Below are 57,671 nucleotides of genomic sequence, written 5' to 3'. Positions count from 1 at the left end.
CTGGGCGTGATATGAGCAAACTGATCAAAACTTGTACTTAGTTTGTCTTTTTGCGCCACCATCGCTGCCACATCTATTTTTTTGCCTTCATCCCAATTTATAAGCCACTCATCTCTATGGGTCAAATAACGATTAAATACCCGAGCCAAATCACCTGCCAACTGCCATAACCGCTGATCAATCTGATTATAAATATCCTGTTGAGATGCCGTTGATGCAGAAGAAGGCAAAGCAGCAAGGGATAACAATGATCCTAATAATCCTTGTAGCAAAGGCTGTAGCACCTCATCATCATTTTTAACTTGAGATAGCTGCTGTTGAGCAACAAAATAAGATGGTGCATTTGCAAAGGCAGACTTTGCTGTGGTTAATAAGGAATCAGTCGCTTGGGTCAAATAGCCAAATAATCGCCACTGCATCACTGTGGGAGATAACACCGCAACCTCTGGCACTTGCAATGCTGCCTCATTCGAGCCACTGCTCTGTATCCACTGATTGTATTGCGCCAAAATATCCTGCATCAATTGCCATTGATACTTACCCCAAAAGGTGGTGGTAATCAGTGTACTAATACCTGCCTCTTCTGCCACCCGCTTTTGTAGCCAATCTCCTAATACCATTGAAGGCACAATCACAATAAACTGCTCAAATACTGATTGATTAGGTGCTTGATAGGCACGTAAAATAAAATCAACCAACCGTTCAGTACGGTGAGACTGAATAATCGTTAACATAATGGCTCAATAATAAGACGAAAAGAAAATCAGATGTGTGTTCATTTAACAAAAATTACCCAATATGAATCACACAATCATCATCAATCATAATAATAAAGGTATTTTTTTAGGACTGACGTATTTTTAAAGATTATTGGTGACTGCTAATCATTGTCTTTAATACTCTGGACTGGCTGTATATAGTTTTAGAGGCTTAATATAAGTTTCAATCGCTTTATAAGGCAAATATCGTACTTTTGTGTAAGTCCTATTTTTATTAGCTACAGTGAAATAGAACATGTTAATATCTAAGATAGTGTTAAACTCTGTCGTAAAAGCAGTATAGCAAAATTTTTTTTATTTAAAACATCATAGCCTGCAAAAATCAATAATATACGACAATGGATGTCGTAATGCTGCATCAGATGACATTTGTATGATATTTATAACCACTCGCTATCTAATAATGAGATTATGCTGTATATTATTAAATTATATTTAATAATATAATGAAATCATAAGCTTTCGTAGGTGATTTAATATGTTTACTCGACCTGTCACAGCCATATTTGTCCATCCTCAAGAGCGTTGCTACGTTGTTTATTGCAATGGGGAAAGACATAAACTTAGCCGTATGAAGCTAGATAAAGCTACATGGAAACGCAAACAGCCCTATACAGGTAGCGATAATGATATATTTTTATTAAAAAGGCAGCAGATCACAGATGATGAGCTCGCTCAGTTTCTCATTACTTATGATTGGCCCGAATGTCTCAAAGGACGTACCCTAGCCTTTTTCTTAAGCTGGTGGGATAATCGAGCTTATGATTGGCTGCTCAACAATCAACCCATCAATAAAAATTTGGCGCATACTGCAACCGATAATAATACAACAACACAAATTACAGATAGAAGTAGTAAAATAGCCCATCAAATACATCAGCAATTGATGTCTGAGCAGGAACAAGTAAAACAAACCAATACTCAGCATCAACAATCGGCCTTAGCAGCCACCAGTTTACAACCTACCAATAACGAAGCAAATATCGCAGACGACTTACAACACCCCACAGAAAGCAAACCTGTGAGTAAAGTTATGGATACCTCTACTGATGATGATGCGGACAATTTATTTGATGATATGCTAAATGAGTTAAGCAAGGAGCTATAAATTAAGAAGCCATCAATCAATGAGTTATAACTCAGAACCTGTATTCACAACCCATAATGGTGGCTTTTTGCCTAAAATAGACGTACTACGGCGTTAAATTTTGGGTTAAAACTCCCCTGATTTTGGATTATGAATACAGGTTCTAAATTACGAGTGACTAAATTGTAACGACAAAAATAATGGCAGTCATGTTTAGATAGTGGCTATGTGATGACGATGCGGTGTTATTGGTGATGTTATTGGCTCTATTGGACTTTTATCATACTCCAAGGATCATTCTCTACTCATGTCAGTTGTATGCCAAGCCAAACATGCTTACGTTATCTTAGAAAAGCATCTGTCAGTTAAGCGTGTTGTCATTTTTATTTTGTTACTAATTTCTATACTATTTTGTGCCTTATATACGTTACTTTGGCACTATAACCATTCAATCAGCGCACCCTTGCCAATTGAGAGTACGCTCAATACGCAAACCATGACCAAGACGTTTGATAATAACAATAATCAATCCATTTTACATATCTTGGCAGCCCAATCACTACAATCTGCACTCATCCCTATTGTCGAACGCTTTGATCGACATCATCCTGAGATTCAAGTTCATGTGCACTATATTGATCCAATAGATTTAAACGCAACCAAAACAACCACTACCCATCCAATAGACATATTACTCATTCCTCAAGAGATGCCTGCGGATGAAAAACTGCATTTTACCGCTGCAGCGCACCCCATCGCCACACCATCCATACAAACAGTGGATGAGTTCGTAGATACAAAACAACAAGAGAAAAGTGTCGATAGCATCAATTCTCAGTCTACTTATCAGCCCAGTCAAACAAATATCCATTCACAACCTTCTGCCACAGCACACTATTGGCAACAGTTTAATTTTGCCCTACAAGGACAAACCTTATATCAAAGTCGCTTGCTCACCGACCAAGAAGCAAGCATCTTATTTAGCCGATTTTTATTGACCAGCAACAGTCAAGATGACTTTATTCATGCAGGTCTGCAAAGCATTGACTTTTATCATAACCAAGTAGATGATCAGCTCAGCTTTAGAGCAATATTACCTACTGAAATATCAACACATATCAGCGCATATCATTGACCTCCTCCCCTCCCTAAAGTGAGGGTATTCCCTCACTTTTCATAGCAACATCGCTATCGGATGGCGATTTCTCCAGCGAGACGGCAAAGCCCTGCCGCAAGAATGTTCTTAGCGGCATTAATATCTCTATCATGCCATGTGCCACACTTTGCACAAGTCCATTCTCTTATTCCAAGACCTGCTGTCTTTTGAGTTCAAACCAACCTGCATCGTATGTCGATTTAACCAGTTTAGTTTTCTTACTTGTGAATGAGCGTGATTTCACATCACCGACCACGATTAGAGCATTGTCTTTGACTAATTGGGGGGTGAATTTGTGAATTAAGTCTTGCCTTGTGTTTTTGATTTTGGCGTGTATGACTCTCACACGCTGTTTGTTTTTAGCTCGTTGGGAAACTGCCAGCTTTTTTGCCCATTTTTGCGTTTGTTTGGTGGTGAGTTTGTCACCGTTTGAGGTGGTGGCAGATTCTTTTAGTCCTAAATCAATGCCAACGCTACCAGTACTACAGGTTTATTTTAGATGGTTTTAGATGGTTTTTGACGGTGATACAGGCATACCATCTACCTCTTGCATCTTGTACGACCTCAAGGGTATTTAGGTCATACAATGCTAGATTGTAGCTGTCCCATACTTCGATGATGAGTTTTTTGCCTTTGGCTAGGCTAAGCTGTAGGGTTAATTTGAGTGATTTCTTGCCGCTTTGCATTGGTGCGAGCAGTTTGATGGCTGATTTTTTAAAGGGTATCCAGCCTAGGCTTTTGCGTTTGGCATCAGGTCGGTTAGTTCGCCAGTTGAGTTTAGCTTTTTTGAATTGCTTGCGGGCTTTGGTGTGGGTCTCATTGATAGCTTGTAGAGTTTGTGAGTGTAAGCCTAGTAGTTCACCGCTGCCTTTGGTGTAGGTATTTAACTCATACGCTGAAAAGAATTTGCCTGTTCGCCTTAGGTGTTTATAGCCAAGTTCGTTGACATAGTTCCACACATAGTTAACACTGCCAGCTAGTTTGTTTAGCTGGTTTGTGTGTTTGTCTTTGATGCGTAGCTTGAGGGTTTTCATTGAATGAGTTTGACAAATCCATTGTTTATTTGCAAGTGCTATGAGATGTTATGCCACACCAAATGCCGCCTGATATCCCTGCCCTAAACGGCAGGGTTTTACGGCGACGGGTGATAAAAAAGCCGTTCTAGTACAGCATCGACTTGCTGTTAGTCAAAATACTGGCAATATCTTTTGCCAATAGGGTGCAATCCTCAAGGGTTAAGTTACTAATACTGATACGAATGGCAGGCTTTTTGTCTAATGAGAAGGCACTGCCTTGCTGTACTGCCCAGCCTTTAGCCGCCAAGGCTTGTATGGCATAGTTTTCATTTGCCACAGGCAGCCAAACATGTAGCCCCTCCCCTGACTGCCAGATATCAAAACCAAATTTGACCAACTCGTTAATAAGCTTCTCTCGCCGCTGTGCATAGCTATCAATTGCTTTATTTAATAGTCCTGTTTCTAGCATATCTTGCCACGCATTCACTGCCAAAAATTGTAACAGCCCACTGACCCAACGCGGCCCTAAACTAAACCGATTTTTCATCGCTTTGATGGTTGCGCCATTGCCCACGGCCATGGCAATCCGAAAATCAGGACCTAAAAACTTACTTAAAGACGTGCTATAAATCCATTCATTTTTTATCAGTTTAAGATTGGGAGCTGGTTGCCGACTCAGCTCACCCCAATAATCATCAATCAATAACAATATGTCTTTATCTGCAATACGCTCTGCCAGTGTTTGCCACCGTTGTTGTGAATAATTAACCCCTGTTGGGTTATGTGCTCGGGGGGTAACAATCATCGCAGAAGCAGATGCCAGCACCTCATCATCAGGGATAACAGCCCCTTGTTCATCGATTGGCATGGCGATGATGTCTAGGCGCATACTCACTGCCAATGCTTTTATTGGTGACCAACAGGGGTCCTCCACCAAAATTTTAGCACCCGCCACACACCACTGTGATAATGCCCGCTCCATGATATCCAAAGTGCTAGAAAACAATACTGGCTCTGCATTGATATCACAGTGTTTATTCATCTGCTTTTTGGCAAGCTGTTTTAATTGCTCATTATCGCCCAACTCTTCATAGCCAGAATATAGGTTGTAATTTAGCAACCAATCAGGGTTTAGTTTGGGTAATAGGCGACCATCAACATTCCCCGATGCCAAATCTATCAAGCCTTTTGGTACTGCCATTTCAGTATGCTGAATGTCCACTTCTTCAGTAACAAACGTACCTTGTCTACCTTTGGTCACAATCACGCCCGCATCTCTTAGCTGTTTATAAGCAGTAGAAACAGTACTTGGGTTCACATTTAGCTCGTCAGATAACGAGCGGACAGTTGGTAGCTTATGCCCTGCCTGCCAATGACCCAACCGAATCAATCGCTCAATGGAACTGACTATCTTGACAACGCTATCACCTTTAGGTTTTAATGTATCCATACAAAATCCTATTTGTATTAGTACAAACATAATAAATCAATTTATAAAAAAGTAAAATGATTAACTTTCGTTTGTACGTCATTGTTAATCTTGGTTAATAAAGAACAAGGTTAAAAATGCTTTTAATAAGCAGTTATTTGTAACCAACCATTTTAACCCATACCCAGCATCGTCTGTTGAAGGAAAACACAGTGATACACAAACCACAATATTCAAAGGCTGAAAGCCTCACGCAACTGTCAGCAAACTTTCATCATATACAGCAACGTATTGAGCAAGCCTGTCAGCGCTCAGGACGAGATGCCAGTACGGTTCGTTTATTGCCTGTCAGTAAAACAGTCGATGAAGCTAGGATTCGTATGGCTTATCAACTTGGGTTTCATAATTTTGGTGAAAATAAGGTACAAGAAGCCCTCGATAAGTCAGAAAGTCTATCTGATTTAGAAATTCAGTGGTCAGTTATTGGTCACCTGCAAACCAACAAGATTAAATATGTTGCCCGTTTTGCCTCAGAGTTTCAGGCATTAGATAGCCTAAAAGTTGCCAAAAAACTGCATCAACGTTTAGAGCTTGAAAACCGTGATTTAGAGGTATTGGTTCAAGTCAACACTTCTAATGAAGCAAGCAAATATGGACTACAGCCAAGTGAAGTTGCTCAGTTTCTTCATGACATACAGCCATTTTATCGGTTAAAGGTAAAGGGGTTAATGACGTTAGCATTGCTATCTAATAATAATGCTAAGGTGAGAGAGTGTTTTGTATTACTACGAAACTTACGTGACCAGTTGCGTGATGATTTGCGTCTTAACCAATCTACTGATATGTGTATGGATGAGTTATCTATGGGTATGTCAGGGGATTTTGAGATAGCAATAGAAGAAGGGGCGACCATTGTGCGGATTGGTCAGGCGTTATTTGGTGCAAGAGCGTTACCCGATAGTTATTACTGGCCTGAGCAATAGTCTATTTAACATATTTATTTATGTTATGCACTTTATTAGGTTATTAGGAATTACACACTTTATTAGGATAAGTTATGAAAACGGTCTTAGTCATTCGCCATATTCACTTTGAAGACCTTGGTATTTTAGAAAAAGTATTCAAGGCATTGCACTTTAATATTACCTATGTTGAAGCACCGACGGTTGATTTTGCCACATTAGATCCCTTAGCAGATGATCTGCTGGTAGTGCTTGGTGCACCCATTGGGGCATTTGATGACGCATTGTATCCATTTTTACAACAAGAATTGGATTTTATTGCCAAACGACTAACAGCAAACAAACCCATGTTAGGTATTTGTTTGGGGGCACAGTTATTTGCTCGACTATTAGGAGCCAGCGTTTATCCCATGTCTGGTAAAGAAATAGGCTTTGGGACATTGCAGCTTGCAACTAACATTCATAATCCACTGCAACCTTTACAAGATGTGCCTGTCTTGCATTGGCATGGTGACCAATTTGATATACCTGAAGGCTGTGTTTGTCTTGCCGCAACTCAGTTATGCCCAAATCAGGCATTTATGTATAACCATCATGTATTGGCATTGCAATTTCACCTTGAAGCAGATCCAACAAAGATTGAGCACTGGTTGGTCGGACACGCTTGTGAGCTAAATACTGCCAATGTGGATATTCAAAAAATTCGTCATGATGCGCAAAAATATGGCAATGGCTTGGTCATAGCGGGCAAAAAAGTGGTTAGCAATTGGCTAAATTCTATTGGGCTGTGTTAGATGCTTTATCTACACGCTTTATTTACATAATTTACAAACGCATCGCCAGCATAATCAAAGGAGAATCACCATGTTTGCTATTTCTGCTGAAACCGTTACTAGTTTAGGCATGTATGTTTTACTGCCCATATTTATTGGCTTTTTATTTTTTATTATGTGGGACATTGCCAAAAAGTCTGAGGCAGGAAAGGCGGGCACATTTTGGATTTTTGTGGCACTCGGTGCAGGCTTTGTGGGCTTTTTGCTTAAAGTGGTACTGGAAGTGGTATTTGAAAAGTGGGTACTGTGATTAAAAATCAGGATTAAAAGTCAGGATTAAAAGTCAGGATTAAAAGTTGTCATAAAAGAGAGTGAGCCATATTAAGCCTAAGCTAAACTTAATATGGCTCACTATGACCCTAATCTTTTTGCGCAAACCTTGACGCTTTGGCACGATTGCCACATTCCTTCATCGAGCACCAGTTCCTTTTTGAACCATTTGACCTATCTAAAAATACAATACCGCAACGCTCATGCGCACACTCTTTAATTTTTTCGCATAAATTAGAGCTAAATAACTGCATACAATCTTCAGCAATCAAGCCCAAAACACTTTCTAACTCAAGATTATGCTTTGTCACCAATACACCATCTTCTATCGACAATTGCCAATACGGTTTTAACTGTGCCATCTGATTGAGCGTATGGATATCTTCTGGCACAAAATCTTTAGCCAACAATCTTTCTATGATCGAGCGTAGCTGTATTGCCTGTGTTTGCAGATCTTTTGATACCACAGCATTGCGAGCATTTGGGTGTAGTGGTGGCAAAAGTTCTGCCCACCCAGATCTATGCTGTGCTTTGAGTAGCCATTTTTTTAAACCATCTTGCTGAAGCAACAAATCTTCAGTGACATGCTGTGGGTCTTTGCGTCGTCTTAAGGTATTAAATAAATCCAAACTTGGACAACCACCATAAAACACAAAATCAAGTTTAGGGGTGTTTATTTGAGGTGTACTTATTTTAGAGCTGTTCATTGAGCTGTTCATTGAAGAGTTACCTTTATAAAATCCTGACACTGAGCCTTTTTCAACCATAACAGTATATCGCAACTGAATGATTAGTGAGGCAATAACTCTTTTATCAAAATCATAGCAAACTCAAAATCAACTTGAACAAAACATAACGACACCACCTTATATAAATTAGCCAGTTGACAATAACCCCCTAAGGGGGTTAGAGTGTATTTTAATCTTTTTAGGATTTAAAAGCGACACAGTAAAACAAAAGCAATCCTAAAAAGTCCGATGGCTGCAAAGTTTTATTTTTGTAGCCAGCCACTCAAACTTAGAAGCTATATTCTTTAAGGAGATCACATGAAACGCATGAAACGCATTGAAGCTGGTGGACTACACATAGACCCCATTCTTTATCAGTTTATTTCTGAAACCTTGTTGCCTAGTATTGGTAAAACCTCAAAACAGCAGCAACAACAGTTCTGGCAAGGCTTTGGTAACATTGTTGAAAAATTTACCCCACGTAATCGCAAGCTACTTGCCAAACGTGACGATTTACAAGCCCAGATAGATGATTGGCATCAACAGCATCAAAGTCCACAAACGTCAGAGGAATACGCCAAAGCGTATGAAAACTTTTTGCGTCATATTGGCTATCTGGTAGAAACGCCAGAAGCATTTGAAATATCAACAAACAATATAGATCAAGAAATTGCACAAAAGGCTGGTCCACAGCTGGTTATTACTGCTTTAAATGCCCGTTTTGCATTAAATGCATTAAATGCTCGTTGGGGTTCTTTGTATGATGCCCTATATGGCACTAATGCCATTGAGCAACAAGACTCACAAAATCAGATGACAGGTTATGATGAAAAGCGGGGTCAAAAGGTGATTGAATGGGGACGAGAGTTTTTGGATAGGGTTATTCCATTGGCTACTGGCTCACACAAAGATGTCACCAAGTATTCTATTGAGTCTGGAGAGCTCACAGCACAGATTGATGGTCAATCGGTTCAATTACGATCACCTAAGGTATATGCAGGTTTTAGAGGAGATAAAAGCCAACCTGATGCCATTTTAATCATAAACAATGGACTTTATTTTGAAATCCAAATTGATCCCAACTCACAAATTGGTAAGCAAGATAAAGCAGGGGTTAAAGACATTGTTATGGAGTCAGCCCTAACTACGATTATTGATTTTGAAGACTCAACGGCTGCGGTAGATGCTGAAGATAAGACTTTAGGATATTCAAATTGGCTTGGGTTAAATACAGGAGAACTGGAAGTTGATATTTCTAAAAATGGTAAAACTTTTACTCGACAGCCCAATGAGGATCGCTACTATACCGATGTAAAAGGTAATGAGCTTAGATTACATGGGCGTTCTTTAATGTTTGTACGTAATGTCGGCCCTTTGATGCAAAATCCAGCTATCTTAGATCAAAATGGCGACGAAATCTTTGAGGGAATAATGGATGGCGTTATTACTGCTGCCGCTGCTATTCCTGGATTAGACTTAAAAAATCCACTGCGTAATTCCCGTACTGGCTCAATATACATTGTAAAACCTAAATTACATGGACCTGATGAAGTACAGTTTACTTGTGATTTGTTCAGTGCTATTGAAAATCTATTAGGCTTACCACAGCTTACGTTAAAAATCGGCTGTATGGACGAGGAACGCCGTACCTCATTAAATCTTGATGCCTGTATTGCTACTGGTAGCAATAGAATTGCGTTTATCAATACTGGATTTTTGGATCGCACTGGCGATGAAATTCATACCTCAATGTATGCAGGTCCAATGTTACGCAAAGCAGAACTGCAAACAGCACCGTGGAAGCTTGCTTATGAAAATAATAATGTAGATGCTGGACTGGTGCATGGATTCCAAGGCAAAGCACAAATTGGTAAAGGAATGTGGACCAAAACTGAACAAATGGCACAGATGCTAGATAAAAAAATAGACCAGCTCAAAGAAGGTGCTTCGACAGCTTGGGTTCCTTCACCTACTGCTGCTACCTTGCACGCTACCCACTATCATGAAGTCAATATATTTGAGGTACAAAATAGGCTTCTTGCAAATGGTCGGCGTAATACTTTTAAAGACTTAATGACCATTCCACTGGCTAATTTATCAGCAGATCAAACGAGTGCTACAGATGAGGGTTTGTGGCGTAATGATGAAATTCAACAAGAGCTTGATGATAATTGCCAGTCTATTTTAGGTTATGTGGTTCGCTGGGTAGAGCAAGGAATAGGCTGTTCTAAAGTGCCTGATATTCACGACATTGACCTAATGGAGGATAGAGCGACTCTGCGTATTTCCTCACAACTACTAGCAAATTGGTTACAGCATGAGGTTATAAGCGAGCAACAAGTTGTGGACGCTCTCCAACGTATGGCATTAAAAGTGGATAAGCAAAATGCTGGAGATAGTGCTTATCGCAATATGGCACCAAACTTTGATGATTCTGTGGCATTTCAATGTGCTAAAGAGCTTATCTTAAAAGGTGGCGAGCAACCTTCAGGCTATACCGAGCCACTTTTACATGCTTATCGACGGGAGTTTAAAAGGAAGAATATTTAGGGGTAAATGTAGCTTTAAAACACCCATACAGTAAAATGTAGGGTACGTTCTACGCACCTTTTATATTATATTGGATTTTTAATGGGTACATAAAATGTGCCCTACAGTTAGTTCGCTAATTTTTTAGTAATAGGACTTATGCAAAAGTATGATATTCGTCTTATAAAGTAGCTAGCTCAATAAGGAAAATAGGGAGGTGTGTATTCCTCATTTTAACAAATCAGATAAATGTTTATCCACTTCAATGTCATAAATACATGGTACAAATCTGTACCATCATTGGATACACCTACGAACAAATGGCTGAAATTTGCAATAGATGTTATTATAATAACATCTATTGCAATACAAAAATAATGGGGCTTATGGTCTACCTACTATAAATCCGCCACAGTGTTAACCTCGCTTGATATACAACACGTATTACCTCTACTTGGTTATCTTGTGGTGACATTATATTAGATTGGCTATAGCAGCCTCATTTTTGTTAGAGCCTGTATTCATAATCCAAAAAATCACAGTAAATCAGCAATCATCATTAATATTAATATTTGCTGATACTTTTAGAGCAAGTTTATGGCATTTGTACATCTTGGCATTCATAGTGAATATTCAATCACCGACTCTATTGTTCGCATCAAGCCATTGGTAAAGGCAGCTGCCGCAGATGGACAAAAAGCGTTGGCTTTAACCGATTTATCCAACCTTTATGCCACCGTGAAGTTTTATCGAGCTTGCTTAGCTGAAAACATCAAACCGATTATTGGCAGTGAAATATTACTAGGTGATGAAAATACTCGTCTTACCCTACTGGCAATGAATCATGCTGGCTATCAAAGCATTACTCGTGTGGTATCTTTAGGCTTTACCGAAGGTAAGATGAATCCTGACAATAAAGGCATGCCTATTGTCACCCGTGAGCAGCTATTTAGTCATAGCGATGGGGTGATCGTTTTATTTACTGAAGCATCTGATGTGGGTCAGGCATTAACTGGCTCAACGCCAGAGCGTGGTGATGAACTGCTAAAAGCGTATCAGCAGCACTTTGGCAATCGTCTTTATTTTGCGATAAAACGTACCCAGCGTGCCGGTGAAGATGCCTTTATTGAGCAAGCCATCTTAGCAGGTAGTCGCCATCACATCCCGATAGTGGCTCATAACGACGTTCGCTTTTTGCAAGCAGATGATTTTGATGCGCATGAAGCTCGGGTCTGTATCGCTACCTCCTATGTGCTTGCTGATCCCAACCGTCCTCGAAACTACTCAAATCAGCAATACCTAAAAACTCAAGCTGAAATGCAGCAGCTATTTGTGGACTTGCCACAAGTGCTCAGCAATACACTGGCATTGGCAAAACGCTGTAATGTCATTCTTAAACTTGGCATCAATGTATTGCCTGAGTTTCCTGTGCCTGAAGGCGAGACCATTGAAACCTTTTTTCGTGCTGAGTCACAACGTGGGCTTGAAGCTCGCTTAGATAAGCTCTACCCAATAGATGAACGTGATCACACTTGGGCAGATATCCGCAAACCTTATGAACAACGTCTTGAGCATGAGCTTGGTATTATCCTATCAATGGGCTTTCCGGGCTACTTTTTGATTGTGATGGACTTTATCCGTTGGGCAAAAGCCAATGGTGTGCCTGTAGGTCCTGGGCGGGGCTCTGGGGCAGGCTCGCTGGTCGCTTATGCGTTAAATATCACTGATTTAGATCCCCTACACTACGACTTATTATTTGAGCGATTTTTGAATCCAGAGCGTGTGTCCATGCCTGACTTTGATATTGACTTTTGTATCGAAGGGCGTGATCGGGTCATTGATTATGTTGCCAGTAAATATGGGCGAGAAGCAGTCTCACAAATCATCACCTTTGGTACGATGGCAGCCAAAGCAGTGGTGCGTGATGTGGCACGAGTACAAGGCAAATCCTATGGTCTGGCAGATAAAATCTCTAAACTTATCCCCAAAACACCCGGTATTAGCCTCAGTGATGCGGTGACCCAAGAGCCACAGCTAAAAACCTTACTGTCTGATCCAAACAACATGGATTATGAAGATGCCAATGAAATTTGGGAGATGGCGGTCAAACTTGAAGGCATCACCCGTAATGTTGGTAAACACGCAGGTGGCGTACTCATTGCTCCCAACAAAATCACTGATTTTAGTGCGATTTATTGTGATGATGAGGGACATCGTGTTAGCCAATATGACAAAGATGATGTTGAAGCAGTCGGTCTGGTCAAATTTGACTTTTTGGGGCTACGCAATCTTACCGTCATCAGTGCTGCTGTCAAAAACATCAATACACGTCGGCAAAAAGAAGGGCAAGCGCCCATTGAGCTCGAAGATTTGCCTTTAGATGATGTCAATGCTTATCAGTTACTACAACAAGCCAAGACCACAGCCGTATTTCAGCTAGAAAGTACCGGTATGAAAAAATACCTAGCCAAATTGCAACCCACCAATATCGAAGATGTTATCGCCATGTGTGCCCTATATCGCCCCGGCCCTTTGGATGCAGGTATGGTAGAGATGTACATTGACCGTAAGCACGGACGTGAAGAGGTGGTCTATGATCACCCCAATCTTGAGCCAATTTTAGAGAACACCAATGGCGTCATTGTCTACCAAGAGCAGGTGATGCAAATCTCACAGGTGATGGCAGGCTACAGCTTAGGCGGTGCGGACATGCTACGCCGAGCGATGGGTAAGAAAAAACCTGAGGAGATGGCAAAGCAGCGCAATATCTTTGTCGATGGTGCAACAGCTCAAGGCATTGATCCTGCCATCTCAGGTGGGGTGTTTGACTTGATGGAAAAGTTTGCAGGCTATGGCTTTAATAAATCACACTCTGCTGCCTATGGGGTGCTGGCTTATCAAACAGCTTATTTAAAACACTACTACCCTGCCGAATTTATGGCAGCAGTTCTTACCTCAGACATGAACAATACCGACAATGTGGTATTTTTTATTAATGACTGCCGAGAAAACTTTGATCTCACCGTTGATAACCCTTCAGTAAATCGCAGCGAATGGTACTTTGTCGCTGACACACCAACCAATATCATTTATGGCTTAGGCGCTATTAAAGGCGTTGGTGAAGGGGCGGTTGAATCGATAGTCACTGCTCGTAGACAAGAGGGATTATTCAAAGATTTATATGATTTTTGTCGCCGTGTTGATACCAAAAAAGTCAATAAACGTACTCTAGAAGCATTGATTCGAGCAGGTTGTTTTGATGACTTTGCGACTACCCTACGACCTGACCTGCCTGCCGATCGCCATCATGAAATCCGTGGCGCATTGATGGCGCAACTACCCAATGCAGTACAAGCAGCTGAGCAAGATCGAAAAAATCGTGAAATCGGCATGATGGATTTATTTGGTGGTATGGATGATGTTACCCAAGCACCACCGCTACCGACTGGTGCAGATGTCATTTGGGGTGACAAACACCGCCTAAAAGCTGAAAAAGACACCCTAGGTCTGTATCTGACAGGTCATCCTATTGATGAATATCGCAGCGAGTTGGCACACTACACCTCAGGCGCTCAGCTCAATAAACTAGCAGATACAGGCTACAAAAATACCACCTATTTTGCTGGGCTGATCATTGATGTGGCAAACTTCGGTAATCGCTGTGTGATTACTCTTGATGATGGCACATCACGCCTTGAAGTCAGTTGTTATGCAGAGCGTTTTAACCGCCTCAAAGACCTATTAAAAGTAGATAATGTGGTAGTAGTTAAAGGCAGCATCCGTGAGCGTGATGACAGACTTTTTGCCAGTCTTGAAGATGTTTATGATATGGTTGCTGCCCGCCAACGCTGGATCAAAAAAATCAGTGTTAAGGTGCATGCCCAAGATGTGGCGATTGTAAAGCAACTACAGACATTATTAAAATCTGCACAACAAGACATTATCCCTGCTGTTGCCACAACTTATGCTGCCAATGTAGGAGCAGAAAGAGAGGTAGATAATACCAATCACACAAATTATAACGGCAGTGATTATAATGACCCTAGTGATTATATGGATATGACAGAGTCATTAAACATGGCTGAAGAGTATTACTCAGGTCAAGTGTCTACCCAAATATCTGAGCAGATACCTGGTAATGCAGCGACCATGCCTACAGCTACCACACCCACCCTAGCAGAAGAAACAGACGCACAACCGCCACAAAATGATGGCTGCGTGGCACTGGGTATGAGTATTTTTAATGACTATGCCATTGCTAATGTGACCTTAAATCATGACTGGCGAATTTATCCAAATGACGATAACATAAGCCAATTAAAACAAATGTTTACAGATGACACGCTTTATTTTCATTTTTAATAACTAATACTAATTACTAATATAAAGGTACTATTATGAGTAATACAGAAAATACAAATACGCTGGCTGTCATAGACGATGAGCAATTTTGTGAAATAAAAGAATTATTTGAAGAAGAGTTTGAGCCATTAATGCGTACCTATATGCAAGATAGTCAACGATGTGTGCAAGCGTTACAAACAGCGCTTGCCAATGCTGATGATGCCAATGGCTTTGAATCGGCACACGCATTAAAAGGGGCGAGTTCCAATGTGGGTGCAACTCAATTACATCATCTCTGCTATCAAATGCAAGAAGTATGTCGAGACAATCGTATTGCTGAAAATGCAGACTTATTGGCACAAATTGAACAGCAGGTCATACTGGTCAATCAAGAAATCAGCCAACGTCTCGGTGACTAATAAAGTACCAAACCGAGAGAATCAGCATAGCCATAATTACGTTTGCAACCATAGCATTCCATCAAAACCCATAAGCAGATAGATAACGATGATGAGTACAGCGAACCAAGATATTTCTCATTTACACCGCTCTTATTTACAAAATATGACGTTGGATGACTATCTATCTTGTATCCGCATCATCATGATCAACACCACACTGCCTGCAAATATTGGCTCAGCCGCACGCGCCATGCATACCATGGGGCTATCTGATTTGGTGGTGGTTGATCCCAAACTACCCATTGATGATAGCAGCCATGCACATGCAGCAGGAGGCATACAAATATTACAAGCAGCACAAACTGTCGATGATTTAGCGACCGCCATACAAGACTGTCAACTTGTCTTTGCTGCCAGTAGTCGCAGTCGTCATATTCCCAGACCTGTTGTCACCCCAACACAAGCTGCCATCATTACCCAACAATTTATCGACACACAGATAACAGCCAATACGGCTGCTCATCATAACTACTCACAACAGCCAAGTACAAAACCTGCGCAGATTGCCATTTTGTTTGGACGAGAAGACCGTGGTTTGACCAATGAAGAGCTGGCATTTGCTGACTACCATATCCAAATTGATGCCAACCCTAACTACCCTGTACTCAATGTGGCATCCGCCATACAGGTCATTGCGGGCTTTTTTTATGCCCATTTTTGCCAGCTTAGCAACAACACAGCGCAACATGACAACCAAAGTACACAAGATACAACGCCACAAGTAGCACAAATATCTGACATATCCTGTATACACCAAAACAGCAGCGAATTTTTACAGCTTGCATTACGTCAAGTATGGGATGAGCCAGCGGTGACGCAGCAACAAATGTTACAATTAAAAGCTCGGTTGCTCATGCTAATGAGCGAACTAAGTTTGGTTGACCCTAACCATTTACGTGATCTGCCCTCACGTTTATCGCGGTTATTATCTCGGTTGCAATTGGATCAAAAAGAATATCAGCTTATCAATGCCATGATTGCTAAAATAGATCAACAGCTTAAGGCTAAGCGTAGTGATGCTAAAAAATAAACAAACATGCAAATAAGCAACCCTAACATATTTTTGCTGAATCTAAGCATCTGCTATAAAATCATCCATACCATACTCATGGCTGCTCATGAAAGATATTGCCATCTAATCTATCGCTAAAGTATGATTAAGATGATGGCCAAAGGTTACTGACAAAAATTATTGCCTAAACAATTGCCAAGACAAAGGATAATTCATGCCCTCTCCCCTATCTTTATTAAAAAAATTGCAGCAAGCACGCCAGCGAATCTCAGAAGACATTCAAGCTGTCTTTGAGCGTGACCCTGCCGCACGTAATAGCCTTGAGATACTGCTAACTTACCCCGGTATTCATGCATTGCTACTACACCGTGGCGCACATTGCCTATGGCAACATGATCTTAAATTTTTGGCTCGCAGTGTCTCTTATGGCTCAAGAATGATCACAGGTATAGAGATACATCCTGCTGCAACCATTGGTAAACGATTTTTTATCGATCATGGTATGGGTGTGGTCATTGGGGAGACCGCACACATTGGCGATGATGTCACTTTATATCATGGCGTCACTTTAGGCGGTGTTTCGTGGAATGTTGGCAAACGTCACCCCACCTTAGAAGATGGTGTCGTTGTTGGAGCTGGGGCAAAGATACTCGGGCCATTTACTGTGGGAAAAAATGCTAAAATTGGCTCAAATGCAGTGGTGGTAAAGCCTGTTCCAGCAGGGGCAACCATGGTGGGTAGTGCTGCCCGTATGATCACCACCAAAACAGATGATGACAATCATTCAGATGATGTCACACAAAAGCCAACTCATTCCACTGTCCACTCTGCTGACTCTAAATCAACCTCAATAGCAACTCAAAACAATCACTCAAGCAATAACTTAGACAATCAATCAACCTTGCAAAATACTGAAGTCAATGCTAACGATAAATCCAAAACAACAAACAAGCAAGATAGTTTAATAAGTAAAGAAGACTGTCAAAAACAGCGTTTAGCAGAAGCATTTGGCTTTAATGCCTATGGGCTAAATCCTGACTCTGAAGATCCAGTTGCCAGTGCCTTTGCCAAAATGCTTGATCATATTCAACAATCTGAAGCCAGACTTGATGAGCTACAAGAGGCCATTTGCCGACTTGATCCAAGCTTTTGTGCCAAAGACTACAAAAAACTATCTGCTTCTGAGTTAGATGTGATTGAAAAGTAATATGATAAAAAAGATGATAATAGAGACCAACAAATTGTCGCTGGCATTTCTATTTTTTTCAAGGTAAAAATTACCGCTTATTCAACAAATAATACTCAATAACCTGTTATAATTAAAAAGAATACTCTAGTATGTATTCTCAATAAATCACACCAAATTCGAGTGTTTTTAATCTATAATTATTATTACTTTACTTATACCATGATAATCTATGACCTAGTCAAGGAAGACACATACAAGCACTGCAATGAGTAGACTAAGCGCGTTTGATAAATATTTGACAAAAATAGATTATTTTAGCAAATTGGTATTATTATATTTCTAGTATCTATATTGTCATTATCTTGATATATAGTCAATTCAAGACAAGACTGTTACAAGACTGGTTACAAGAAAAACGAGCGAAGGTATACAAGTAGTACTGCGAGTGAGTTTGACTTTCTGCCAGTTTTGCATTGAGCCGACTATAGGATATAAACATTAACATTGCACCACTTTATGTCTTATATTAAAACATAGATATAAAAACATAGATATAAAAACATAGATATGAAAACATAGATATGAAATTAAGGAGTTCATTTTGCAAAAAGTCTGGACTGACCACTACCCTAATATTGTACCCAAAAAAATATACCCCGATACTTATAGTGATGTCACTGAACTGTTTGATGCTTGTTTATCACGTTATCGTAACTTACCCTTAACAACATGTATGGGGGTGACACATACCTATGCCGAGGTGCATAAACTGGCAATTGCCATCTCTGCATGGCTACAAGCAATAGATTTACCTCCAAAAAGTGTCATCGCTTTGATGATGCCCAATGTTCCGCAATATCTACCCATTATGATTGCCATATTGCGGGCAGGTTACATCTGTACCCCTGTTAATCCATTGTATACAGGACGAGAATTAAAACACCAACTGACAGATTCAGGTGCTAAGGCCATTTTTTTAATTGATAATTTTGCCCAAGCTTTAGAGCAAGTGGTTGACGAAACGGATATTAAGCACATTATCATCTCCAAAATGGGCGATTTAATGGGGGTCAAAGGGGTTTTAGTTAATCTGGTCATTCGCAATGTAAAAAAATTAGTTCCCAAATACAAACTGGGTAATTCAAATCATCAAGTCCATAAATTTAATGACGTTGTTGAAATTGGCAAAAATAGGCAGTTTATTCCCCCTAACACGACGACCATCAATGATATTGCCATCTATCAATATACAGGCGGCACAACTGGCCTATCAAAAGGAGCAATGCTGTCACACCGCAATTTAATTGCTGCTGCCATGTCATCTGAAGCATGGTATCGCCCTGCGACCAACAAAATTAATGATGTGTATATTAATATGGTGATGGCACTGCCCATTTATCATATCTTTGCCTTTATGATGACCCTGCTTGGTATTCGTGCAGGTTATACCTTTATCCTCGTGCCAAATCCAAGAGACATGCCAAGCTTTATCAAAGCATTATCCAAACAGCCCTTTCATATTTTCCCTGGCGTTAACACACTTTTTAAAGGCTTACTCGATCAACCCAAATTTAAAGAGCTGGATTTCTCTGCTTTAACCGTGACCCAAGCAGGGGGTATGGCAGCCACCGAACATACTGCCAAACAATGGCTGGAGGTGACTGGCTGCCCGATGATCGAAGGTTGGGGGATGTCAGAAGGTGTTGCTGCTGGTACTGCTAATATCGTTACTGACACTAAGTTTAATGGTACGATTGGTCTGCCCCTACCCAATGTGGACGTGGTTGTACGTGATGATAATGATGAAGACGTTGGCTATAATAAAGCAGGTGAGATGTGCATTAAAGGCCCGAATGTCTGCTCAGGTTATCTCAATCAAGATAATACAAATATATTCACTCATGATGGCTACTTAAAAACAGGCGATATCATCAGTATGGATGAGCAAGGCTATATTACCTTGCTTGATCGCAAAAAAGACATGGTCTTAGTATCTGGATTTAATGTCTTCCCCAATGAAGTCGAAGCAGTGATGTCTGAATGTGAAGGCATTGCTGACTGTGCATTGATTGGTGTGCCTGATGAACGACAAGGTGAGTCTACCAAGCTTTATGTGGTTCGCAAAAACAAAGACTTAACCGAAGAGCAAATCCGTGATTTTGCGCTCGAACATCTCACTGGCTATAAATGTCCGAGATATATCGAGTTTGTTGATGAGTTACCCAAATCTAATGTTGGTAAAGTATTGCGACAAAAATTACGGGAAAAACACCACCAAGACTCAAAAATATCAACACCATAACATCTTCTGTATTAGCCAAAAATTCTTAATTAACCAAAAACCCAGCATGTAGCTGGGTTTTTTATTTAATTTATTATCAATAAATGAATCGATAAATTTGGGTCTGTTGAACTTTCACCCCGTTAGACTAATATCTACAAGGGATACGGCTACTTTTTACTTTCATGTAAAAATTGGCTAAATTTGCCTGATGAAGCGTTAATGAACTGGTTAATATCCCTGCTTTTATTAACCAAAGCTATCTGCGCTCATTGCCTTGACTAAGTCACTGCTTGTTAAAAGCAGTATTTCAATTTTTCCTATGAAGATGAATGTTCAACAGACCCTATCAACTTTTTTTTACTAAAAAATAAAAAGCAAAAAAGAGCGAACAATATTTTATTTTTAACACCAAAATTATTTAAATAAATACGTATTTTAAACAAATTATTTACTTTTGATTACTAAAAAGAAAAAACTAAATAATAAAAAAGTCAGATAATAACAAACGCTATTTTAAAGGTTTATAAATCATAATTTATATTTATAAAAAGCTAAAGTTACTAAACTCACAAAAAAATGATAAGGTGAAACTTATGTCAACTATCTCTGATAATAATCAAAATGAATCTATTAATAATACTGGCAAACAAAAAGTATTAATCGCTGGTGGCGGCATCTCTGGGCTAAGTGCCGCTTTTGAGTTATCAGAAAACCCCAACCTTGAAATAACTGTAGTGGAATCAAAACAACGCTGTGGCGGTAAGATGATTGGGTATTTTAATCCCAAAACACAACGCTTTGAAGAACACTCCATTCGCGCATTAGGTGCTACTTATTTTTCATTATTTGATATTTTTTCCCGTGCCGACTTATTGCACACCCTAACCCCTGTAGACGACTATCAGTTTTATCAAAGTGGACAGGGAAAAAATGACCGTACACCAGACAGCAGCTCCAAACACAATAGCGCAGGTCATCGTATCTCGGTAGACAGACGTAAGCCCATTGATTTATCAACCATTGAAGAGATGATTGACACTTTTAATCTTAATAAAAACAACATGCTGCAACTGGTACAACGCATCGTGCATCATGTCAATGCCAGCCCAGAGCAACGCCAAAAAATGGCGTATCAAAAGGCAGGGGACTTTCTTGGTATCGATGACTTTGATGAGCACACTCGGCAGTTTATCATTAACTGGTTTGGTATTCTCACAGGTGCACGTATGCACAGTAAAGCAGTAGATATCATGGACAGCTTTGTATTGATGTTTTTACCCATGACCGAAGCACCTACCCTACCTGCTGGTGAGCCATCTAAGTCCTACTGCTTTAATCGCCCTACCTCAGAGGTGATAGACGCTTTGGTAGAGACGCTAAAACAGCGTGGGGTAAAATTTTATAACAACATCCATATAAACAACCTACATCATCATACTGATGGTGAAGTTAATGGCTCAGATAAAGGCAAGCACGCTAAAATCAGCATTGATGTGTCGGTAAATCCATTAGCACAACAAGACTTAGCCACTACATCAGCCACTACATCAGCCACTACATCAGCCGCTACAGTAGATGATGCAGTAAATAATAGCTTAATGGCAGATATCGAAGCATTACAGCAGCAACGCTTTGATGCCGCAGTGATGGCAATGCCACATGAGGTACTATGGAAACTTGGACTATTACCACAAGTGAAAAAGTCATTTAATGATGAATGGTCATTTGGTACTCAATATCCATTGCAAACTGTGCCAGAAGCATTAAAGCCATTTTTGGGCAAATCTTATAGCCTGTGTTTTGATGCACCATGGAATATTGTGTTTCAAATCCAGCATCAAGGGGGATTTTGGCAAGAGGTCGATTTCCCTGAAGGCTATCCCTATAATTTATCTGCTACCTGCAGCTCACCTTTTAACAAAGGCTCACTTTATGGCAAGCGTTTTATGGAATGTACACCTGAAGAAGCCAAAGAAGAAATTTTGTATCAACTTGGCATTACTGATGCCCAAAGCCGTCAACAAATTGCCAGTCAGGGTATCATTGACCCCATCAATCTTATTTATACTGATAACTGGCAACCCTATGCCGAGCTTGCAAGCGCAGAAATGGGTATCGAGCAAGATAATGGGAAACGCTGGGTAAATTTGGCACAAATCTATGTGCGTAATGCAGATGATGAGCTGATAGATACTAAAACACAGTGGGATAATATTGTATTGGCAGGTGAGATTATCTCGGTAACTGGTCGCTGGAAAATTCCAACCATGGAGCAAGCTGCCACCTCTGGAAAACAAGCTGCCCAAGCTGTGTTTGATTACTTGGGTTATCCACAGCAAGTCAATCTGGATACTGCCACGCTACGACACGAATCACGTTACAAGTATCTTGATCCGCTTATCAGCACCCTAAATAAAGCGGTGGATAAAATTACAAAACTAACCTAAATTTAAGATAACAAAGTTTTAAGCCACTGTTATTCAATAAAAAGATTTAAATAAAAAAGTACTGGGACTGAAGCAACCGTAGTTCGTGATATGAACTGTATTATGATAATTAATTAAGAAAATTTCGATATTTAGACTTTTAATAATATAATTTATCTTGTTATGATAGTCATCATTTTTTTAAGAGTCCTCAGTCCCAATGCCCAAAGTCTCATCCATCAGTCGAGTGTTACACATCATCGAAGCCGTTTCTTATGCGTCCAAACCACTCACCCCTTTAGAGCTATCGCAAGAATTAGACATTCCCAAACCCACCATTCATCGTCTAATACAACATCTGGTGGATGAAGGTTTTTTGGGGGTCGATATTGGTGGTGGTATTGTCGCTGGTAGACGAGTACGCAATCTAGGCTTAGAGCTATGGCAACAACAGCAGTTTTTTAATGAGCGTCAAGTGATACTCGAAAAACTGGTCGAAGACATCAAAGAAACCTGCGGGATTGGCATACCCAGCGGGCGACATATGGTATATACCAATCGGGTAAAAACCGCCTTACCTATTCAGATTTTTTTGCCTGTCGGGGCGCAATCACCGATGTGGTGTACCGCCACTGGCAAGCTGTACCTAAGCCAACTTACCCCTGCCAAACGTCAAAAACTACTTAAAAACCTTGAGATAAGCAAGTTTACCAAAAACACCATCACCGATATGCAGGCATTGAATGATGAGTTGGATTACAGTGCCAAAGTGGATATGGGGATTGATAATGAAGAGTTTATCTCGGAGATGGTTGCCTTTGCTGTACCGATTCGAGACAAAAAAGGACGCTATTTGGCGTCTTTATATGTGCATGCACCGACCATTCGTGTGTCGCTAGAAGACTTGCTTGCATTCGAGCCACGCCTACGCCAAGCAGCAAAAGACATTGAAGCGTTGATTTATGAGGATATTGGTTAATACAGTAACCATTTAAGGCGATGTATTAACGATAACGATAATAGATAATATCAGGCAGGAAAATCAGCCATCGTCTTGCCCCTCCCTAGCCCTCTTCGTAGCTCCCTAGCCTTCCCCCTAGCTCCCTTGCAGTACGAGGGTTAGCGAGGGGGTAGCCTACTTTTTATAGTCAACGAACTTTATAACTGTTACGGTGTTAGGCTCGCTTGCTGTACAACTGTACTATCTGCACTCGCCTGCCTTGTACCAGTTTATAACTTCGCTGACTATAGCACACCAGCAAAAAAACCAACCTTAAAAACCAACTTTAAAAACCAATCTTAAAAAGAAACTAGGCAAATGAGCTTAACAAATGCCTAGTGCAAAACAGTAGAGCCAATACCAAACTAATCCCAAATCAATTTAAGACTCATCTAAAATAGAAATGCTGAGTTATGGTGTTTCTGTGCTGTATTTCTGATAGTCATCGCTTAAACGTTGCCAACGCTGACGATAAGTTGTCTCTTTTTTACCCTCAGTATTTGGGATAGTACAGTCTATTCTACTGCTGTGCCAAATGTCAGACGTTATATCTTCAGTGTTTCGGATAGCACAGTTTAAAAACTGTTCAAACTTCTGGGCATGCTGTGGACTTTGGGCAGTGTAGCGTTTAATCACTGTGTTTATTTTTTCGTAATCAATAATATATTCAGCAATTTTCTGTTTTAGCTCAGCTTTGCTTTGCTCCATATCAGCTTTGCTTTGCTCCATATCAGCTTTGCTTTGCTCCATATCAGCTTTGCTTTGCTCCATATCAGCTTTAGTTTGCTCCATATCAGCTTTAGTTTGCTCCATTCTTGCTTGAGTTTGTTCAATATCAGGAGTATCAGATTCAGTGCTGGTTGAATTTCTATTTTCGGTATTGGATATAGCACTCGTTTCATCCACAGTATTAGGTGTCTTTAGCTTTGCTAATGTTGCATTGAATTCTTTTAAAGCAATAATGTCTTTTTCTAGCTGTAAAGTACTTGACGTAGTATCTATAATCCTTCCCCGAGTATCTATAATCCTTCCCCGAGTATCTATAATCCTTCCTTGAGTATCTATAATCCTTCCTTGAGTATCTATAATCCTTCCCCGAGTATCTATAATCCTTCCCTGAGCAGCTAAGAAATCTAGTGGCTCAGCTAATTGATTGATATCTTGATTTAGTAATGCCACTGCAATCTCAGTATTTCCTTTTTCTACTTGCGCAAACAGGGAATAATGGTTGCTATTAACTAATGCACCTGCATTTATCAATTCTTTAACGGTTGCCATATCATTATCTTCGATGGCTTGTCCTAGCTTAGCACTATTTTCAACTATGCTACGGGCATGAATGATGCTACTGGCATCACAGTCATTAATCTTAATATTCACATCTGCACCAGCATCGAGCAGCTGTTTCATTGTATAAACATCATGGTTGGCGACAGCATACGCAAGTGCGGTTTTACCTTGCCCCGCTTTGCTGCGACATGCCAGCCGACTGTTGCTGGTGTCTGGGTTTAACGCATTTACATTAGCACCTGCTTCTAATAACACCCAAATCACTATGTTGTCACCTCTTTGCACTGCTGTCATCAAAGGGGTTTCACCTTGATTGTTAGTGGCTTCAAGATTGACTTTAGCTCGGTTTTTATCAATTGTTAGAATATTGGCGGACAACCTTGTACTCACTAAGTGCAGTGGGGTGTTACCCAGTTTTGGTGTTTTTGCATTAGGGTTTGCACCTTGCTCTAATAACATCCTCATTGTTACTGTATTATCTTGTTGTGCCGCTCTTAGCAAAGGTGTCCAACCCTCATTGTCCAATGCTTCTAAATCTGCCCCTGCCTGCTTAAAATCAGACACAATACTCAAAAGCTGCTCTGGAGTATATTTTTTTGTGTCGTATTCAAAAAACGCCAGTAGATGCAGTGGCGTTTCCCCTTTGGCATTTTTGGCGGTCACATCTGCACCAGCAGCAAGCAACGAATTAATTTTTGCCAAATCACCAGCACGTATTGCTTGGTGTAGCGGTGTGTCACCCTGCTCAGCAGTTTGCTTTGCTGTGGTTATGGCGGTTGTTGCTGTACTGCTCACACTGCTGGTACTGGGGCTATTTGCCCACGCCAATGCAGGCAGGGCAAACAAGGTGCTACTAAGCAGTAGCATACTTAATTGAAGGGTATTTTTGGCATAAGTACGCTGTTTTGTGGCTTGGTGAGATTGTGATAGAGGCGTCATTTTTAATTGTCCCTGTTTATTATTTAATGGTGTTCTAAAAAGTATGCTACCCCCTCCCTAACCCTCCCCCAAAGGTGGAGGGAACTGTTCCCCCTCCCACTGGGAGGGGGCTAGGGGGAGGGCTGAAACTATGATGATTTATTAAAAATAACCACAGTATACTTTTTGAAACACCACCTATTATTTAAATATTTAATAGCTTAGTCATTTAACGTCTTAGTATATGTAAACTACACGGTCAATTCAAACCAATTAATAAGTATAGTCAACGAACTTTATAACTGTTACGGTGTTAGGCTCGCTTGCTGTACAACCGTACTATCTGCACTCGCCTGCCTTGTACCAGTTTATAACTTCGCTGACTATATAAAAATAAGGCACAACCTCATAAAAAAAATGCAAATCCAAACTTAGTAGGATTTGCACTAAAAATGCCACGCTTTTTAATCCAGCGTAACCATTATGTGTTTGCAAGCAACTGCTGACAACGCTTAATCACTGGCATGTCCACCATTTGCCCCTCTATTTGAAATACCGCTTTGCCACTGTGCTGATATTCATCAACCACCTTTTTAGCAAAGTCTAATTCGGTCTGTGTTGGGGCTAACGCTTCTTGTACCACTGCCACTTGTTTGGGGTGGATACACAGCATGCCAGACAGCCCCATTTGCGACCACAATTGCACCCGACTTGCCAGCCCATCAGCATCATTAAAATCAGGATAAATGGTATCAATTGGCGCAGATAAGCCATGCACTTTTGAGGTGATAAGCAACTGATAACGCACTTGATTGGCAAAAATCTCTGCCGAAGGGGTATCTACTTGTACACCCACATCATTACATAAGTCCAAAAAGCCATAGCTAAAGGCAACCAAGCCTGTCGCTTGTGCCATGTCATCTAGTTGATGTAAGCCTAAAGCACTTTCAACCAATGCAATCATAGGCAGTTTTGTGCGGTTATGCACTTGCTCTATATCGTGTTTATGCTCGGCTTTGGGCAAGATAATGCCTGCCAAATTAGGCATTTGCTGGCATAACTCAATATCTTTGGCAAATTCATCACTGTCTGCTTGATTGATGCGTACCCAAACTGGTTGGTATTTATCATTGGCATCACTTTGATAATAGTCCAATAATGCTTGGCGGGCTTGTGGTTTTTCTGCCATTGCCACCGCATCTTCTAGGTCAACTATCACCGCCCCTGCCCCACTGGCAAAGGCTTTGGGGACACGTTCAATTTTGCTGGCAGGGACAAATAGCCATGTGTTTGGTAAATTAACAGCTTGTGACATAAGGTTTCCTTAGTAATGCTTTTTTTGTGAATCGTTCCCTAATCTTTCCCTAAGCCTAATTCTGCCAAAATTGCGTCTGTATGCTCACCTAAGGCAGGTACATCGCCCATACGATATTCAAACTGATTATTTACCGCAGGTGGTAGCATGGCAGGCAACTCGCCAATACTGCTATTAATGGTACGCCAACGGTCGCGGGCTTTTAGCTGTGGGTGTGACCAAACATCCTGCATTTCATTCACATGCGCATTGGCAATTTTGGCAGTATCCAAACGCTCGGTTACTTGTGATTTGGTCAGCTCAGCAAAACAGCTTTCAATGATGCCTTTTAGGGTATCACGATTGTCGACTCGTAGGCTATTTTTGCTAAAGCGTTCGTCATCAGCAAGCTCGGGCTTTTGTAGCACTTGCTCACAAAATGCTTGCCATTCACGCTCATTTTGTAGCCCAAACATCACCGAACCATTGGCAGTGGCAAATGAGCCATACGGATAGATGGTGGCATGTGATGCCCCATTACGGGTAGGTGCTGGGGCATTTTCATAGGTGTAATATAGCGGAAAACCCATCCATTCAACGAGTGATTCAAGCATGGATACATCAATATGACTGCCTTCGCCTGTTTTATCACGCAGACGCAATGCAGCCAAAATAGATGAATAGCCATACATACCTGCACAAATATCAGCAATAGAAATCCCGACCTTTGCCATCTCATCTGGCGTACCTGTCACTGATAATAAGCCACTTTCACTTTGAATCAGCAAGTCATAGGCTTTTTTCTGCTCATAAGGACCACCAACGCCATAGCCTGAAATATCACAGACGATAAGCTGTGGGTATTTTTCGTGTAGCTGTTCATAGCCTAATCCTAAGCGAGCACTTGCACCAGGTGCTAAGTTTTGCACTAAGACATCGGCTTTTTCTAGCAGTTTGTTTAACACAGGCTGGGCTTGCTCTGATTTTAAGTCCAGTGCCAAGCTTTCTTTTCCACGATTGACCCAAACAAAGTGCGATGCCAACCCATTAACCCGCTCATCATAACCTCGAGCAAAATCACCGACATTAGGGCGTTCAATTTTTATTACTCTTGCCCCTAAATCAGCAAGCTGACGGGTACAAAAGGGGGCGGCAATGGCATGCTCTAGACTGATAACGGTGATGTCATCAAGGGGGCGTTGTTGTTGGGTTTGTGAAGATTGACTCATAAATATTCCTTGATATTAGTGATTATCTTGATAGTGGTTGATAGTGGTTATCTTGTTTTAAATTATCGGTTAAAAACTGTCAATTAAAAACTTCTGGGCATGTGTAGCACCTTTTCACCAATATACGACAAAATTAAATTGGTAGAAATTGGAGCAACTTGATACAAGCGTGTTTCTCGAAACTTTCGCTCTACGTCATATTCATGGGCAAAGCCAAAGCCACCAAAGGTTTGCAAACAAACATTCGCCGCTTGCCATGACGCTTTGGCTGCCAGATATTTTGCCATATTTGCTGATGCCCCTGCCTGCGTACTGCCTTGTTTATGGCTATATTTATCATCTTGCTTGTCATAATATTTTTCATAATCTGCACATGCTTGCCAACGCATTAAGTCAGCCGCCTGTACTTCGATATGTGCCTCAGCAATGGGAAATTGAATGCCCTGATTTTGTCCAATGGGACGACCAAATACTTGTCGTTCATTGGCATATTGTGAGGCTTTTTCCACAAACCAACGTCCATCGCCAATACATTCGGCAGCAATTAGGGTACGCTCGGCATTTAAGCCACTTAATATATAGCGAAAGCCTTTGCCTTCTTCACCAATTAGATTTTCTTCTGGTATGACTAAGTTATCAAAAAATAGTTCATTGGTTTCATGATTGACCATGTTATCAATTTTTTGTACGGTTAAACCATTGCCAATCGCTGTATGCAAATCCACCAAGAAAATCGACATACCATCAACTTTGCTTTTAACTTGTGATAGTGGCGTAGTACGAGCCAACAAAATCATAAGGTCAGAGTGTTGGATACGTGAAATCCATACTTTTTGACCATTAACGACATAGTGGTCGCCTTTTTTGACTGCATTGGTGGTGATGGCTGAGGTATCTGTACCACTGGTCGGCTCGGTGACTGCCATAGATTGCAAGCGTAGCTCACCCGTTGCTAGTTTAGGTAAATAAAGCTTTTTTTGAGCCTCAGAGGCATGTTTAACAAGGGTAAATAGATTATACATTTGCCCATGTACAGTGCCTGCATTACCGCCACAGTGGTTTATCTCTTCCATAATTACTGATGCTTCTGCCAGTCCCAATCCTGAACCGCCGTATTCTTCAGGAACTAATGCCGATAGCCAACCATCTTGGCTTAAAGCAGTGACAAACTCATCAGGAAAGCCTTTTTCACTGTCGAGTTTACGCCAGTATTCACTGCCAAAGCCTAGCATCAATCCTTGTATACCATCACGAATGGCATTCATGTCTTCACTATGTGGGTCTATCATGATTATTTCCTTTATTTGTGCTAAGAAATGGCAAAAGTTACTTAATCCTTAACCCTACTCTTAGCCTTTGCTTGCCCTTAGCCTTCAAAGGTTATTTGCCCTTGTTGGATAACACCATTATCATTGCAAATCCAAACGTCTGCTTGCCCAGCTTCGCTAACTTTGCCTTCAATACGAATATCATTACCCAAAGTCACTGGACGCACACCACGATACTTAAAGGTTGTTACTGTTTTGTCAGCATGTTGATTAATAAAGCTGTGCAAAGCTAAAGTTGCCATCATTGGTCCATGTATTACCAAATTATCATAGCCTTCAACATCAGTGGCATAAGGATAATCATAATGGATACGATGACCATTAAAGGTAACCGCAGAATAACGGAATAACAGGGTTGCATCTGGGGTTAGGGTTTGTGACCACTGTTTGCTATCGGCATATTCTGATGGCTCAGACTCGGTTTTGGGTGAGCTTGGTTCACGATAAACAATGGTTTGGCGTTCAGTAAATTTGTGTTGCCCTTGCTGGCTATAATCATGACGTACGGTAACAAATACCAATGAGCCTGTAGAGCCTTGCTTCTCGACCACTTTTTCGATACTAGAATCACAAGTCGCGAGTTCACCTACAATTAACGGTTGCTCAAATTCAAAGCTCCCTCCTGCCCACATACGATTACGACCGAGGGCTGGTGGCATAAATCCGCCCAGTTGTGGGTGACCATCTCGACCCAATTCTTCTGCATTTAGCTCAGGTTGGAAAAACATCCAATGCCATAAGGCAGGCAGTGGCTCGCCTGCTTTGGGGCTAGGTACACCTAAGGTCGCTGCCATACGTCGGACTAAGATTTCACAAATTAGGTCTTGTTTGCTTTCGGTATTGCCAATCCAGTCATTTAGGTTGACATCACTTTGAGTATCAGGGGTATTGGTGGTTTGATTATCAGTATTACTCATCACGGTTTCCTTGTGGTTGTTTGTGTTTGCTTAAGATGAATAAGGGTTAAATTAGAATAGACCCTAGTATGTCAAAAAAAATAGGGGTTCTAAATCACAGGTTTGTTAATATGGTGTTCGGATTTAATTAATGCCAATTTATTGTTGTTTAATATATGACGTGATGAACTACTAACAAATACTTAATTTTATCATTCTAAAAAATAGCTTTTAAAAACATATAATTATATAAGGATAAAAAATATAAACGTAAATCAGACTTTTTGCTGCTACACCATGCCATTACAGGGTTTTTAGTAGTATAATTTGAGTTTGCCATCGCATAGATGGTTTAGAAATCATCAGCTCTATACCAAAGTGGGCATTTTTTGTTTGCCATCGCATAGATGGTTTAGAAATGAGCGCGTTTTGGCACCGCAAATGTTAGCCAGTTTGCCATCGCATAGATGGTTTAGAAACCCTAGTCCAGTTGTATCAGGACTTGCCAAAGGTTTGCCATCGCATAGATGGTTTAGAAATTAAAAGACTGAAAGATAAAGACAAGTTCACTGTTTGCCATCGCATAGATGGTTTAGAAGAAAGCAGATGCTAAGACTAAGGCGGATGCGGCATTTGCCATCGTATAGATGGTTTATGGTTTTATAAAACATCATTATCAGGTTTGGGTATACTCATATATACTTAACCATTAGGGTCTGTTGAACATTCACCCCGTTAGGCTAATATCTACAAGGGATAAAGCTACTTTTTACTTTCATGTAAAAATTGGCTAAATTTGCCTTATTCTGCGTTAATGAACTGGTTAATATCCCGATATTACCTGTGTTCATTGCCTTGATTAAGTCAAATTTATCTCAATTTTTCCTATGAAGATGAATGTTCAACAGACCCTACTAAAAGGAAGCTTATCACCATTCAACCGCCAACAATCAGCTTATATCTTATTCTACAATCACGGCTATTTAACATAGGTTTTCTATGCACTTTGACCTAACCGATTTACAGCTATTTTGTGCCATCGCTGATTCGCCCAGTCTTACCCAAGCCGCCAAACATACCTTTATATCCCCTGCCGCCGCCAGTACTCGTATTAAAAAGCTTGAAACACAGCTAGATACCCGCCTATTTTATCGTCATAACAAAGGTATGGAACTGACTGACGATGGACGTAAGTTATTAAAGCAAGCTCGTAGTATTTTGCGTCAAGTTGAACAGGTGAAGCACAGCTTTTCGCAATATCGTTCTGATGCAACAGGGCATGTACGTGTTTATGCCAATACCACTGCTGTGACGGACTTTTTGCCTGAGATTTTGGCAGATTTTTTGATACAACGTCCTGCGGTGACCATTGATTTACAAGAGCGACTGACAAAAGATATTATCCGTGGGGTGTTAAATGGCACAACGGATATTGGTATTTTGTCAGGCTCGGTGTCCACTCAGTCGCTTGAGGTGATACACTTTAGCACTGACCGCTTAACCGTGGTCACACCCATCAACCACCCTTTAACGCAAAAACAGCAGTTAAAATTTACCGAAACGCTTAGCCACCCTTATATTGGCTTTCATAATGGCAGTACGTTGGGTAACTTTTTGTCCGATTTGCAGGCAAGTATGGGGGTGACGATGGATACTCGGGTGAATGTGTCAGGATTTGAGTCGGTGTGCCGTATGGTGGAGGCTGGTGTGGGTATTAGTATTGTGCCTGAGTCGTCTGCCAACCGCCATCAGCAGACGATGAACATTCATCAGATTTATTTAGATGAGGTATGGGCAGAACGTGAGCGCAGTATTATTGTGCAAGATTATCAAAAGCTTGAACCTGTGGCGCAAGCGTTGGTTCAAGAGATTTTGGCAAGTTATGAGGTGGCTTATTTTTAGGATATAAATACAAACAAGGGAGGTGATATCCCTTGTTTTTGTTGGCATTTATGGCTGTTTATGCCTTTTTGTTGGTTTTGTTTTTACTGGTTTTGGCAGTTTTACGCTCACTTTCAATACTGGCAAGCAAGGTGGTGGCACTGTTTTCACCTGTGATAAGCTCGGGGTTATCGGCTCGCCATTGCTCGGTCAGTTTGCCTGTAAAGGCTTGGTTTAAGATGGATTGGGTCAGATGATTAACTCGGCTTTGGGCTTGTGCGACTCGCTCTTCGATTTGGTCAGCAAAGGCAAATAGCTCTTCCACTCGGCGGACAATTTCGGTTTGTTCGGAGAGTGGGGGTATTTTTAGCAGAAGATTTCTAATTGACTTCTGGTTAATAGTATTTTGTCCTGCACTTGTTGATAAGCTATTAACCAAATAATCACGACCCACGCCCTGATTTGCAATATATAACAAATATTTAGGGATAATTTTTTCGCTATCTATTTGAATTTTTATAAAATGGTCACAAAATGCCTCTACTGTTCCTTTATCTTTGTATAAAATAAATTTACCAGCTAAACTAACACTACCATTAACTCTGACTATCAAAATATCATCATTTCTCACTTGATATTTTTCTATCTCTTTTTCCGTTAATTTAATTTTTCGCTCAATACCATATACTCTTTTAGAGTCTTTGAAGTTGGCAAGCCTTAAAACAGTTGTTTCTGTCCCTTCATCAGAGTTTCTTTTAGAAATACCATTCTTTGAATCTATAATAATTGAGCCAAGGCTTACAAAATCTAATTTTGCTACCTCTTTTTCCTTACCAGTTAATTTACCACTCACTGCATCTGCCAATACTGACTGACGAAATTTTTCTAAAATTTTTGGAATGGCATTTAGGCTATTTTGGATTTGTTCTACTTGAGCTATATTTCTATTAATCAAGCTAACTATCTTATTTTGTTCATGTATAGAAGGTAGAAATATATTATGATTTTTAATCACTGTTTGAGAGATATTCGGTTGCGCTCCACCTTTTGCCTTTGCTATAAAATTATCCTTCTCATTTCTCAAAAGATAATATAAAAACTCTGAACTAATAGCTTTGTTTGGTTTACCAACAGCACAAGCCTGATTTGTTGTAGCATCTATATCTAAAATTGATGTTTTTCCTATCGTCGCTCCATACATAGCTAAAGCAACTGAACCTTTAGAAAACATTTTTGCACTAGAATTTTTAATTGCATCCTCAGTAATAAACTCACTACTATGTTTTATATACTTTTCACCTAAATCACCTGTTTTAATCCATGGAATATTACCATTATAATATTCTAGTTTTTTTCTTGACGGCGTACCACCAGACCCCCACTGTGCCACTCTATCCAAACTTACCTCAACCCAACCCTCTGGCAATTCCTTACCCCCCATTATATGTCCCCCTCACTTAAGCCCAACGATTCGGCTAACAGTTTCTTTTGAATCTCTGCCTCATCTTGCTGCCCCAATGCCTGCATTAACCCATCAAGTTGGCGTAACGCCTCGGTTAGCTCATTCATCGCCTCACTGGCAAGTATATGTGGCTCGGGCAGGTCAGCCGCATCAATGCTATCACTGTCTTTTAGCCAGCTAATATCTAAGCTATCGCCCTTATTATCACGTATCCAATCACGACTAAATACCCGCCAACGACTGCTTTCTAAAGTTAGATTGTCGTTGTCATTGTTATTATCTGCATCACAAGAATTGCTTAGGCTATTTTTACCTGATTCATTATTGTCACAAAATGACCATTCCCCTTCCGTGCGTGGGCTTGTGCCGTCTGCATTCTCACCATATACCGCCTCAAAGGGTTTTAGGTGTTCTGGGCTAAAGGGGGTGCGTTTGCCAAAGCTGGGCATATTGGTGCGTAAGTCATAAACCCAGACGTTTTCGGTGCAGTTTTGGTCTTGGTCAGGGTTACTGGCTGTGCCTTTGGTAAAAAACAGCACGTTGGTTTTGACCCCTTGGGCATAAAAGATACCTGTCGGCAGGCGTAATATGGTGTGTAGGTTGCATTTGTGCATCAAATCTCGACGAATGTCTGTGCCAATACCTGCCTCAAAAAGAACATTATCAGGCAGTACCACTGCTGCGCGTCCACCTGCTTTAAGGTTGCGGTAGATGTGCTGTAAAAAAGCCAGTTGTTTGTTACTGGTTTTAAAGGTCAAATCATCTCGGGTAATGCTCGCCTCACCGCCTTTTGCCGCCCCAAATGGTGGATTGGCAAGGATAACATCGGCTCGGTTTAGACTTGCCCCGACCTGCCCAAGGCTGTTTCCTTGTAGCACCACACCTTCGCTATCGCCTTCACTACCGCCTTCGATACCATGCAATAGGCAATTCATCAATGCCAGACGGCGGGTACTGGGAACAAGCTCTACGCCGACAAAAGCTTTGTTTTTTTGAAATTTGATTTGGGCTGCTGATAGGTCGTAATAGTCATCGGTTTGGCGTTTGATATATTCGTTGGCAGCGATTAAAAATCCTGCTGTACCTGCGGCTGGGTCTTGAATCACTTCGCCTGCTTGCGGTTGAATACAGTTAACCATGCTGTCAATAAGGACGCGTGGGGTAAAGTACTGCCCTGCTCCCGATTTGGTTTCGTTGGCGTTTTTTTCGAGTAAGCCTTCGTATAGGTCGCCCAATCCGTCATTTTTTAGGCTAAACCAATCCAGTCCATCTAGGGTTTTGACCAGTTGCTCTAGGTGGCGTGGCTCTCTTAAGCGGGTTTGGGCGTTGCTATAAATGGCAGCGATAAGGTGGTCTTGGCTTTGTGATAGGTCAAGTAACACTTGCTTGTATTTGTTGAGTAGGTTTAGCCCAGAGAGTTGGTTAATGTCTGTCCAACGGCAACCTTCGGGTAGTTTGTGGGCGACCAATACGCCTTGCTCGGTGTTTTCATATTCCATTTTGATAAATAGCAATAACACCAACTCAGTGACATAGTCGCTGTAGTTAATACCATCATCTCGCAATACGTCACATAAGTTCCATAGTTTTTGCACAATGGCTTGGCTTGAAGGTTGGGTGTTCATGGGGTTTCCTAGGGTTTAAATTTGCAGTTGAATATATGGTTAAATCAATACAAAACTTGTCGCAAGTTTATATGACTATAGAAGTTAGAATAGTTGTGATTGTGGATATTGGTTGTCGCTAAAGTTGGGGGCTATTTTGTAATACAGTCCGCAAAGTTACAATCGTTGCTTTATCACTACTATCCAGAATAGGCTGGTCAAATAAGCTGGCATAACTGCTTGGCTCGGTTGGTTTACCATCTAGCTGTGGGTGCAATACTTTTTTGCACCGCTGTGCGCTATCAGGAATATTTTGCTTTAAAATATCTAGCAACATTCCTTCCAAACATAACGGCTGTGATAATAAAATGGTTCTTTTCTGCTCTTTGGCAAGCTGGCGGTCTTGTTGTCTAATATCAATATCATCATCCATTAAAATATATCTACGATCATAGTCTGCATGACTGGTCTTTTTAACAGTATCTTTGATGATGTCATAGGGTGAGCCACCACTAGAAAAATCAATTTTCACCTTTTGTCCCGACTGACGATGGTCATATAGATTTTTCATATGGGTCAAAAACGCTTTGTCATGCTCCCCTTCACCGACAATGATTAATGTCGTCTTTTTAATATGTCGCTTATGCTGTCGGTTTCGTTGGTTACTGTGTCTTTTTGCCATATCATTTTACTATATCAAAATCAAAACTATATCAAAGCCAAAGGGAGGTCACACAAAAAGGAAATTATACATTGGGAACAGCGTCAAATGCTCCTGCCATATATTTGGCATAAAGGTTGTCATCATTACGCACCCCTTCTACATCATCAAGTCGCCAAGCCTCTGATTTTTGTTGATATTTTTCAACCAAATAAATTTGATGTTTGTGCAGTAGGTTAAATACTTCAGGCGTATGGCAGCTAAAGATAAGCTGGGCATTGTGTGGGTTGCTATGCTGTGAGCGGAATAAATCAATGATAACGGGTAGTAAATGCGGGTGCAAATCATTGTCTAATTCGTCAATAATGGCAACGCCACCTGTCTGTAAGGCAGGCAATAGCAAGCCTAATAAAGCATAGGCAGATTGTGTACCATTAGACTCTTCAAAAAAACTTAATTCAAACTCGGTATCTTCATAACGATGAATGGAAAACGGCATCAACACTTCTTTATGCTGTTTGGTATAGTCGGCTCAATACAAAACTGTTACGTCGTCAAACTCGCTCGCAGTACTACTTGTACACCTTCGCTCGTTTTCCTTGTAACAGTATTATCTTGAATTGACTATATCTTCATTAAAAAAATTCACTTTTTTAACGTTAATCTGATTGATACCTGTATCAAACTCGCATAATAGTTTTTCTGCCAGTTTTTTTAGCTCTTTATTTTTATTAAATATTTCAGCGACTTGAGTGATAGAGCTGCTAATCTTATTATTTCGCCCCATTTCTATAACATTGGTTAGATACTGAGTAAGCATAACTACGATAGCATCAGCCGTAGGGTCATCTAATATATTGGCATAACTGATTAATGAACCATTTCTAGGCGCATCATCAGCCAGCGATGGTGGAATAAAATCACGATATTTATAGGTCATTACTTCTTTAACATTATCATATTCACGTACAAAAATATAACTAAATAAACGGCTAGTTTTTTTATACAGTGCTTCATAAGTCACTATATTATTTTCTATGGTTAGCTCATAACGATATTCATCATAAATATCTTGTGCATTTTTTAATAGAAATCCTATTTCAAAATTTGATGGCAAATATTCATGGTTTTTAAAAGTATCAAAAGGAACACTCTTATCATCTGCCAAGTATGCTGAGTGAACCATAAACCAACGTAAAAAAGCAATCGCTTTTAATAATTGCGTTTTACCTGAGCCATTTGCTCCAAGTATGGCAGTAACTTTATTTAGTCGTAAGTTATCTTGAGCGGTATCGACATAAATGTCATAGTCCGACTTGGTCGGCTGTTTGCCCAATAGCATAGAGAATTCTGCCTGCTCATAGAATGAGTAGAAATTATCAAAGCGAATATAAGTCAGCATAGAATCATGTCTTCCATCAAATTTTTGTGACTTTTAGATGAGTACAGCATAACTTATCGTCTCTATTTTGGCTATTGGTTTTTTCGTTCCACCCTTTATTTATCTGTCTTATTGCTTACCATCACGCCTGCCACAACTGCTCATTGACCTGTGCCAATACCTCGTCTAACTGCTCTTGTAGGATTTTATCCAGCCATTTTGCCCCACCATCTGCTGCAAAACGCTGGTTAACAAACTGACGGTCAACGATGGTTTCATGCTGTAGCTGTTTTGCCAGACGCTCAAGCCATTTGCGTTGTAGTGGTGTCCAGTCTTGACTTTGATAAATCTGAGTCATGGCATTATCGACACGCTGGGCAAAAGGTATCAATGGCTCACCCAATGCTGCACGGCGAATATGCCCAACAATACTGGCAGCAATGTCTTTATTGGTTTTGTTACGCCATGCCGTTTGCAGATGTGCCTCACTATAGCCTTTCTCATCAAGTAATAGCTTAACTTCTTTCAGTGTTTCTCGGGTCATCTCAGCAGGTCTGGTAGCAACTACGGTTAACGCTATGGACTCATTTAGTTGGGTCTTAATAAACTGCTCAAAGCTCTCTAAATAGTCCTCTGGGCGTTGGTGCTGACCAAAGCTCTGCTCACGGCTGATAAATTCATCTTCCCCCTCATAAATCACAGGCATATAATCTGATCCAGCAATGTGCTTTATTTCAGCCAAATCGGTCAATAAATTGGCATGAGTCTGCAAAAATTCTTGAGCTTTTTTCACCCCACCTTGGTGCAGTAGTTGATGGAGTTTTTCAGGGGGGACTTGCCAGCTTGCCTCTAGCTCATCAAGTTTGACTTTTAGCTCAGGATTACGCTCAGCTTTTTTCACTGCTTTACGCAATACTCGCATGAGTTTTTGGCTAAGTTGGTCAAGCACCACTTGGCTATGTGTATCAATGATATCTTGCTGACTTTGCCCAAGATAGTTAACTTCATGGCTGTTATCAAAGCTACCATTATCACTGTTTCCAGAACTGTTTTCAGTTTCATCAACTTGATAAGCTGTTAATGGCTCACTAACTTGTGATAATACAGGGTCATTGCTGGCAAGCTCATTAAGGGTATCCGTATTAACTGCCAACAAATCCTGTACCAACTGCTCAATGGTAATATTTGGATTTTTTACCAATGGCTTCATGGTGTTCACTTGTTCTAAAGAGGCAAAGATATCGACTGGGTCATAAACCTTAAAGACGGTCTTGCCAATGTCATCACAACGTCTGGTCGCCCGCCCCATCATTTGCTGGAATAAAATACGTGATTTTACCCGCCGTAAAAACACCAAATGACAGATGGCAGGGACATCAATACCTGTGGTTAACAAATCCACTGTAATGGCAATACTGGGATATTTTTCGTTTTTAAAGCGACTGATAAGCTGGTCAACTTTATCACTTGCCCCAGTGATTTTGCGTACCGCCACCTCATTATACTCATTACCATAAAACGCCGAAAAAGCATCATCTAACAAGCGTTTGACCATATCAGCATGTAGGTCGGTGGCACAAAATATCAGTGTTTTTTCATTGCCATTGGGGTCAATCTCTTGTACCAACTGCTCACAAATCACCCGATTAAAACTTTCTGTGACCACACTGCGGTTAAACTGTGCTACCTCAAAATTTAACTCATCTTCAAGCTCAGTGATGTCCACTTCTCCCGAGTGACTGTCTAGCACCGATACCTGTTCACCCTTGTCTAAATGGATTCCATTTTTGGATAGTAAAGTGGTATAGCGAATGGGTGGCTCATAATCAATCAACCAATCGTCCGCCACTGCCTCAGGATACGAATAAACATAAACAGGTCTGCCAAATATTTCTACTGTGTGCTTGGCAGGCGTGGCAGTTAAGCCAATTTTTACTGCATCAAAGTATTGCAATACCCGCCGATAACTGGATAAATACTGACTGGTATCTCGAAATAACAATTCACCCTCGCTCATCTCTTGGTCAAGGGTATAGCCTCGGTGTGCCTCATCAATGATGATACAATCATACTGGTCAATGGTAGGAATATCCTGCACATCATCATTATCAAAAATGCGTCTGACCATCGCCTGTACAGTTGCCACTTGTACTCGGGTTTCAGCCTCAACTTGCATATCGCCCAGCTCAGCAATGTTATAAATCTTGCTTAACGTCTGATTTTGCTCAAGGGTCATCTCTTGCATACTATCAAAGGCTTGATTACCCAAAGCAGTCCTATCCACCAAAAACAAAATTTGCTTAAAGCGTTCAGTTTTTAAAAAGCGATAAATCAGCCCGATAATGGTACGAGTTTTGCCCGTTCCTGTTGCCATTGCCAGCAAACAATCACGCTGACCTTGCGCCAATCTCTGCTCTACTGCCTTGATTGCCTTAACTTGATAATCACGCAAATTTAAATAGCCGAACGGCTCTTGTTGTAATTTATCCTCAGCTTGAGCAATATCCCGTGTCAATACATCAAGCAAACCCTCAGGACTATAAAACTGCTGTAACGCACGTTTGGTATTGCTACCATGACGCACATCACGAAACCAAATGCCTGACTTTTCTTTTAATTGCTCCACATACGAGCGACCATTACATGAAAAGACAAACGGCACATAATAAGTTTGCTGATACTCGCACCACGGCATGCCCTGACCGGTCAATAGCCATGCCCCTTGCATTGGCTCAGTGACCGCCAAGCCTTGAGCGTAACGCTCTGCTTGTCCAATCCTGCCTGCCACATTAATATTTTCTCGCTTTGCCTCAATCACCGCAATCGGGGTTAGCCCCATAAATAGCACATAATCTGCCCGACCATTTGCCGTCCGCCATTCAGCAATGGCTTTATTTTTTCCCACCTCAGGCAATGTACCTGCTGTTTGGGTCATAAGCTGACTGTCTGCCTCCCAACCTGCAAGGCGTAGTTGCTCATCAATCAACAACCGCGCGTCTTCCTCAGTAGGTATAAATACCGTTAACCGTCGTTTTATCTGTGTTGTCGCATCATCACTTGCTGTCTGTGGTTGCTCTGCCAACTGTGCTTTTAGACTGGCAATCTGTGCCTCAAAACGCTCACGCTCAGCAAGTAATAACTGCTCTTGCTGTTTATTCTGCTCTGCTAACTGCCGAGCCTCCTCGTCCATCATCTCTGCAAGCTGTTGATATTCAAGTTTTTCTTTTTCTTGTAATTTAGCTATCTGCTTATGACTATCAACCTGTGTGGCGGTGGCATCAAGCTGTGAGGATAACTGCGAAATCTGCTGTTGTAGCTTTTGCAAATCCTCACTGGGGTCAGGTAGATTTTTAAAGGGTTCTGGCTTAAATTTACTGCCTGCTTTACCAAAGTTTTGGTGATACCAAACACACAGCATACGTGCCATCTTTAACGCCTTTGATGCCTCGCCATGATTGGTCTGGAACTGATGCGTCGCCACATTGCCCTGCTGTCTTAGCTTATGGAAAATATCAATGATATTACGGTCAAGATTTAGCTCACGTTGCAAGCGATTAAGCAAATCTACCTGTTTGGTATCAGCATCAAAATCTACCCCAGTGCGTACCGCCAAGCCTTGTGCCAACGCCTCACCAAGCTGTCGTAGCTTAATTAAGGTGGTATTGGGGTCACTATAAAATACCCGCTCTGCATTGCTGGCAAGCTGTAAAAATATGGGGTCATGCTCTGCTAAAAAGTCAAAATTGCTGGGGTATTGTTGTGTGTGGTTACTGGGGGCTGTGGGGTTTGCTGATGAGTTCGATATTGTTGTATTGCTCATTTATTATTCCCTATTTATTCATTGCTAAAATTTGTTTTATCATAGCAAATGGGTATACAACAAATCATGTCATTTATCTAAAACTTAGCGTGTTGCTTTAAATTTGTGTCTTTATAACCTCAAATATAAAATCCACTTTGGCTATAACCACATTTTTTGGTATATTCAAGATAATACTGATATGAGGAATCCGAAGGAAGGTATACAAGTCATACTGCGAGTGAGGCTGACAACATAACAGTTTTATTTTATATTGATTTGACTATACCATCTACTTTTCAGTAGCATAAAAACTCTATTATCAATGTGTAATTATAAATTAAGTATAGAGAGTTAAATTAATAGCATATATAATAATAAACTCTACTAAATAAAACTTAAATAAATTTACGACTAAATTAAAGACAAGCTTACAAATAAATCAACAAAAATTAAGGAGTCATTATGAATAAAACAGTCTGGCTTATTATTGGTATTCTTAGCATCCTTGGTGGTATCTTTGCCTTTATTAACCCTTTGAGTGCTTCGATGGCTGTCGAAATTATGGCAGGATGGTTCTTTTTACTCATTGGTGTGATACAAGTTATTTCCTTATTTAGCGCCAAGGGGGCAACCAGTAAACTATTGGCAGTAGTTAGTGGCATCATTGGGATACTCATTGGTATCGAGCTATTACAAGATCCATTACAAGGGGTAGTCACACTAACATTGGTTGTTGCTATTTTATTCTTACTTTCTGGAGCAGTAAAAATCTTTACTTCATTTCATCTGCGAGGTACGCCATTATTTATTCCTGCCTTAGTCTCTGGTCTGATTTCTATTTTATTGGCTTGTCTAATTTTTAGTGATTTCCCACAATCTGCTACCAGTATATTGGGCATTTTATTAGCCGTTGAACTGGTGATGAACGGTATAACATTTATTAGTTTTTCTCGTCATCAGGATACATAATTTATTTATTGCTGTATTAACCTTTGGGGTAAGAGTTATTATCATTCATTAATTTTAAAGTAGACTAATTACTAAAATATTCTATTAAATTATATCTGCGTTATGTGTTATCCAAATTTTAGCCTAAATCTGCAAAGGCTTATAATTCATAACTTTTGCTACTCTTTAGGCTAAAATCTTGAAACCTCTTATCCCAAATCCCCCAAATATAAGTTGTCATCAAACTTTAAATGACTGACAACTTACCTTTTTAAACTCTAAACTCACTTCCGCCCTAACCTATCCACATGGGTCACTATCGTTGGTATGCGATGCTCACCTGCCAGCTTTGACACCATATCTTTGGCTTGTAAGGTGTCTATACCAATACTGGTCACATAAAGCGGGTGCTTACTGCGCCCTCGCCATACCGCATACTCATCACTGATGTCACAAAATTGATTTTTAGCGATACCAATGATGGGCTTTTTATCATTGAGATGGTCGTATAAATATTTGCCTAATCCTGCCTTTTGTACTCCGTCTAACCATACATAACCGTCGATGATAATCACATCATAAGGCTGGCTAACTTGCTCAATCAAAGCCAATAGACATGGCATTTCTCGTTTATAAAACTGCCCTGACTCATAAGGGGCAACATCGCTGACAGTGGTTTGGTATTCGGCTAATATTTGGTTTTGCTCAATGCCTTGAAAGCGAACGCCAGCTACATGAGCAATTATTTTGCCATTTTCTTCTTGGTAATGAACATCCAGTATTAAGTAAGTTAATTGATTGGTTAGATTTATCAAAAAAAATTCCTGTGTAATATTTATCTTGGTAATATCATTTGTCGTTATTTTTAGTTAAAAGTGTAGATTTTAGTCTATACATAGTTAATGCCTTAGCTTTATTAATATACGATATTAATATGGGGTAAAACGGCTTTAAGTCTCTCTATCTGCTCTAAGGATGTTTTTTTATCTAGAAACACTTCTCTAAGAGAGCTAAAAGATTGTGTGTTACTAAAAACATCTAAATCCTTGAGACCGTCCAGACCACTAATATAAATTTTCTCTACATGACTGAAGCTATTATTTGTCATCCATATACAGAATAACTTGTCTATCATATCTTCACTAATGCGTAGAGATACAAATTTATCAAATACAAAATACCGATAGTTCTCTATTAACTCATACATTTTTGGCAAAGGAACTGGACAGTTAAGGTAGTTTCTTGAGTTAAGAATATTACCTATGATTGTTAATCCACCTAGTCTGTTTGTTTTTGGTATATACTTGATAGAAATATCCTCAAGTTGATTGGTTTCTTTACAAGTTTTACCATACCCAAAAGTTACATATTCTTGACTGGTATTCGAATAATTAAAGCCTGATTGATCATAGTCGTATCGAAGTTCAAACATGGATGGTTCATAGGGATTTGTCCACCACATAATTTGATTTTCTGTTTCGCCATTTTCAATGGTATAGATTTCTCTTTCGCAGATACCTTTATCAAAGGTATATGACATACCTTGATATAACTTACCTTGATAAAGTTGTGGTATCGTGCCACAACCATATTCATCTAAGTCCTCATTACAAAATCCTGTAGAGTCAATACTAATAGGTGAAGGTAATCCTATCTGACAAGGTGAGATATAAGGTAAACCAATCTCACCTTCTCTAACTTCATAGGCTTCTAACTGATTATTAGGTTTATCAAAAAAAACAATGCCTGTGTAAAGCTCATCTTGATAATACCATTTGCCATTGAGCTGGGTTAGCAGTGTTGATTTAAGTCGTTTTAAATACATATTATCTCTCATCCCGATGCAAAAGAAGCTTTTTCAGGCAATATATTATCTTTTCTATAACTTTTACCTACAGCTACCATTGCTCTTTTATATAATGACTTCTTCGCATTATGCCCAATATCTTCAATTAATAAAAACGTCCTCTCAAAGTCAATGTTTTCCAGCTCATATTTTCTTAGTGCAAATATTCCATCTTTGGTGCTTGAACCATTATAGAATCGATATATAGCAATATCTTCATTTTCAAATACTTTTTCTACGTTAACATACATGATATATCCCAGTTTTCAATACTTAGTAGACAGGTTACCAGTCCCATTCTTTATATTTAATCGCATCATCTACATCCTCAGATATTTGTATCAAAACTACCATACCCAATAATTTCATCTAAACAAGGATAAAGCATGCGCCCATAAAAAAAGCTGAGTATATCACCCAGCTATTTTATCCACACTTGTTTTAAAAGCTACCCTAATCACTCTACTTTGATAACACGCTCTCATCATAATCCGCCATAATACTAGAAAAATCTGCATCAGCATGACTTTGACTGTGTTTATCATATAATTCAGTGGCTTTTTGCCCCATCGGTAGCTCAACGCCTGTATCTTTGGCAGTTTGCATGGCAAGATTTAAATCTTTAAGCATCAGTTTACTCATAAATCCGCCCGTATAGCCACGGCTAGAAGGTACATTTTCCATCACATCAGGGTAAGGGTTATATACCTCTAGCGTCCAGTTACGCCCTGAGCTTTGTAGCATGATATCAGACAATACTTTGGGGTCAAGACCGTTTTTCACCCCTAGATTAAGGGCTTCTGCCGTACCACTCATCAAGATACCCAGTAGCATATTATTACAGATTTTGGCGACCTGCCCTGCTCCATGCTCACCTGCATGAAAGATATTTTTACCCATGTTTTCTAAAATGGGCTTGGCTTTATTAAAGGCAGACTCATCACCACCAACAATAAAGGTTAATGTACCTGCTGTTGCCCCTGCTGTACCACCTGACACGGGTGCATCTAAAAATTCAATGCCATGCTCACAAGCCACTTCTGCAACTTCCCGAGCATCTGCTGCGGCAATGGTACTGCTATCAATCACTAATGTACCTTTAGGCAGGGTAGCCAGTAAGCCTTGCTCACCCTCTTGACCCAAATAGACAGACTTAACATGCTTGCCGGCAGGTAGCATACTAATCACCACCTCGGCATTTTCACATGTCTTTTGCACACTATCACAGGCGGTTGCCCCTGCTTGTTGTAGCTGATTCATGGCATCGGCTGATAAGTCAAAAACTTGTACATTATGCCCATTTTTAACCAAGTTTTGTGCCATGGGCGCACCCATATTACCCAAACCAATAAATGCAATTGTTGTCATATCTTACTCCTTGTTGTTTTCAATATATTCCTTTAAATATCTAAATATCAGTCCTGTTATAAACAATCTATACAAGTTAACCTTTTACCCACTTATTACCCCATGCGCTATCCGTCAGCCAAGAGGCAAAAGGGTGATTTTCACCATACGGATTGCTAAAGTGGGATTCAATATATGCTTGCCCATCGCTAGTTAAGCAGTCAGCAAGGGTTTTTGACCAGTTGGGTGACTTGTCTTTATCAATAAGTAATGCCCGTACCCCTTCTTGAAAGTCAGGTTTATCCGCACAATGGGTAGCGACATTGGCTTCTAAATATAAAACCTGCTCTAATGATAAATCTTTGACTTTATAAAATAACTCATAAGTTAAAACAGCAGTGACAGGACAACCATGACGATAGGTTGCTAAGGCTTTTTGAGTCCATTTATCTGTCATAAAACCATTAATCAATGCACCATCCAAGCCCATACCATTAACAAGCTGAGTAACAAACTGGGTTAATTTATCATCATCTTGTAGTAAGGCATCAATATCTACCAAGCCACCAACATTCATCAATGCATGAAGCACTTGCCAATATTGTGCTAATTTACTGGCAGGCATTGCAGGTTGAGTTTGTGCAGTTTGGCTGAGTGTGGCAAGGGCATGACTGGTGATATCATGGGCAGTTTGGCTATTTTGTTGACCATCTTGAGTGACAGGTGACCAATTGGCATTGCTTAAGGCTTGCACTACCTCATCATAACCTTCACTAGCAACGGCATATTCTGCCAAATTGGCTAGCATGGCATCACTACCCTGACACATTGCCCCAGTTAAGCCCAAAAATAGACCTATTTTTGCTGGCATACGTTGTAAAAACCAACTGCCTGTGGCATCAGGGAATAAACCAATGGTAATCTCTGGCATGGCAAAACGGGTGGTTTCGGTAACGATACGATGGCTACAGGCTGCCATCAATCCCATACCACCACCCATGACGATACCATTTCCCCACAAAATTAATGGCTTAGGATAAAAGTGCATTTGTCGATATAGGGCATACTCACTACCAAAAAACTCCTTGGCATAAGGGTTTGGTAGCGGTGGGTTTTCACACATGCTGTCATAGAGCTTGCGAATATTTCCGCCAGCACAAAATGCCTTATCGCCTGCCCCACGCAAGATAATCGCAACGATGTGACTGTCCTGCTGCCATTGACTAAGCTGCTCAGATAAGCGTCGGCACATATCCACACTGAGGGCATTTAAGGCTTTGGGGTCATTTAAAGTTAAGATGCCCAGTTTAAAGCCATCATGCGTGGGCTGAGTGTCAATAAGAACACAGTCTTGCTGGGTATTTTGTTGTGCTGTATCTGTCATGCGTTTACCTAATTATCTACCTTATTTATCAGCTATTAGACTAACTATCAATTAATTAATCAATCTAACTATCAAAAATGGTGCTTAATCATTTTATGCTTAAGAAGTTTATTTATTCTGCCACACTGGTTTACGCTTTTCTAAAAACGCATTAACCCCTTCTTTTTGATCTTCGGTATCAAACAGTTTTACAAACTGTTCACGCTCATTAATGAGATTGGTTGCTGGTGGGTTGTGGCGTGCTGATTGAATCAAACCCTTACTAAAGCTAACAGAAACTGGCGATTGCTTGGCAACCTTACTGGCAAGTGCTTGAGCGGTATTTAGCCCTTCGCCTTTTGCCACCACCTCTTCAACTAATCCAATACGTAGAGCGGTATCAGCATCGACGCGCTCACTACATAAAATCATGCGTTTTGCCCAACCTTCACCGACCAGCCAAGGTAGGTTTTGTGTACCACCAGCACAAGGCAATAAGCCCACGCTTGCCTCTGGCAATGCCATTACCGCATGCTCCTCAGCGATACGAATATCACAGGCTAAGGCACATTCTAGACCGCCACCCATGGCATAGCCATTGATTGCTGCAATACTGACGCCTCGATAGTTAGATAAGGCTTCAAACGCCTCACCAAAAGCCACCGCCATACTAATGGCATTGCCCTTATCACCATCGGCAAACACATTTAAGTCTGCCCCTGCTGAAAAAAACTTTTCACCATCACCATGTATCACCAACGCATAAACTTTATCATTAGCATTTAAATCGTTAATAAGCTGTTTTAAAGCATTTAAACTATCAAATGTCCACGTATGTGCTGGCGGATTGTTTAGGGTGACGGTTGCCACACTACCGTCAATACTGACATCAAGATTGGTATAGTTTTGGTTTAAGTTAGATTGAGTCATGATATGTCCTTATATTATTAATATCTCTATGTACCTATTACTTTGTACCTATTTTCGAATACCTACTTTTAACGCCTATCATTATCCCTGCTATCTTAAATTTGATAACGCCTCATCTTTGAGCATATTACGAGAGACAATGACCCGCATAATCTCATTGGTACCTTCTAAGATTTGATGCACCCGTAAATCACGTACATGACGCTCTAACGGATATTCATTGAGATAACCATAACCGCCATGTAGCTGTAAGGCTTGGTTGGCTACATCAAAACTTAAGTCAGTCGCCATACGTTTTGCCATCGCACAATATGTCGTTGCTTGTGGGTCTTGTTGGTCAACTTTAAAGGCAGCAAGACGTATCATTTGCCGTGCAGCGATGGTTTGGGTCAGCATATCTGCCAGTTTAAACTGCACCGATTGTAGCTTGGCAATGGGCTTACCAAACTGGCTACGCTCTTGTACATAAGCACAGGCTGTCTCTAACGCTGCTTGCGCCGTACCCACCGCACAGATACCAATATTAATGCGCCCACCATCTAAGCCTTTCATGGCAAATTTAAAGCCATCACCTTCAGCCCCCAAACGGTTGGCAACAGGTACTTTGACATCTTTAAAATGAATGGTTCGCGTTGGCTGTGCTTTCCAGCCCATTTTATGTTCATTTTTGCCATAGCTGATGCCCTCGCTATGCGCATCAACGACCAAAGCACTGACACCTTTTGCACCCTCACTGCCAGTACGGGCCATCACCACCAATACATCGGTCGCACCAGCACCAGAGATAAAGGTTTTTTCGCCATTTAGCACATAGTAGTCTGCATCATCAGCTTTCACCGCTTTGGTGGTGAGTGATGCCGCATCAGACCCTGCATTTGGCTCAGTCAGACAATAACTTGAAAGCCATTCACCGCTCATCATTTTTGGCAAAAAACGACTACAGACGTCATCATTGCCAAACGCACCAATCATCCACGACACCATGTTATGGATACTAATATAAGCAGCAACGGCGGTATCACCCCATGCCAACTCTTCAAACACCAAAGCTGAGTCTAAGCGAGGCAAACCCAAACCATCATAATCAGGATTGGTATATAAACCCAAAAATCCCAAATCAGCTGCCTTTTTAATCACATCAACAGGAAAATGTGATTCTCTATCCCAGTCAGCAGCCTTCGGCTTAAGCTCTTTTTGCGCAAACTGGCGGGCAACTTGTTGAAACGCCCGCTGGTCTTCGGTTAAATTAAAATCCATGTTTTCTCACCTTGTGCTTATCTTTGCTTATTTCATAGAGATAGTGGTATTGACTTTACCTTTGCTTGCTTCATCATCAAACCAACGTGCAGTGACGGTTTTGGTCTGTGTATAGAACTGTACGGCTTGCTTACCATAAGGCCCTAAATCACCGAGTTTACTGGCACGTGAGCCTGAGAATGAGAACATAGGTAATGGCACAGGAATTGGCAAGTTAATACCGACTTGACCAACATCAATATCTTGCTGGAATTTATGCGCTGCTGCCCCTGACTGAGTGAAAATTGCTGTACCATTACCATTTGGATTGGCATTGATAATCTCAATGGCATGCTCTAAATCATCGGCATGCATCACACACAATACAGGACCAAAGATTTCTTGGCTATAAATCTGCATATCCGTGCTGACTTTGTTAAAGATGGTTGGGCCAACAAAATTACCTTTCTCGTAGCCTTCGACCACAATACCACGACCATCTAATAACAGCTCTGCCCCTTCATCAACACCCGTTTGAATCAGACGCTCAACCCGCTCTTTTGCCGCAGGTGAGATTAACGGCCCTAAGTCCTTATCATGCTTGCCAGCGGTCACCACTAAGCCCTCTGCTTTGGCTTTGATATCCTCAATCCACTCTTTAGCCTCACCGACCAAAATCACCACTGATAATGCCATACAGCGTTGTCCTGCTGCACCAAAGGCTGCCCCTGCAAGTTGATTCAGCGTTTGCTCTTTATTGGCATCAGGTAGAATTACAGCATGGTTTTTTGCCCCCATCATACACTGTACTCGCTTGCCTGCCTTACCAGCACGTTCATACACATGCGTCCCCACACGCGTTGAACCCACAAAAGAAACTGCCTTGATATCAGGGTGGTCACAAATGGCATCAACGGTATCTTTACCACCATGTACCACATTAAGCACCCCTTTTGGAATACCTGCTTCAATGGCAAGCTCCACCAAACGCATGGTCACCATAGGGTCTTGCTCTGAGGGTTTTAAAATAAAGGTGTTACCAGTGGCAATCGCCATTGGGAACATCCACAGTGGAATCATCGCAGGGAAGTTAAACGGGGTGATTCCTGCACATACTCCAAGTGGCTGCCAAATACTATAAGTATCCACGCCCGTAGCGACATTTTCGACAAAATCACCGATTTGCAAGTTAGCAATACCTGCCGCATGCTCCACCACTTCTAAACCACGGAACACATCACCACGCGCATCAGCGATGGTTTTGCCTTGCTCGGCAGTCAAGGTTTCTGCCAACTCGTCCATATGCTCACGGATAAGCTCTTGGTATTTTAAAAAGATTCTTGCTCGAGTGGTAATCGGTGTTTTACGCCATGTTTTAAATGCTTCTTTGGCAGCCGCTACCGCTGCATTGATTTCATCAGAAGTAGTTTGTGGTACTTTGGCAATGACCTCTTGGGTAGCAGGGTCGGTTAAATCTAGCCATTCATTGGTATTAGAATCGACAAATTCACCATTGATAAGTTGTTTCACTTGTTGCATCAGATATTTCCTTATTTTAGTAATAAATTTATTAAGTGATGGCCATCTTTCTTTATCCCTTCTCCTTATAGGAGCAGGAGATGGTTAAAGAAGGGTAGCATACGGTTTAGTACACTACCAAGTTTTTATAAATTAGTTTAGAACCTGTATCCATAATCCAAAATCAGGGGAGTTTTAAACTAAAATTGCGTAATACAAGGCAAATTTTGGGGCGAATAGTCACTCTATTTAACCTAAAATTTAACGCCGTAGTACGTCTATTTTAGGCAAAAATCCACCATTATGGGTTGTGAATACAGGTTCTTAGTAATACGACTAGTAGTTTTCAATCGCTAGTTTTACTGCATCAATTGCAGTTGGGTCGTCAAGGGTTGACATATCACCCGTTTCTTTACCTTCGGCTAAAGCCCGAATGGCACGGCGCAAAATTTTTCCTGAGCGGGTTTTTGGTACTGCTTTGGGGAAATACACTGCCGCAGGACGTGCAATTGCTCCCAACGATTTAACCACCTCACCAATAACTTGTTGCTCGACTCGGAAACGACTTTCTGTGGTTTCAATCAATGAGTGGTCTTTTAGCACACAAAATGCTATAGGCAACTCACCTTTGAGTTCATCATGAATACCCACTACCGCACATTCAGCAACTTCATCATGACCACTGATGGCTTCCTCTATCTCTTGTGTGCCTAAACGATGCCCTGCCACATTAATCACATCATCGGTACGTCCTAAAATATGGTAATAACCATCAGCATCAACTTGAGCATAATCTGAAGTAGAATAACGAGTACCATCAAACAAACCAAAATAGGCATTAATAAAGCGTTCATCATTACGCCATACGGTAGATAAACACCCTGGTGGTAATGGTGCGGTAATCGCTAACATACCTTTTTCACCTGCTTGACAAGCTTCACCTGTTTCCTCATTAATCACCTTAGCATCATAGCCATACATTGGATAACCTGGTGAGCCTTGCTTGTGAGGCTTATGATCAAACTTAGCAACATGGCTTAAAATCGGCCAGCCTGTTTCGGTCTGCCAGTAATGGTCTAAAATTGGCACACCTAAATGTCCAGACAGCCATTCTGCTGTTGGCTCATCAAGTGGCTCACCTGCTAAGAAAAACGCCTTGACGCTAGAGACATCATAACGAGTCATCCATGTTTCATCTTGTTTTTTTAGCATACGTACACCAGTGGGGGCAGTAAATAAGATATTCACCTTATTTGCCTCAACAATACGCCACCAAATACCAGGATTAGGACGATGCGGCAAACCTTCATACATAATACTGGTCATGCCAGCCAGTAGTGGTGCATAAATGGTATAAGAATGTCCCACTGCCCAGCCGATATCCGAGATTGCCCAAAAGGTCTCGCCTGCCTTGCCGTTATATACGTAGTCAATCGAGGTTGTCAATGCCACTGCATGCCCCCCAGTATCACGCTGTACCCCTTTAGGCGTACCAGTTGTACCCGAAGTATATAGTAGATACGATGGTTCATTGGATTCAAGCCACACCGGCTCTACGACTGCTTTATTTTGATGGCTAATTTGACGCTCGTCAGCATAATCAACATCTATCGCATGGGGTTTATATAGCATGATGCCACGGTCAATCACCAACACATGTTCAGGTTTGACATTGGCTTTTTCTACCGCTTGATTCACTAAATTTTTATAGTTAATTACCTTACCGCCACGCAATCCTGCATCAACGGTAATCACCATTTTGGCTTCGGCATCGTCCATACGCACTGCCAAATTATGTGCCGCAAAACCGCCAAATACCACTGAATGAATCGCTCCGATACGCGCACATGCCAACATCGCATACGCCGCTTCTAGTATCATCGGCATATAAATAACGACTCTATCACCTTTGCCCACGCCTTGACGCTGCAATACATCGGCAAAATAATTGACCTCTTTATATAAATCATTATAGGTCAGGCGACGTTTGGCATAATCGGTATAAAACTCAACACTGTTACCCAGCTTTTTAAAGGCATCGGCAACATCAGGGTGATTACTCAATAACTCTTGGTTAATCTCTGAAGATACCCAAACAAAAGCATCTTGCTCAGCACGACTCTCAAGATGACGGTCAACACAGTTATAACACAGGTTGGTTTCACCGCCGACAAACCATTTGGCAAAGGGTAAATTAGAATCGTCTAAAATTTTGTCAGGCTGTTTGTGCCAATAAATACGGCGAGCCTGCTCACCCCAAAAAGCTGCACGGTCATGAATGGAATGCTCGTAAAGCTCAGAGAAGTTTTGATAGGTAGGTAAAGTGGTTTCTTGCTGGGTTAACTGTTGCGTCATGGTAGCCTTCCTTAGCTAATTGATTGTTTATCAAGTTATCCTTATCTTTATCCATCAGCAGACTGCGTTAGCAATCTGTTAATTATGATACAAATCGTATCATTTAATCCTGATTTCAAATGTAGCAGAGCCTAGATAAAAGGTCAACTAGGAATATCCATATTCCTAGTAACTTTTATCATCATACACCCTAAATTGATGAAAACAAATGTACACTAAGGTCATATTTTCTACTGCTAATACAGAAAAATAAATGCGATATTTTTTAGCCACTGCATCTATGTTATGTTAGGGCTATATTTGCAACCTCCTCTGTTAAATTGTTAAACAAAATTAGGAATATGCACATGCGCTTAATTTATATTCATGGCTTAGACAGTGATGCAAACTCAACCAAAGGTCGCTTATTAGATGAGTATTGCCAGCAGTATCATCCTGAGTTTGAGGTATTACGTCCTGATTTAAACCAACACCCCATACAAGTCTTTAATAAACTGATAGATATGGTGGATACTCCCAAACAAACCATCTTAGTTGGTAGCTCCTTGGGTGGCTATTTTGCAACGCTTGTGAGCCATAAAACGCAATGCGGGGCATTTTTACTCAACCCCAGTATTCAGCCACATAGCAGCTTACAACGCTTTTTTAGCATGGACACTGCAGAAGCAGACAATACGATTGGGCATACAACGGAAGGTGGCTGGGAAATCAGCAAAGCAGATTTACAATGGTTTGCCAAGCATCAATTACAAGATTTACCCCTACCCAAAAACTTTACTGTTTTAGCAAAGTTAGGCGATGAACTATTGGATGCACAAAAAACGGCTGATTTTTATCAAGCAAAAGGGGCAAAGGTGATTTTACAGGCAGGCGGCGACCATCGCATGAGTGACTTTGCTAAGCAACTACCCATGGTGATGCAAGAAATACAAAGCCTGTTAGCGTAAGCTTATAATCTGTCTACTAGAATAAAAGGGATTTAGTGGCTTAGTGGCTTAGTGGCTTAGTGGCTTAGTGGCATTGTCTCAGAGACTGGGTATCATTATTGTGTTATTGCAAAAGACTCACTAAAGTTAAAGTAACTAAAAGGCTGAGAAATTAACTATGGCTATCTGGCGGTCACTTTTTGGGCGTTTTTATCATACCAAAACTTGCCATTAATAATGCCAACACCTGCACCGCAAGAAGCAGCCAAACTGTCAATGTCCATTGCCCTTTGGCGTATGCCAATCCGCATAGCCAAGCACCGATGCTACCGCCTGCATAATAGCTCATATAATATAGCCCTGATGCCAGCGAACGTCCTTTTTTAACATTGACCGCGATATAACTAATGGTCGCTGATTGAGTAATAAATACCCCTGATGACATGATTGCCAAGCCCAAAATAATGCCCCAAAGTGGGGTGACTTTGGTTAATAACACCCCGAGCATGGATAGCGTCACTGCCACCATAATAGTGCGAGCTGAGCCAAACCGCTGTAATAGTTTTGCCGATAAAGGTGTAATCACCACCCCGAGTAGATATACCGCAAAAATATTGGCAAGCTGCCCTGTTGTCAGCTCATACGGCGTTGCTGCAAGGTGCAAATTAATAAAGGTAAAACAGCCCACCAACGAAAATAAAACACATGCCCCGAGCAAACAAGCGGTCACCACATAGCGATTGGTCATGTGCTCAGCCAGTGTCTGCAACGATGAGCGTAGATTGGGGTTAGCAACAAAGCAGCGGGATACAGGTAACGTACGAGCCACCCACAAAGCCCCCAGTGCGGTAATACCTGCCATAACCTGATAACCAGTCCGCCAGCCCACCCACTCATGCAAATGCCCCAAAATAAAACGTCCCATAAAGCCGCCTAATACCGTACCTGAAACGTAATACGCCATTAAGTCAGTCACTGCTTTGCCTTCAAACTCCTCTCCCACATAGGCAATGGTCACCACGGTAATCCCCGGCACAGACAAGCCTTGCATAAACCGCCAAAACTCAAGCCAGCCCACACTGCTACTAACAGAAATCATCGCTGTTGGTACTGTTAAAAATGCCAATGCGCCAACAATAAAGGATTTGCGCCCAATGGCATCAGAGAGCATACCCAAAAATGGCGACATGATGGCAACTGCCATCACTGTTGCCCCAACAAGCATACCCACTTGCACTTCAGTGGCAGAAAAATCCAACATTAATACAGGCAATATCGACTGCACTGAATACACTTGCAAAAAGGCAAACATGCCAATTAAGCCAATGGTGAGTTTAAGTATCCAATTAACTGAGGCTTGTGGCGTGGGTTGGTTATTAATATTGGATTTAGTAGTATTTTTATTGCTTAGGCTATTTAAAGTTGTATGGTTTGCAGACATGAGGGTAAATTCACTAAAGAAAAAATCATCAAGATTATGAATACTAGAAATGAATATTGAAAATACAAGGTCAAAATAAGTCGCCATCATAACACGATTAATGCTTTGCTTATATTGAGGTAATTTTTAGCATAGACCACTTTTAATCATTATTGAGTAATGACAAATATTAATGACGACACTAAATGACGTATAGTTTATAACTACAGTTAAAATCTGGTTGTACATCTTTATTAACTTCTCTACATTGGTAACTAAACCAATTACAACCCTTTTTATACTTAACTTTTAAAGTCGATAATCTTATGAGCAAACCTAAGAATCCCTATACTGACAATAGCTTTGCCTCCTCCGAGTTAAAAACTATTTTACACTCCAAACGTGCCAATATTTACTATCTTGAATATTGCCGAGTGATGCAAAAAGACGGCAGAATCTTATATCTCACCGAAGACGATAAAGCCAATCTGTATTACAACATCCCCATTGCCAATACCACCTCTTTATTACTGGGAACAGGGACGTCCATCACCCAAGCTGCTATGCGTCTACTGTCACAAGCAGGGGTGTTGGTTGGGTTTTGTGGCGGTGGAGGCACACCGCTATTTATGGGCAGTGAGCAAGAAGTATTTATTGAATGGCTCACTCCACAATCTGAGTACCGCCCTACCGAATATATACAAGGCTGGATGAGCTGGTGGTGGGATGATGAAAAACGCCTTGAGGCTGCCAAACAGATGCAATATGCCCGCATTGGCTACTTACAAACGATTTGGTCAAAAGACCGTGATTTAAAACAGCACGGCTTTGATAGTCAAAACCCTGTCATCGCAAGCTTGCTAAATAAGCATAGTCAGCAAATTATGCTGCAAGATAACGTCATGCATCTTTTGCAACTTGAGGCTCGCTTAACCAAACAACTATATAAACTAGCCGCTGAGAATACGGACTATGCTGGCTTTAGTCGTGACCATGATGGACAAAAAGGTGGCGTGGATAAAGCCAATAGTTTTTTAAACCATGGCAATTATCTGGCGTATGGACTGGGTGCAACCACAGCATGGGTATTGGGCATTCCTCATGGATTTGCGGTAATGCATGGTAAGACCCGCCGTGGGGCTTTGGTATTTGATATTGCCGATATTATTAAGGACGCGCTGGTGTTACCACTGGCTTTTATTTGTGCCAGTGAAAATGTCAGTGAGCAAGAATTTCGTCAAGAATGTTTAAATATGTTTACTAAGCATAAGGCATTGGATTATCAGTTTGAAGTGGTGAAAGGGTTGGCGGTAAAAAAGGATTGGGGTATTTAAATGATTGTCACCTTTATCTCACAATGTGAAAAAAAGTCGCTAAAACGCACACGGCGTATTTTGGACGCTTTTGCCAATCGTATTGGTAGTAATGTTTGGCAAACCGCCATTACCGAAGAAGGGCTTAATACCGTCAAGCAGTTATTATGCAAATCAGCTACCAAATCCACTGCGGTCAGCTGTCATCGTGTTAAAACTCGCAGGCAATCCGAGTTGCTTTGGGTCGTGGGAAATAAACGCAAATTTAATGAAGTGGGGATTGTGCCTGTTAATAGCACCAAACGAAACCTACTACACCGTGAATGGGAAAATGACTGGAACTCGCTGACCAGTATTCAAATTATCGCCACTATTGCTGCCCTACTTCATGACATTGGCAAATCTACCATTGGTTTTCAATATAAGCTATTTCACCCTACTTTTATAGGTGACCCTTACCGCCATGAATGGATTTCACTAAAGCTATTTATATGGTTAATCGGTGATTGTCAAACTGATGATGAATGGCTTGAACGTTTGCAACATTTAGCTGACTATCTTCAAGCTAAAAAACTTCAAGGTGAAAATTTAGCATTTGAACTCAAAGAATTACAAAAAACACCTGATAAGGTTGCCATCAATGAGTTACCACCATTGGCTCAATGGGTTGCATGGCTTATCGTCACCCATCACCGCTTACCGCCACTGACCGCTTATTACTTTAATACTCAAACAGCCATTAAATTAAAAAAAGTCGATAATTTAAAATTAAAGGTTGAGCTTAATAAATACTATGCTCACCTAAAAGCCTATGAATACTGGGTAAAAAATCCAACAAGCATCACTGAGATGAGTTCGGTTGAGCAAGATAACTTTTGGCAGTTTGATGACTTAGTGATTCATAGTCCTCTTTGGCAACGCAAACTGACTCGTTGGGCGAAAAAAGCCAGACAACATCCACAGCTAATAGAGATAAGTGAACAGGCAACTAAAAATAACCAAGCGATTAGCAATCCATTTTTGTTGCATCTATCTCGGCTATGCCTAATGGTAGGTGACCATAACTATTCTAGCCTAGCGATTGATGATAAAAGACGAGTTGTCGGCAGTACAGACTTTAAAAATAAGCTTGCAGCAAATACCGATAGAGAGTCAGGAAAAATCAAACAGCCTTTAGATGAGCATTTAATTGGTGTTGGCGATTTTACCGCACAATTT

Annotated in this window: 41 protein-coding genes, 2 pseudogenes and 1 CRISPR repeat array (2 of these 44 cut by a window edge); of the genes and pseudogenes, 18 read left to right on the top strand and 25 right to left on the bottom strand. The window is 40.8% G+C overall.

Going from position 1 to position 57,671, the window contains the following annotated elements:
* Positions 1–734 carry the 5' end (the start) of an exodeoxyribonuclease V subunit gamma gene (locus tag FHK89_RS13065; protein WP_230661130.1) on the bottom strand. The gene continues 3,928 nt to the left of window position 1, outside the view, so only the first 734 of its 4,662 coding nucleotides appear in the window; the start codon lies at positions 732–734; its stop codon lies beyond the left edge, outside the window.
* A gap of 523 nt (positions 735–1,257) precedes the next feature.
* Between FHK89_RS13065 and FHK89_RS13060 the strand changes: the two genes are divergently transcribed.
* Complete coding sequence (locus tag FHK89_RS13060) at positions 1,258–1,887, top strand: hypothetical protein (protein WP_230661129.1); 630 nt, start codon at positions 1,258–1,260, stop codon at positions 1,885–1,887.
* Positions 1,888–2,173: 286 nt separating this feature from the next.
* On the top strand, positions 2,174–3,001 hold the full coding sequence (locus FHK89_RS13055) for a hypothetical protein (RefSeq protein ID WP_230661126.1): 828 nt from the start codon (positions 2,174–2,176) through the stop codon (positions 2,999–3,001).
* A 53-nt stretch (positions 3,002–3,054) separates the two neighbouring features.
* On the opposite strand, the pseudogene FHK89_RS13050 reads toward FHK89_RS13055, so the two are convergent.
* Both FHK89_RS13050 and FHK89_RS13045 read right to left on the bottom strand, forming a co-directional pair.
* Positions 3,055–4,056: pseudogene (locus tag FHK89_RS13050) on the bottom strand (RNA-guided endonuclease InsQ/TnpB family protein).
* 127 nt (positions 4,057–4,183) lie between these two features.
* Positions 4,184–5,488 carry an aminotransferase class I/II-fold pyridoxal phosphate-dependent enzyme gene (locus FHK89_RS13045; protein ID WP_230661123.1) on the bottom strand — a complete coding sequence of 435 codons (1,305 nt, stop codon included), beginning with the start codon at positions 5,486–5,488 and terminating at the stop codon, positions 4,184–4,186.
* Between the two features lie 191 nt (positions 5,489–5,679).
* On the opposite strand from FHK89_RS13045, the gene FHK89_RS13040 reads away from it, so the two are divergent.
* The 3 genes from FHK89_RS13040 (at position 5,680) to FHK89_RS13030 (ending at position 7,512) form a co-directional block, all read left to right on the top strand.
* On the top strand, positions 5,680–6,450 hold the full coding sequence (locus tag FHK89_RS13040) for a YggS family pyridoxal phosphate-dependent enzyme (RefSeq protein ID WP_230661121.1): 771 nt from the start codon (positions 5,680–5,682) through the stop codon (positions 6,448–6,450).
* Positions 6,451–6,524: 74 nt separating this feature from the next.
* Positions 6,525–7,223: a glutamine amidotransferase gene (locus tag FHK89_RS13035; RefSeq protein WP_230661118.1), complete on the top strand. Its 699-nt coding sequence runs from the start codon at positions 6,525–6,527 to the stop codon at positions 7,221–7,223.
* 70 nt (positions 7,224–7,293) lie between these two features.
* Positions 7,294–7,512, top strand: a complete 219-nt coding sequence (locus FHK89_RS13030; RefSeq protein WP_230661116.1) for a DUF2788 domain-containing protein — start codon at positions 7,294–7,296, stop codon at positions 7,510–7,512.
* A 109-nt stretch (positions 7,513–7,621) separates the two neighbouring features.
* Here FHK89_RS13030 and FHK89_RS13025 read toward each other — a convergent pair whose 3' ends face one another.
* Positions 7,622–8,239 (bottom strand): CGNR zinc finger domain-containing protein, encoded by a 618-nt coding sequence (locus FHK89_RS13025; protein ID WP_230661113.1) that lies wholly within the window; start codon positions 8,237–8,239, stop codon positions 7,622–7,624.
* Between the two features lie 339 nt (positions 8,240–8,578).
* Between FHK89_RS13025 and FHK89_RS13020 the strand changes: the two genes are divergently transcribed.
* The 8 genes and pseudogenes from FHK89_RS13020 (at position 8,579) to FHK89_RS12985 (ending at position 23,484) form a co-directional block, all read left to right on the top strand.
* Positions 8,579–10,810 (top strand): malate synthase G, encoded by a 2,232-nt coding sequence (locus FHK89_RS13020; protein ID WP_442966598.1) that lies wholly within the window; start codon positions 8,579–8,581, stop codon positions 10,808–10,810.
* 576 nt (positions 10,811–11,386) lie between these two features.
* A complete protein-coding gene (gene dnaE, locus FHK89_RS13015; RefSeq protein WP_230661111.1) occupies positions 11,387–15,151 on the top strand; it encodes a DNA polymerase III subunit alpha in 3,765 nt (1,254 codons plus the stop codon).
* Positions 15,152–15,186: 35 nt separating this feature from the next.
* A complete protein-coding gene (locus tag FHK89_RS13010) occupies positions 15,187–15,552 on the top strand; it encodes an Hpt domain-containing protein (protein ID WP_230661108.1) in 366 nt (121 codons plus the stop codon).
* A 91-nt stretch (positions 15,553–15,643) separates the two neighbouring features.
* Entirely contained in the window at positions 15,644–16,624 is a 981-nt protein-coding gene (locus FHK89_RS13005) for an RNA methyltransferase (protein ID WP_442966600.1), read from the top strand.
* Between the two features lie 196 nt (positions 16,625–16,820).
* Positions 16,821–17,364 (top strand): annotated as a pseudogene (gene cysE, locus FHK89_RS15030) (serine O-acetyltransferase); the annotation flags it as partial.
* 1,032 nt (positions 17,365–18,396) lie between these two features.
* Positions 18,397–20,097, top strand: coding sequence for an AMP-binding protein (locus FHK89_RS12995; protein ID WP_230661103.1), 1,701 nt, complete (start codon positions 18,397–18,399; stop codon positions 20,095–20,097).
* A 575-nt stretch (positions 20,098–20,672) separates the two neighbouring features.
* On the top strand, positions 20,673–22,526 hold the full coding sequence (locus FHK89_RS12990; protein WP_230661100.1) for an FAD-dependent oxidoreductase: 1,854 nt from the start codon (positions 20,673–20,675) through the stop codon (positions 22,524–22,526).
* A 199-nt stretch (positions 22,527–22,725) separates the two neighbouring features.
* Positions 22,726–23,484: an IclR family transcriptional regulator gene (locus tag FHK89_RS12985; protein WP_230661097.1), complete on the top strand. Its 759-nt coding sequence runs from the start codon at positions 22,726–22,728 to the stop codon at positions 23,482–23,484.
* Between the two features lie 432 nt (positions 23,485–23,916).
* Here FHK89_RS12985 and FHK89_RS12980 read toward each other — a convergent pair whose 3' ends face one another.
* The 5 genes from FHK89_RS12980 to FHK89_RS12960 all read right to left on the bottom strand — a co-directional run bounded on the left by FHK89_RS12980 (position 23,917) and on the right by FHK89_RS12960 (position 30,481).
* Positions 23,917–25,734 (bottom strand): ankyrin repeat domain-containing protein, encoded by a 1,818-nt coding sequence (locus FHK89_RS12980; RefSeq protein ID WP_230661095.1) that lies wholly within the window; start codon positions 25,732–25,734, stop codon positions 23,917–23,919.
* A gap of 460 nt (positions 25,735–26,194) precedes the next feature.
* Positions 26,195–27,028 (bottom strand): HpcH/HpaI aldolase/citrate lyase family protein, encoded by an 834-nt coding sequence (locus FHK89_RS12975; protein WP_230661093.1) that lies wholly within the window; start codon positions 27,026–27,028, stop codon positions 26,195–26,197.
* A 38-nt stretch (positions 27,029–27,066) separates the two neighbouring features.
* Positions 27,067–28,236, bottom strand: a complete 1,170-nt coding sequence (locus tag FHK89_RS12970) for a CaiB/BaiF CoA transferase family protein (protein ID WP_230661089.1) — start codon at positions 28,234–28,236, stop codon at positions 27,067–27,069.
* 83 nt (positions 28,237–28,319) lie between these two features.
* A complete protein-coding gene (locus tag FHK89_RS12965; protein WP_442966599.1) occupies positions 28,320–29,501 on the bottom strand; it encodes an acyl-CoA dehydrogenase family protein in 1,182 nt (393 codons plus the stop codon).
* A 101-nt stretch (positions 29,502–29,602) separates the two neighbouring features.
* Positions 29,603–30,481, bottom strand: a complete 879-nt coding sequence (locus FHK89_RS12960) for an FAS1-like dehydratase domain-containing protein (protein ID WP_230661083.1) — start codon at positions 30,479–30,481, stop codon at positions 29,603–29,605.
* Between the two features lie 310 nt (positions 30,482–30,791).
* A CRISPR array of direct repeats spans positions 30,792–31,059; the repeat unit is 28 nt; unit sequence GTTTGCCATCGCATAGATGGTTTAGAAA.
* 400 nt (positions 31,060–31,459) lie between these two features.
* On the opposite strand from FHK89_RS12960, the gene FHK89_RS12955 reads away from it, so the two are divergent.
* Complete coding sequence (locus FHK89_RS12955) at positions 31,460–32,362, top strand: LysR family transcriptional regulator (protein ID WP_230661080.1); 903 nt, start codon at positions 31,460–31,462, stop codon at positions 32,360–32,362.
* Positions 32,363–32,420: 58 nt separating this feature from the next.
* Here FHK89_RS12955 and FHK89_RS12950 read toward each other — a convergent pair whose 3' ends face one another.
* From FHK89_RS12950 to hsdR, 6 genes are all read right to left on the bottom strand, one after another.
* Positions 32,421–33,782: a restriction endonuclease subunit S gene (locus tag FHK89_RS12950; protein ID WP_230661077.1), complete on the bottom strand. Its 1,362-nt coding sequence runs from the start codon at positions 33,780–33,782 to the stop codon at positions 32,421–32,423.
* Positions 33,782–35,428, bottom strand: coding sequence for a class I SAM-dependent DNA methyltransferase (locus FHK89_RS12945; protein WP_230661067.1), 1,647 nt, complete (start codon positions 35,426–35,428; stop codon positions 33,782–33,784). Before FHK89_RS12945 ends, FHK89_RS12950 begins: the two co-directional genes overlap by 1 nt.
* A gap of 118 nt (positions 35,429–35,546) precedes the next feature.
* Positions 35,547–36,089 (bottom strand): hypothetical protein, encoded by a 543-nt coding sequence (locus FHK89_RS12940; RefSeq protein ID WP_230661065.1) that lies wholly within the window; start codon positions 36,087–36,089, stop codon positions 35,547–35,549.
* A 64-nt stretch (positions 36,090–36,153) separates the two neighbouring features.
* Positions 36,154–36,567 carry an AAA family ATPase gene (locus FHK89_RS12935; RefSeq protein ID WP_230661063.1) on the bottom strand — a complete coding sequence of 138 codons (414 nt, stop codon included), beginning with the start codon at positions 36,565–36,567 and terminating at the stop codon, positions 36,154–36,156.
* Positions 36,568–36,678: 111 nt separating this feature from the next.
* Complete coding sequence (locus tag FHK89_RS12930; protein WP_230661062.1) at positions 36,679–37,470, bottom strand: AAA family ATPase; 792 nt, start codon at positions 37,468–37,470, stop codon at positions 36,679–36,681.
* A 121-nt stretch (positions 37,471–37,591) separates the two neighbouring features.
* Entirely contained in the window at positions 37,592–41,269 is a 3,678-nt protein-coding gene (gene hsdR / locus FHK89_RS12925) for a type I restriction-modification system endonuclease (RefSeq protein ID WP_230661060.1), read from the bottom strand.
* Positions 41,270–41,713: 444 nt separating this feature from the next.
* Here hsdR and FHK89_RS12920 point away from each other — a divergent pair, with 444 nt between their 5' ends.
* Positions 41,714–42,220 (top strand): HdeD family acid-resistance protein, encoded by a 507-nt coding sequence (locus FHK89_RS12920; RefSeq protein WP_230661058.1) that lies wholly within the window; start codon positions 41,714–41,716, stop codon positions 42,218–42,220.
* A gap of 263 nt (positions 42,221–42,483) precedes the next feature.
* On the opposite strand, the gene FHK89_RS12915 is transcribed toward FHK89_RS12920, so the two are convergent.
* From FHK89_RS12915 to FHK89_RS12875, 9 genes are all read right to left on the bottom strand, one after another.
* A complete protein-coding gene (locus tag FHK89_RS12915) occupies positions 42,484–43,014 on the bottom strand; it encodes an endonuclease V (protein ID WP_230661055.1) in 531 nt (176 codons plus the stop codon).
* 101 nt (positions 43,015–43,115) lie between these two features.
* Positions 43,116–44,024: a hypothetical protein gene (locus FHK89_RS12910; RefSeq protein WP_230661052.1), complete on the bottom strand. Its 909-nt coding sequence runs from the start codon at positions 44,022–44,024 to the stop codon at positions 43,116–43,118.
* Positions 44,025–44,032: 8 nt separating this feature from the next.
* Entirely contained in the window at positions 44,033–44,296 is a 264-nt protein-coding gene (locus FHK89_RS12905) for a hypothetical protein (protein ID WP_230661049.1), read from the bottom strand.
* A 211-nt stretch (positions 44,297–44,507) separates the two neighbouring features.
* Entirely contained in the window at positions 44,508–45,413 is a 906-nt protein-coding gene (gene mmsB, locus FHK89_RS12900; RefSeq protein WP_230661046.1) for a 3-hydroxyisobutyrate dehydrogenase, read from the bottom strand.
* A 76-nt stretch (positions 45,414–45,489) separates the two neighbouring features.
* Positions 45,490–46,776, bottom strand: a complete 1,287-nt coding sequence (locus FHK89_RS12895; RefSeq protein WP_230661043.1) for an enoyl-CoA hydratase/isomerase family protein — start codon at positions 46,774–46,776, stop codon at positions 45,490–45,492.
* Positions 46,777–46,884: 108 nt separating this feature from the next.
* Positions 46,885–47,685 carry an enoyl-CoA hydratase gene (locus tag FHK89_RS12890; protein WP_230661041.1) on the bottom strand — a complete coding sequence of 267 codons (801 nt, stop codon included), beginning with the start codon at positions 47,683–47,685 and terminating at the stop codon, positions 46,885–46,887.
* A 90-nt stretch (positions 47,686–47,775) separates the two neighbouring features.
* Positions 47,776–48,942 carry an acyl-CoA dehydrogenase family protein gene (locus tag FHK89_RS12885; RefSeq protein WP_230661037.1) on the bottom strand — a complete coding sequence of 389 codons (1,167 nt, stop codon included), beginning with the start codon at positions 48,940–48,942 and terminating at the stop codon, positions 47,776–47,778.
* Positions 48,943–48,969: 27 nt separating this feature from the next.
* Positions 48,970–50,460, bottom strand: coding sequence for a CoA-acylating methylmalonate-semialdehyde dehydrogenase (locus FHK89_RS12880; protein ID WP_268992987.1), 1,491 nt, complete (start codon positions 50,458–50,460; stop codon positions 48,970–48,972).
* A gap of 315 nt (positions 50,461–50,775) precedes the next feature.
* Positions 50,776–52,794, bottom strand: coding sequence for a propionate--CoA ligase (locus FHK89_RS12875; RefSeq protein ID WP_230661034.1), 2,019 nt, complete (start codon positions 52,792–52,794; stop codon positions 50,776–50,778).
* A 347-nt stretch (positions 52,795–53,141) separates the two neighbouring features.
* On the opposite strand from FHK89_RS12875, the gene FHK89_RS12870 reads away from it, so the two are divergent.
* On the top strand, positions 53,142–53,741 hold the full coding sequence (locus FHK89_RS12870) for a YqiA/YcfP family alpha/beta fold hydrolase (RefSeq protein ID WP_230661032.1): 600 nt from the start codon (positions 53,142–53,144) through the stop codon (positions 53,739–53,741).
* A gap of 172 nt (positions 53,742–53,913) precedes the next feature.
* On the opposite strand, the gene FHK89_RS12865 is transcribed toward FHK89_RS12870, so the two are convergent.
* Entirely contained in the window at positions 53,914–55,161 is a 1,248-nt protein-coding gene (locus FHK89_RS12865) for an MFS transporter (protein ID WP_230661030.1), read from the bottom strand.
* Positions 55,162–55,466: 305 nt separating this feature from the next.
* Here FHK89_RS12865 and cas1f point away from each other — a divergent pair, with 305 nt between their 5' ends.
* Together cas1f and cas3f are read left to right on the top strand one after the other, a co-directional pair.
* Positions 55,467–56,474, top strand: a complete 1,008-nt coding sequence (gene cas1f / locus FHK89_RS12860; protein ID WP_230661028.1) for a type I-F CRISPR-associated endonuclease Cas1f — start codon at positions 55,467–55,469, stop codon at positions 56,472–56,474.
* A protein-coding gene (gene cas3f, locus FHK89_RS12855; RefSeq protein ID WP_230661027.1) for a type I-F CRISPR-associated helicase Cas3f crosses the window boundary here: on the top strand, positions 56,475–57,671 show its start. Its footprint extends 2,475 nt past the window's final position; 1,197 of the gene's 3,672 nt are visible here — the first part of the coding sequence; its start codon is at positions 56,475–56,477; the stop codon falls past the right edge of the window.

The organism is Psychrobacter sp. I-STPA10, from assembly GCF_021012795.1.
Taxonomy (GTDB): Bacteria; Pseudomonadota; Gammaproteobacteria; order Pseudomonadales; family Moraxellaceae; genus Psychrobacter.
The sequence above is the reverse complement of the archived record's forward strand: the minus strand, read 5'-3'. Positions and strand labels throughout refer to the sequence as shown.

Bases quoted from the DNA above. Each gene is read 5' to 3' on its own strand.
- FHK89_RS12945 (WP_230661067.1), bottom strand. From the start codon at position 35,428: ATGAACACCCAACCTTCAAGCCAAGCCATTGTGCAAAAACTATGGAAC.
- FHK89_RS13005 (WP_442966600.1), top strand. From the start codon at position 15,644: ATGAGTACAGCGAACCAAGATATTTCTCATTTACACCGCTCTTATTTA.
- FHK89_RS13045 (WP_230661123.1), bottom strand. From the start codon at position 5,488: ATGGATACATTAAAACCTAAAGGTGATAGCGTTGTCAAGATAGTCAGT.
- FHK89_RS12875 (WP_230661034.1), bottom strand. From the start codon at position 52,794: ATGACGCAACAGTTAACCCAGCAAGAAACCACTTTACCTACCTATCAA.
- FHK89_RS13030 (WP_230661116.1), top strand. From the start codon at position 7,294: ATGTTTGCTATTTCTGCTGAAACCGTTACTAGTTTAGGCATGTATGTT.
- FHK89_RS13020 (WP_442966598.1), top strand. From the start codon at position 8,579: ATGAAACGCATGAAACGCATTGAAGCTGGTGGACTACACATAGACCCC.
- FHK89_RS12895 (WP_230661043.1), bottom strand. From the start codon at position 46,776: ATGACAGATACAGCACAACAAAATACCCAGCAAGACTGTGTTCTTATT.
- FHK89_RS12960 (WP_230661083.1), bottom strand. From the start codon at position 30,481: ATGAGTAATACTGATAATCAAACCACCAATACCCCTGATACTCAAAGT.
- FHK89_RS12980 (WP_230661095.1), bottom strand. From the start codon at position 25,734: ATGACGCCTCTATCACAATCTCACCAAGCCACAAAACAGCGTACTTAT.
- dnaE (WP_230661111.1), top strand. From the start codon at position 11,387: ATGGCATTTGTACATCTTGGCATTCATAGTGAATATTCAATCACCGAC.
- FHK89_RS12865 (WP_230661030.1), bottom strand. From the start codon at position 55,161: ATGTCTGCAAACCATACAACTTTAAATAGCCTAAGCAATAAAAATACT.
- FHK89_RS13055 (WP_230661126.1), top strand. From the start codon at position 2,174: ATGTCAGTTGTATGCCAAGCCAAACATGCTTACGTTATCTTAGAAAAG.
- FHK89_RS13060 (WP_230661129.1), top strand. From the start codon at position 1,258: ATGTTTACTCGACCTGTCACAGCCATATTTGTCCATCCTCAAGAGCGT.
- FHK89_RS12905 (WP_230661049.1), bottom strand. From the start codon at position 44,296: ATGTATGTTAACGTAGAAAAAGTATTTGAAAATGAAGATATTGCTATA.
- FHK89_RS12930 (WP_230661062.1), bottom strand. From the start codon at position 37,470: ATGCTGACTTATATTCGCTTTGATAATTTCTACTCATTCTATGAGCAG.
- mmsB (WP_230661046.1), bottom strand. From the start codon at position 45,413: ATGACAACAATTGCATTTATTGGTTTGGGTAATATGGGTGCGCCCATG.
- hsdR (WP_230661060.1), bottom strand. From the start codon at position 41,269: ATGAGCAATACAACAATATCGAACTCATCAGCAAACCCCACAGCCCCC.
- FHK89_RS12970 (WP_230661089.1), bottom strand. From the start codon at position 28,236: ATGAGTCAATCTTCACAAACCCAACAACAACGCCCCCTTGATGACATC.
- FHK89_RS12910 (WP_230661052.1), bottom strand. From the start codon at position 44,024: ATGTATTTAAAACGACTTAAATCAACACTGCTAACCCAGCTCAATGGC.
- FHK89_RS12920 (WP_230661058.1), top strand. From the start codon at position 41,714: ATGAATAAAACAGTCTGGCTTATTATTGGTATTCTTAGCATCCTTGGT.
- FHK89_RS12935 (WP_230661063.1), bottom strand. From the start codon at position 36,567: ATGCCGTTTTCCATTCATCGTTATGAAGATACCGAGTTTGAATTAAGT.
- FHK89_RS12885 (WP_230661037.1), bottom strand. From the start codon at position 48,942: ATGGATTTTAATTTAACCGAAGACCAGCGGGCGTTTCAACAAGTTGCC.
- FHK89_RS12975 (WP_230661093.1), bottom strand. From the start codon at position 27,028: ATGTCACAAGCTGTTAATTTACCAAACACATGGCTATTTGTCCCTGCC.
- FHK89_RS12985 (WP_230661097.1), top strand. From the start codon at position 22,726: ATGCCCAAAGTCTCATCCATCAGTCGAGTGTTACACATCATCGAAGCC.
- FHK89_RS12880 (WP_268992987.1), bottom strand. From the start codon at position 50,460: ATGCAACAAGTGAAACAACTTATCAATGGTGAATTTGTCGATTCTAAT.
- FHK89_RS12965 (WP_442966599.1), bottom strand. From the start codon at position 29,501: ATGAATGCCATTCGTGATGGTATACAAGGATTGATGCTAGGCTTTGGC.
- FHK89_RS12890 (WP_230661041.1), bottom strand. From the start codon at position 47,685: ATGACTCAATCTAACTTAAACCAAAACTATACCAATCTTGATGTCAGT.
- FHK89_RS12940 (WP_230661065.1), bottom strand. From the start codon at position 36,089: ATGGCAAAAAGACACAGTAACCAACGAAACCGACAGCATAAGCGACAT.
- cas1f (WP_230661028.1), top strand. From the start codon at position 55,467: ATGAGCAAACCTAAGAATCCCTATACTGACAATAGCTTTGCCTCCTCC.
- FHK89_RS12870 (WP_230661032.1), top strand. From the start codon at position 53,142: ATGCGCTTAATTTATATTCATGGCTTAGACAGTGATGCAAACTCAACC.
- FHK89_RS13035 (WP_230661118.1), top strand. From the start codon at position 6,525: ATGAAAACGGTCTTAGTCATTCGCCATATTCACTTTGAAGACCTTGGT.
- FHK89_RS12955 (WP_230661080.1), top strand. From the start codon at position 31,460: ATGCACTTTGACCTAACCGATTTACAGCTATTTTGTGCCATCGCTGAT.
- FHK89_RS13025 (WP_230661113.1), bottom strand. From the start codon at position 8,239: ATGAACAGCTCTAAAATAAGTACACCTCAAATAAACACCCCTAAACTT.
- FHK89_RS12990 (WP_230661100.1), top strand. From the start codon at position 20,673: ATGTCAACTATCTCTGATAATAATCAAAATGAATCTATTAATAATACT.
- FHK89_RS13010 (WP_230661108.1), top strand. From the start codon at position 15,187: ATGAGTAATACAGAAAATACAAATACGCTGGCTGTCATAGACGATGAG.
- FHK89_RS12950 (WP_230661077.1), bottom strand. From the start codon at position 33,782: ATGGGGGGTAAGGAATTGCCAGAGGGTTGGGTTGAGGTAAGTTTGGAT.